The 57,671-nt window shown below is 49.1% G+C and carries 40 protein-coding genes, 1 tRNA gene and 2 pseudogenes (2 of these 43 cut by a window edge); 24 read left to right on the top strand and 19 right to left on the bottom strand.

Annotated features, from left to right (window positions below; genetic code table 11):
- On the bottom strand, nucleotides 1-3,028 hold the 5' portion of the coding sequence (locus J9880_RS04845; RefSeq protein WP_232770156.1) for an AAA domain-containing protein. It extends 491 nt beyond the left edge of the window; 3,028 of the gene's 3,519 nt are visible here — the first part of the coding sequence; its start codon is at nucleotides 3,026-3,028; the stop codon falls past the left edge of the window.
- A 371-nt stretch (nucleotides 3,029-3,399) separates the two neighbouring features.
- Here J9880_RS04845 and J9880_RS04850 point away from each other — a divergent pair, with 371 nt between their 5' ends.
- Complete coding sequence (locus J9880_RS04850; protein WP_232770157.1) at nucleotides 3,400-5,397, top strand: DEAD/DEAH box helicase family protein; 1,998 nt, start codon at nucleotides 3,400-3,402, stop codon at nucleotides 5,395-5,397.
- A gap of 47 nt (nucleotides 5,398-5,444) precedes the next feature.
- The gene (locus tag J9880_RS04855) at nucleotides 5,445-7,307 is read left to right on the top strand and encodes a DEAD/DEAH box helicase family protein (protein ID WP_232770158.1); all 1,863 of its coding nucleotides are present in this window, start codon (nucleotides 5,445-5,447) and stop codon (nucleotides 7,305-7,307) included.
- 174 nt (nucleotides 7,308-7,481) lie between these two features.
- On the opposite strand, the gene pglZ is transcribed toward J9880_RS04855, so the two are convergent.
- The 9 genes and pseudogenes from pglZ to J9880_RS04900 all read right to left on the bottom strand — a co-directional run bounded on the left by pglZ (nucleotide 7,482) and on the right by J9880_RS04900 (nucleotide 21,345).
- Nucleotides 7,482-9,530, bottom strand: a complete 2,049-nt coding sequence (gene pglZ / locus J9880_RS04860) for a BREX-1 system phosphatase PglZ type B (protein ID WP_232770159.1) — start codon at nucleotides 9,528-9,530, stop codon at nucleotides 7,482-7,484.
- A complete protein-coding gene (locus J9880_RS04865) occupies nucleotides 9,514-11,205 on the bottom strand; it encodes a DUF262 domain-containing protein (protein WP_232770160.1) in 1,692 nt (563 codons plus the stop codon). The genes pglZ and J9880_RS04865 overlap by 17 nt, the downstream gene beginning before the upstream one ends.
- 1 nt (nucleotide 11,206) lies before the next feature.
- A complete protein-coding gene (locus tag J9880_RS04870; RefSeq protein WP_232770161.1) occupies nucleotides 11,207-14,578 on the bottom strand; it encodes a BREX-1 system adenine-specific DNA-methyltransferase PglX in 3,372 nt (1,123 codons plus the stop codon).
- Between the two features lie 66 nt (nucleotides 14,579-14,644).
- Complete coding sequence (brxC, locus tag J9880_RS04875; RefSeq protein WP_232770162.1) at nucleotides 14,645-18,118, bottom strand: BREX system P-loop protein BrxC; 3,474 nt, start codon at nucleotides 18,116-18,118, stop codon at nucleotides 14,645-14,647.
- Nucleotides 18,119-18,127: 9 nt separating this feature from the next.
- Nucleotides 18,128-18,454, bottom strand: coding sequence for a BREX protein BrxB domain-containing protein (locus J9880_RS04880; RefSeq protein ID WP_232770163.1), 327 nt, complete (start codon nucleotides 18,452-18,454; stop codon nucleotides 18,128-18,130).
- A gap of 72 nt (nucleotides 18,455-18,526) precedes the next feature.
- Nucleotides 18,527-18,940: a DUF1819 family protein gene (locus tag J9880_RS04885; RefSeq protein ID WP_232770164.1), complete on the bottom strand. Its 414-nt coding sequence runs from the start codon at nucleotides 18,938-18,940 to the stop codon at nucleotides 18,527-18,529.
- Nucleotides 18,941-19,295: 355 nt separating this feature from the next.
- Nucleotides 19,296-19,974: pseudogene (locus J9880_RS04890) on the bottom strand (tyrosine-type recombinase/integrase); the annotation flags it as partial.
- Nucleotides 19,972-21,063, bottom strand: a pseudogene (locus J9880_RS04895) (tyrosine-type recombinase/integrase); the annotation flags it as partial. The pseudogenes J9880_RS04895 and J9880_RS04890, both read right to left, overlap by 3 nt.
- 197 nt (nucleotides 21,064-21,260) lie before the next feature.
- A tRNA-Leu gene (locus tag J9880_RS04900) sits at nucleotides 21,261-21,345 on the bottom strand.
- A 219-nt stretch (nucleotides 21,346-21,564) separates the two neighbouring features.
- Here J9880_RS04900 and ampH point away from each other — a divergent pair.
- Complete coding sequence (ampH, locus tag J9880_RS04905; RefSeq protein ID WP_119822453.1) at nucleotides 21,565-22,704, top strand: D-alanyl-D-alanine-carboxypeptidase/endopeptidase AmpH; 1,140 nt, start codon at nucleotides 21,565-21,567, stop codon at nucleotides 22,702-22,704.
- Between the two features lie 82 nt (nucleotides 22,705-22,786).
- Here ampH and lptG read toward each other — a convergent pair whose 3' ends face one another.
- Both lptG and lptF read right to left on the bottom strand, forming a co-directional pair.
- The gene (lptG, locus tag J9880_RS04910; RefSeq protein WP_095924503.1) at nucleotides 22,787-23,857 is read right to left on the bottom strand and encodes an LPS export ABC transporter permease LptG; all 1,071 of its coding nucleotides are present in this window, start codon (nucleotides 23,855-23,857) and stop codon (nucleotides 22,787-22,789) included.
- Nucleotides 23,857-24,951 (bottom strand): LPS export ABC transporter permease LptF, encoded by a 1,095-nt coding sequence (gene lptF / locus J9880_RS04915; RefSeq protein ID WP_131693422.1) that lies wholly within the window; start codon nucleotides 24,949-24,951, stop codon nucleotides 23,857-23,859. The genes lptG and lptF overlap by 1 nt, the downstream gene beginning before the upstream one ends.
- A 278-nt stretch (nucleotides 24,952-25,229) precedes the next feature.
- Between lptF and pepA the strand changes: the two genes are divergently transcribed.
- The 3 genes from pepA (at nucleotide 25,230) to J9880_RS04930 (ending at nucleotide 30,191) form a co-directional block, all read left to right on the top strand.
- Entirely contained in the window at nucleotides 25,230-26,741 is a 1,512-nt protein-coding gene (gene pepA, locus J9880_RS04920) for a leucyl aminopeptidase (protein ID WP_095924501.1), read from the top strand.
- 116 nt (nucleotides 26,742-26,857) lie between these two features.
- Nucleotides 26,858-27,343, top strand: coding sequence for a DNA polymerase III subunit chi (locus tag J9880_RS04925; protein WP_095924500.1), 486 nt, complete (start codon nucleotides 26,858-26,860; stop codon nucleotides 27,341-27,343).
- Nucleotides 27,336-30,191 carry a valine--tRNA ligase gene (locus J9880_RS04930; RefSeq protein WP_232770165.1) on the top strand — a complete coding sequence of 952 codons (2,856 nt, stop codon included), beginning with the start codon at nucleotides 27,336-27,338 and terminating at the stop codon, nucleotides 30,189-30,191. The genes J9880_RS04925 and J9880_RS04930 overlap by 8 nt, the downstream gene beginning before the upstream one ends.
- 88 nt (nucleotides 30,192-30,279) lie before the next feature.
- Here the strand turns inward: J9880_RS04930 and J9880_RS04935 are convergent, their stop codons facing one another.
- A complete protein-coding gene (locus tag J9880_RS04935) occupies nucleotides 30,280-31,236 on the bottom strand; it encodes a LysR family transcriptional regulator (protein WP_205948383.1) in 957 nt (318 codons plus the stop codon).
- Nucleotides 31,237-31,717: 481 nt separating this feature from the next.
- Between J9880_RS04935 and J9880_RS04940 the strand changes: the two genes are divergently transcribed.
- The 5 genes from J9880_RS04940 to J9880_RS04960 all read left to right on the top strand — a co-directional run bounded on the left by J9880_RS04940 (nucleotide 31,718) and on the right by J9880_RS04960 (nucleotide 37,323).
- Nucleotides 31,718-32,245, top strand: a complete 528-nt coding sequence (locus J9880_RS04940; RefSeq protein WP_133823262.1) for a fimbrial protein — start codon at nucleotides 31,718-31,720, stop codon at nucleotides 32,243-32,245.
- 76 nt (nucleotides 32,246-32,321) lie between these two features.
- On the top strand, nucleotides 32,322-32,855 hold the full coding sequence (locus J9880_RS04945) for a fimbrial protein (protein ID WP_232770166.1): 534 nt from the start codon (nucleotides 32,322-32,324) through the stop codon (nucleotides 32,853-32,855).
- Between the two features lie 121 nt (nucleotides 32,856-32,976).
- Nucleotides 32,977-33,651, top strand: a complete 675-nt coding sequence (locus J9880_RS04950; protein WP_232770167.1) for a fimbrial biogenesis chaperone — start codon at nucleotides 32,977-32,979, stop codon at nucleotides 33,649-33,651.
- Nucleotides 33,652-33,875: 224 nt separating this feature from the next.
- Nucleotides 33,876-36,347 (top strand): fimbria/pilus outer membrane usher protein, encoded by a 2,472-nt coding sequence (locus tag J9880_RS04955; RefSeq protein ID WP_232770168.1) that lies wholly within the window; start codon nucleotides 33,876-33,878, stop codon nucleotides 36,345-36,347.
- Nucleotides 36,348-36,363: 16 nt separating this feature from the next.
- Entirely contained in the window at nucleotides 36,364-37,323 is a 960-nt protein-coding gene (locus J9880_RS04960) for a fimbrial protein (protein ID WP_232770169.1), read from the top strand.
- Between the two features lie 58 nt (nucleotides 37,324-37,381).
- Here J9880_RS04960 and J9880_RS04965 read toward each other — a convergent pair whose 3' ends face one another.
- Both J9880_RS04965 and J9880_RS04970 read right to left on the bottom strand, forming a co-directional pair.
- Nucleotides 37,382-38,407 (bottom strand): M48 family metallopeptidase, encoded by a 1,026-nt coding sequence (locus tag J9880_RS04965; RefSeq protein WP_232770170.1) that lies wholly within the window; start codon nucleotides 38,405-38,407, stop codon nucleotides 37,382-37,384.
- A 3-nt stretch (nucleotides 38,408-38,410) separates the two neighbouring features.
- Entirely contained in the window at nucleotides 38,411-39,601 is a 1,191-nt protein-coding gene (locus J9880_RS04970; protein WP_232770171.1) for a YjgN family protein, read from the bottom strand.
- 259 nt (nucleotides 39,602-39,860) lie between these two features.
- On the opposite strand from J9880_RS04970, the gene J9880_RS04975 reads away from it, so the two are divergent.
- From J9880_RS04975 to J9880_RS04990, 4 genes are all read left to right on the top strand, one after another.
- Nucleotides 39,861-40,364, top strand: coding sequence for a GNAT family N-acetyltransferase (locus J9880_RS04975; protein ID WP_095924490.1), 504 nt, complete (start codon nucleotides 39,861-39,863; stop codon nucleotides 40,362-40,364).
- Nucleotides 40,365-40,408: 44 nt separating this feature from the next.
- On the top strand, nucleotides 40,409-41,149 hold the full coding sequence (locus tag J9880_RS04980) for a MurR/RpiR family transcriptional regulator (RefSeq protein ID WP_095924489.1): 741 nt from the start codon (nucleotides 40,409-40,411) through the stop codon (nucleotides 41,147-41,149).
- A gap of 147 nt (nucleotides 41,150-41,296) precedes the next feature.
- On the top strand, nucleotides 41,297-42,829 hold the full coding sequence (locus J9880_RS04985; protein ID WP_095924488.1) for a PTS transporter subunit EIIC: 1,533 nt from the start codon (nucleotides 41,297-41,299) through the stop codon (nucleotides 42,827-42,829).
- A 56-nt stretch (nucleotides 42,830-42,885) separates the two neighbouring features.
- Nucleotides 42,886-44,319 carry a 6-phospho-beta-glucosidase gene (locus J9880_RS04990; RefSeq protein WP_119822441.1) on the top strand — a complete coding sequence of 478 codons (1,434 nt, stop codon included), beginning with the start codon at nucleotides 42,886-42,888 and terminating at the stop codon, nucleotides 44,317-44,319.
- A gap of 38 nt (nucleotides 44,320-44,357) precedes the next feature.
- Here the strand turns inward: J9880_RS04990 and J9880_RS04995 are convergent, their stop codons facing one another.
- The 3 genes from J9880_RS04995 to rraB form a co-directional block, all read right to left on the bottom strand.
- The gene (locus J9880_RS04995; protein WP_119822440.1) at nucleotides 44,358-45,917 is read right to left on the bottom strand and encodes a glycoside hydrolase family 43 protein; all 1,560 of its coding nucleotides are present in this window, start codon (nucleotides 45,915-45,917) and stop codon (nucleotides 44,358-44,360) included.
- 13 nt (nucleotides 45,918-45,930) lie between these two features.
- Nucleotides 45,931-47,361 carry a glycoside-pentoside-hexuronide (GPH):cation symporter gene (locus J9880_RS05000; protein WP_095924485.1) on the bottom strand — a complete coding sequence of 477 codons (1,431 nt, stop codon included), beginning with the start codon at nucleotides 47,359-47,361 and terminating at the stop codon, nucleotides 45,931-45,933.
- 201 nt (nucleotides 47,362-47,562) lie between these two features.
- A complete protein-coding gene (gene rraB / locus J9880_RS05005; RefSeq protein ID WP_095924484.1) occupies nucleotides 47,563-47,988 on the bottom strand; it encodes a ribonuclease E inhibitor RraB in 426 nt (141 codons plus the stop codon).
- A 168-nt stretch (nucleotides 47,989-48,156) separates the two neighbouring features.
- Here rraB and argF point away from each other — a divergent pair, with 168 nt between their 5' ends.
- Entirely contained in the window at nucleotides 48,157-49,164 is a 1,008-nt protein-coding gene (gene argF, locus J9880_RS05010; RefSeq protein ID WP_119822438.1) for an ornithine carbamoyltransferase, read from the top strand.
- Nucleotides 49,165-49,339: 175 nt separating this feature from the next.
- Complete coding sequence (locus tag J9880_RS05015; RefSeq protein ID WP_232770172.1) at nucleotides 49,340-51,142, top strand: sugar phosphorylase; 1,803 nt, start codon at nucleotides 49,340-49,342, stop codon at nucleotides 51,140-51,142.
- Here the strand turns inward: J9880_RS05015 and J9880_RS05020 are convergent.
- On the bottom strand, nucleotides 51,117-51,593 hold the full coding sequence (locus tag J9880_RS05020; RefSeq protein WP_232770173.1) for a YhcH/YjgK/YiaL family protein: 477 nt from the start codon (nucleotides 51,591-51,593) through the stop codon (nucleotides 51,117-51,119). The two genes, J9880_RS05015 and J9880_RS05020, sit on opposite strands and share 26 nt — an antisense overlap.
- 381 nt (nucleotides 51,594-51,974) lie before the next feature.
- Between J9880_RS05020 and pyrB the strand changes: the two genes are divergently transcribed.
- The 7 genes from pyrB to J9880_RS05055 all read left to right on the top strand — a co-directional run.
- A complete protein-coding gene (gene pyrB, locus J9880_RS05025; protein WP_232770174.1) occupies nucleotides 51,975-52,910 on the top strand; it encodes an aspartate carbamoyltransferase in 936 nt (311 codons plus the stop codon).
- Between the two features lie 19 nt (nucleotides 52,911-52,929).
- Nucleotides 52,930-53,394: an aspartate carbamoyltransferase regulatory subunit gene (pyrI, locus tag J9880_RS05030; RefSeq protein WP_095924479.1), complete on the top strand. Its 465-nt coding sequence runs from the start codon at nucleotides 52,930-52,932 to the stop codon at nucleotides 53,392-53,394.
- 55 nt (nucleotides 53,395-53,449) lie between these two features.
- Nucleotides 53,450-53,836, top strand: a complete 387-nt coding sequence (gene ridA, locus J9880_RS05035) for a 2-iminobutanoate/2-iminopropanoate deaminase (protein WP_095924478.1) — start codon at nucleotides 53,450-53,452, stop codon at nucleotides 53,834-53,836.
- Between the two features lie 208 nt (nucleotides 53,837-54,044).
- Nucleotides 54,045-55,496, top strand: a complete 1,452-nt coding sequence (locus tag J9880_RS05040) for a circularly permuted type 2 ATP-grasp protein (protein WP_119822435.1) — start codon at nucleotides 54,045-54,047, stop codon at nucleotides 55,494-55,496.
- Nucleotides 55,490-56,431 (top strand): alpha-E domain-containing protein, encoded by a 942-nt coding sequence (locus tag J9880_RS05045; protein ID WP_095924472.1) that lies wholly within the window; start codon nucleotides 55,490-55,492, stop codon nucleotides 56,429-56,431. The genes J9880_RS05040 and J9880_RS05045 overlap by 7 nt, the downstream gene beginning before the upstream one ends.
- Entirely contained in the window at nucleotides 56,431-57,225 is a 795-nt protein-coding gene (locus J9880_RS05050; protein ID WP_119822434.1) for a transglutaminase family protein, read from the top strand. Before J9880_RS05045 ends, J9880_RS05050 begins: the two co-directional genes overlap by 1 nt.
- 26 nt (nucleotides 57,226-57,251) lie before the next feature.
- On the top strand, nucleotides 57,252-57,671 hold the 5' portion of the coding sequence (locus tag J9880_RS05055) for a proteasome-type protease (protein ID WP_232770175.1). Its footprint extends 312 nt past the window's final position; 420 of the gene's 732 nt are visible here — the first part of the coding sequence; its start codon is at nucleotides 57,252-57,254; the stop codon falls past the right edge of the window.

Raw genomic sequence — 57,671 nt, forward strand, 5'->3', positions numbered from 1 at the left:
CTGCGCTTAAGTCTTTGCGCTCCTGAAACTCAAATTGCAATGCATTGCTGGTGGAAGCAAACAGGTATTTTGCCAGCAGTCCACGTGGAGAAGAGCCAGGCTGGATCTCAAACAGGTCCATATCACCAAAGACCAAGAAGCTATCTTTTGCGCGGGAAACAGCGACGTTCAACATGCTGTTCTCGCGGTCGATGAAACCACCATCCTCATGTTTAGAATAGACTGAGGAGAAGAGCACGATCGCTCTTTCTGCCCCCTGCAACGAGTGCACTGTACCAACCGTTAGCGAATCCTCATCACCGCTACAGTTAATGTCGAGCTTGCGTAACGCTGCTTTGATGGCGTTGACCTGCGCTGAAAATGGCGTCACCACCCCAACAACTTTATGTAGCGGCTTGTCGTAATGACGCTCGATTTCTTCTTTGTGAGCAGTGAGCCAGGCCGCTATTGTTTCTGCCTCAAATACGTTAAAGCGGCTCCCACTGTTTGCCTGCATGCCCTTGCCATCAATATGTAAATAGCCCATCGCAGGAAAAAGCGTCCCATTTTCGGTTCCCCGCTTTGGTTGTAACTTGCCGTGATAGCACAGAGTATTGCAGTAGCCGATAATCTTATCGAAGCAGCGACGGTGTTCGTACAGATACATCCCACGGACTAAATCCGGATCGTAGTGATAGCGAGAATTAAACTGGGCAATCTTCATTACGCTGCCCGATGCTGCACTTTTCCCTGAATCACACACCAGTGCATAGGCATCCATGAGCTCTTCCTGGGTACCGCCAGGGAGAATGTTCTCCTCCACCATATTCCCAATATCAATGCTAGGCAAACTGTTCCAGATTGGCGCAATCTGCTCCGTATCGCCAATCACTAGCGCTTTCTTCGCTAGTGCGAAGGAGGCAGCTGCCACTTCCGGGAGTACCTGCCCCGCTTCATCGACTATCAACAGATCGGCAAGATTATAAAAATAGCTTTTATCAAATGGCTTGCCCTTCCCTGCAAATTCACTGGTTTTCATATGGTGAGGTAGCATGTAGCAGGTCATCACGACACAAGGAGTGAGCTTCATCCTGCGCTGCCAGCGGGCCTTAACAGTTTTAGCACCGTTGCGGTCTTTTTCTTTTTGAAGATTATCAATCGCCGCCATATCCATCAGCCAGCGACCTTCCCAGTAGTGAGTCGCCAACAGGAATGCTGGGAAGCGGATCTTCATATCGGCAAGCTCATCAGCTCCAGCCAGACTCAGCTCTTCTTCGCTCGTATGCCCTAGTGACTGGGTCAGTTCATGCCAATATCGGGTAGCCTCACTTTCGCGTCGGGAAACGTCTTGGGCAAGATCGATTTGCTGCTGATATCTGTTCTGTTCTGTTTGCGCTAGGGCAATGATGTCGTCGATATACGCGTCGATACCTTCAGGTACGGTACCCTGGAACGCGGCCATTCTTGTGCCAAACGTCTCGTCCAGGAAGAGATTAATCTGGTAGTGGCGCTTAGTACGGACTGCGGGAATCAAGGAGAAGATCGCATACACAATCGACTCACCCGAACGATATTGCTGCCATTGTTTTTTGCCTTGGTTCAAAAATGCGATTTCATTCGTGCTATCGAGCAATGACGTACTTTTGTTCTGAATATATTGGTCGAGATCTTCGCTAATAGCATTACGCTCCTGGCGAATAAGATTCAGGCATTCCCATGCGGTCTCGATGTCATTTAGCTGCGCGGACTGCTTGGTTAAACACTCATGCAAAAGATCCACGACGCGTTCGGAAGAACTGCATTCCTCAAACGGAAACGCCGCCCTTGCCTTCTCCAGATAGAATGCCTGTGCCTCTTCAACATATTCCAGAGATTCAACACGGTTAAAAAAATCATCCGTTTGGTATTTTTTCGCTGCGTCAGCCTTACGGCCAGAAGACGGGAAGTAAGCGCCATAGCTTTTTAGCTCAGGCAGCCAGCGCCCGGACATAGCTCCGGTGCCAGTGGAAAAATCCTTACCGAAGGCCTCGATAATGTTGGTCACAGCCTGATTATTGGTTGAGGTGGCAATCACCACCAGCGGCTCGGTTTTATTGAGGGCTGCTCTTGCCCATTCAGTAGCAATAATAGAGAGAACCAGAGTGGTTTTCCCGGTTCCCGGCGGGCCATTCACTGCGAGGATATCGCCAGATTGCTGGGTGAGATAATGGCTTAGGGCGTCTCGCTGCGCCATTGCCAAAGGGAATTCATCCCCGGAATGCCCGAGACGCTCGCAAAACATGGCATTGGCAGTAAGGCGAGATTCTACAGATGGCATTTCAGTCGAAGCAAAGCGCGTTAGTAATGGAACCTTTTTTTTGCACGTCAGCAGATGGTCGTACAGAGGAAGGATATGAATGCTAGCCCCGCCTGGCTGGCTCGCCTTGATAACATAACCATGCCCAGCCCGTTCATATTGCTCGTGAGTGGAAATCCATTTTTCAGCCACGTTTATCAGCAGATCGTTGGAATCTGTAAGAAACTTTTGCCACTGCCGCAGATGCTTTGCATAACGTTCAGCGCGCTGTTCGTCATTTTCCTCAAGGCGTTGCTGTTCATCTTCCTCACTGAAGGTGATCGAATTATGCGTAGTTTTATAATTGTCATATTCCATCAACTCACCAATAGAAAAGGTGCCTTTAGGAAGCGGCTCAAGTAGATCACGAGGAATGGTGGTTTCCCCAGTGGGGAATAAAAATCCTTCACGGTTCAGGAGAGCAGAAGTCACTAACGGGGTGACGATACCCGGCGCTCCGGCCGTCCGCTCTTTACCATGCTCTATCAGGCGGATCCAGGCTTGTGGGCGTAGCATCACTTCAACGGTTTTAACCGTATCGATTTCCCCCTCAAAAAACGAACAAACGATTTCCTCATTCAATCGTCCCGTAGTGATATCCATCCACTGGATGAATGCATCCGTATCTCTGCGCTCAAATGCCCCTTTGCCAGACTCGGCATCTGCTAAGGAATTGCGCCAGTATGAAGTGAATCCCTGAGTGTTGTGGTCCATTACCCATCCTGTAACTGAGATAAAATTATTGATTTCGTTGATATAAAATTCTCATGGTTAAACATTGTCCACGATGCGAGGGTGATCGCAATAGTTTGTTTGTGCTGGGAAAAGGACTGTAACATTAAAGTCAGAGTCAGCCTCATTTTGAGGAAGCAGTGTCAATCAACGGTGCAGCTGGTCATTGTCAATATAGGAACAACGACAGCTAACTTCGGGCTACATTGCTTTGGTTTTGCTCGTTGTTCTTAGTAACACTGGTAAGATATAAATAATGGTCTTATTAATAAGTTTCGCGGATTGATTGATCAGAACAAAAGGTTATAATTCATTCAATTACAAACAATTTTCATAGACGTCAGGAATTAACTTTGATTGAGAAAGCAAATAAACTTCGCCATCTTGTAGATGAAGTCCTCAAAAGCAATAGCCTTCATTCTCATCAAGTTAATGCTGCGACCAAAACATTTGAAGCGCTCTCTGGCAATGTCAGAGCCGTTGTTACAGCAGCAGAAATGCAAGCGGGTAAATCTGGGATTGCCTTAGCACTATGCTGTCTTCAAAGGCTGAGTTTGAACGATCAGGATATATGTGACCGTAAGCAACTTAAAGACACGCTTTACCTAGTAACCATGCCAGATACTGCTTTGAAAGGACAAGCAGAGCAAGATCTCAAACAGGCCAAAAACGTTGTTGTAAGTAACTTTGTCAATTTTGAAAAAGCACTAGAAACAGAATTTAAAGGTAATCCACCTAAGCTTATTATTATTGACGAATGCCATTATGGCTCGAATGTATCTGCCGTTCGTTACAGCAAAATATTTGACTACTTAGAACAAGAGAACGACAAGTGCAAAGTTGTATTTATTTCAGCTACGCCATTTGGGGCTTTGTATGGCGCAGACACTGAATATCAGGTTGCAATTGACTTGCAACAAGAAGCTGAAGAAACCAATGACATTCAATTGCTGCAGGAAGCACGAGATGTTGCAAATAATGCGCTCAAGGACTCGATTCTAAGACGTGACTTCAATACCCGCTTAGTGTTCCATAAAACCAGTGATGAATACTACGGTGTCCGAGAAATGCTCAGAAATGGAAAAATTATAGGGTTAGAAGACAATTCTAAAAATTTCTTATACCCATCTCAAGAACGAGATTCTTTCATTGAACAATTTCTAGCTCATCAAGAGATGGGATGGTCACTGGTGCGCGTTCCTGCGGGCTTAGCTATGGAAGCAAAACAGTTCCTAATTTCTAAAGGCATCGACGAACACTCAATCTATATACTCGGTAATTCACTAAGCGGTGTTCCTGAAGACGAACATTGCAGTATCGAGCGATTTAAAAAAGAATTCGATGATGCATTACTGTTTGAAGATAAATTGATAGCCATCACTGTTGCAGGAGCCAGGGCAGGAATTAATTTTGGCGCAATGATGAAAAACAATCTCATTTCAACATGGGACAGCACTGTTGCCAGTGTAGCGGCTGTTGTACAGGCTAATATTGGCCGGGCCTGTGGTTATCATGGTAATAATTCTTCCATGCACTACACCAATTTAAACGCAGCAGAGGCTTATGGCGCGATCCTCAGTCACCTGGAACAAACTTGCTCTGACTATGCAGCATCAGACTTTGACGGAATAAGGGAGTTCTTCGAAGACGTCTGTCAGGAATACAATGTAAATGGGTTGGATGTTGGTCTTACAATTAAGTATAAACGTCGCCGCCCTATTGGTGATGTAGAGACCTACAAAACCGATAGTTATATTGCTGTTCCGGCCAAATTACTTCAAGAAAGCACCGATTTTAGCCACTACACTAAAGATAAAATCCTTCTACAGGCAATTGAACTCATACGCTACGAATTCACGGCTAAAGGTGCGCCTAGTGTCAAAGGCAATCGAGCTATGCGGGGCAAAAAGAAGAACTGGATCAAAGCACATTGGGTTAATGGAGATAGCTTCAATAATCCCGAAAAAGCACAAGCAGATGGTACGCAAAAGATTAAAACCAAGCTCTATACTCAATTGCTCGACAATGGTGAATTCCTTGAGTTTAACCGAGTAGTAGCCCCAGGTTCAGGCGAACTGTCTGAAAACAAATTGGTTACCGCTACGATTTTTAGTATCTACAACATTTCCCGAAGAAATGTTAAAAAAATAATAATGACAACTGAAGACGTCTGGGATATGTGCGATCATTTTGGTATTGAACGTGATGATACTCTGATCGTGCTCTACAAACGCGGTGAATATGATATTGAACGCTCAAATGCTAAGAAACAGCACAATGAGCTACCTGAAAAGTCTGGGGAGTTAAGTAATGAATCCCATTTCTCCGATAAAACAGATGTTACTTACTAGTTCATGGGGCCTCGAAGCCCCTTTTGTCAACTAGCATCAAGCCCAATATGAATATCGAAAATAAACATCGCCTATATGTCAAAGAAATACTTGAAGCTCAAACATTTGAGCATCAACGAATAGCAGCAAATAAAACCTTCTCTAAATTATTATCAGGCTCTCGTGCAGTAGTTTTGGCTGCTGAAATGCAATCTGGTAAATCAGGTATTGCTCTCGCCCTTGCTGGACTGCAGCGACTTTCACTTTCAGATGAGTTGATTGGCAATCGGAAGTTACTAAAGGACACGTTATATCTTTTAACGATGAGCGATATTAGTTTGCAAGAGCAAGCCAAACGGGACCTGTCACCCTGTAAAAATGTCGTCGTGAGTAATTTTATAAATTTCGATGTCACCATAGAAACTGATTTCAGACACCAAAATCCCAAACTCATTATTATCGATGAATGTCACTATGGTTCCAGTAGTGACAGTATACGCTACGATAAAATCTTCAACTATTTAGAGTTTGAAAATCAAGATTGTAAGGTTGTCTTCGTCTCAGCAACCCCCTTCAGCGCACTTTACGCAGCTGGAGGAGGTTCGATACTTCGCCATAATTTCAATACTTCTCTGGTATTCCATAAAACCAGTGCTGAATACCATGGTATTCGCCAAATGCACAGCCATAACCAAATAATAAAACTTGACCAAGAATACAGGGATTTTTGTCAAGACTCTCTGTTACGGAATCGATTTATCCGACAGTTTAAGGACTACGATGGTGCAGGGTGGTCATTAATCCGTGTTCCGAGCAGCCAAGCTAACCTCACCAGGCAAATTCTACTCGACAATGGCATAGAGGCTGAACATATCTATATCATCGGCCAGAAGCTCGTCGGGATTGATGATCGTGAATTATGCTCTATCGATGACTTCAGACGTGAATTTGAAACTGCAACATTATTTGATGAAAAACTAATTGCGATTACAGTTGCTGGATTTAGGGCCGGAGTAAACTTTGGCCAAGAAATGAAAAATGCAGTAATCAATACTTGGGATAGTACTATTGCCAACATTGCAGCTGTTGTTCAGGCGAATATAGGCCGGTCTTGTGGTTATCATCAAAACACAAGGGCTAAACACTACACTAATCTAGATGCCATTCGCGCTTATAGTGAACTACTTGATCACCTCGAATCTCAGGATGACACCAAGGAATTCGAAGGGCTCCAGCAGGTCTTTGAGCAAATATGTTCTCGTTACGACATAAGAGGTTTTGACAGGGGAACTAGTGTTGCACCGGTACCAGAACTCAAGGTGACAACAAAAATTGATGATAGTACTACTTACTTAACGCAAGGATATATTTCTGTGCCTGGTAAGTTAAGTGATCCGAATTTTGATTTTTCAACTTATACAGAAGATAACGAGTTATTAGATGCGATAGAAATCATCCGCAAAGAACTTCTAAGCGAAGAAGGGCCCTATCGGAAAAAAGGACGAGCTCTTAGAGGTGATCATCAAAACTGGGTAAAGGCTCAGTGGGTTAATGGTGCCACATATGATGATGGCACTCCAAGCTGTGCAAAATCACGTGCCCTTTCTTTCGCATCGCGATTAGATAAAGGTGAAGATGTCGAATTCAACCATATTGTAAAACCTGGTGGCGGCGAAAAAACTGAAGATAAACGAGTTATGGCAAGTATCTTTAGCATTTATAACCTTTCGGGTCAGATGGATGCATTTAAACGCGCTATGGATATTGATGATATGGCAGAAATCTGTGATGCTTTAAATACAGAGTATGATGACACACTGATTTTACTGTATAAGCGAGGCTCATTTTCTCAAATATTATCGGATGAAAAATCTATAATTTCAGAAAATATTGAAAAGACAAACATCCGCCATAAAAGTGTTTTTCGATAAAAATTTATAATTTTTAGGTGTTTTCTTCCAAGTATTAAAGCTCTTCGCTACAGTATCTACCTTAACTAAGCTGAAACAGTTATAAGGCAGATACTGCAGGTATGTCCTGAGGGGCCTCTAGGTAATTAATGCCTTTTGGCCGCAGATTTATTAATAACTAGTTTCCTATCAATACTAACCCTGCTTTCTTAGATCTATTACTGGTGTTAAGCACTCTTGTAGTGATATGCCACCATGATTGTAATAATCACCCGAAACATAACCTGAAATTCCAGGGGCCATCGCAACAGATACATTGGAATTCCAGAACCAAGGAACCACTAAACCATCGTACTGCACATTGTCTTTTAAAATAGCGCAGCGGCGCTGACGGTTCTTACCTAGTGATTTATTGAGTTCCCCTTTTGGCAAACCATTAGGAACCCATAACCAACCATGGTCAGTAACGATTTTTATACGCTTCCAACCAGCATCAAACAAACCACATACTCGAGCTACAACATCCCCAAGAACCTTATCGATATATTGGGGCATTTGGCGCTGGTGATCGTGACCTAGATGGTCCAAGTCACCTGTTTGTACCCAAGCATAACCGCCTAGTGGTTCACCGGTTTCAAGTCCATCCAAAAATTGCCAGCCTTTTTCTTCCAACAATTTTTTCAAATAATGGCTGCTAAATGACGACTGGCTGTCGGCTAAAACAGGAATAAAATCATCATTAGTATCATTACCCGTCAGCATATCAGCTAATGGCGTTACGGCAGCCTTGGCCGTTGCAGTAAGGGAAGGTAATGCAGCCCAACGCGATGTTAAATGGCTCTCAATACCGCAATTGAACAGTTTCTCTTCCAGCATTTTAGCTGTATCAAACCGCAAACCATCTACAAAAAATACAACCTGGCTACCAACTGTATATTGAGCTGTATTTTCCTTAACCTGATTATCACCAGGGTACCCAAACTGGGCTACTAATTGCTGAAAGTTTAATGCCGTTTTTTCGAGCCATGGCGTGTAAACAACACCAAGCACATTTGCAATCAGCTCTTGCTGGTGGATATCTTTCGCTTTGGACATTGCACTTAACACTGCAGCATCCGCTTGCCAAAATTGTTCTTTAAAATGGTCGGCCATCGATTCTGGTGTACTACCGGAAAAATTGATTTCCGTGTGCTCAAGCACCATCATCATATCTTCCAACACGCTTAGCCAAGGTGACAGCTCCAAACGATGCCATATCCATGTCTTACGTTCTTTCTGAGTTAGCCAAAGATCACTGAAAACTGCTTTTAGCTCTTGACGCCCTTGTCCCTCAATCCTATGAAAAGCGGATTCTATCGACTGCTCATCTTCCAGGTTTTTGGACAAATAGTTTTCTGGAAATAGCACAACTAAGTCGGCTGGCTGAATAGCTTTGAGTTGATTCACCAGTAATGGCAAATTATTAGCTGTTTCCTCAAATCGGTGCCATATACCTTTCCATTGGCCTTCAGCCTGGCATATCATTTGTAAAGCTTGAATCACCCCTTCCTTGTTTGGAATAAAGCCATATTGCATCTGGCATGAATTTGCAAAAATATCCCAGCGACTCCCCTGCCATAGTTTTTCTTTCTCTTGAGGATTATTCAGCCAACCTAAGATATCTCGTGCCATATCATCAAGAACAATAGAGTAGAAATCCTCTGCTTCAAGTTTTTTACCTTGCAGACTAACAACAGGCGTCTCTAAGAGATCTGGCAGTACCTGCAAAATAGCTTCATGCGTCTTCTTGTCTTTCGCAAGATCCAACTCGAGGCCAGCTTTAGGGTTTGTAAGGAACGAACCCACAGACCAATCACGGCCCGCGGAATTATAAGCCCACCAGCAGCCGCGATACTGCAATTCTGCTAAGGGTTTAAGAAACTCAGGGCATTGTTCAATTGCTCGTAAATCTTTACGACTGACACCAGGCAGATAGATAATCGGTGTTTTTCCTTCAGGTAAAACACATTCCTCAAGCACACCAGCAATAGCGCATTTCACCCATATTGCCGGGCCAGTGCGAAGATCAGGATTATAATCACCAAGTTCAATTAATTCAGGCAGCTGCTGCTTGATGTAGGGCATTGCTGACTGCCACTGCCTATCAATATCCGTCCACAAAATGGCAGCAGGTGGGACCTGAACACTTTTGTTAAAGGCAGCGGAGCAACGAAGCTGATCGATCAATTTATTGATTACTAACATATAGTTTCCAGTTCGATTTACACAACTCAATCAAATCATGTTGTCGACTTTCTAGTACAGAAGGCATCCATTCACCCGTATTTAATACCTGCGTAGTCAATACGTACGACGACACACCATTTTGTCCCGCAAAGTATGCCATTTTTTTACGTTCAAAATCGAAGTTTGAGGCTTGTGAATTTCTTCTTTGAGTTAGTGGCACGAGATTAGCAAGACGATGGGTCCACTCTTTTCGTTGTGCAACATTTGGCCAATTTATATCCCACTGATCACCTTCTTCCACAGTCTGTGGCAAAACATGCTCAATTGTCAGAAGAGAATGTTCGTATTTAGCAGCCCCGTCAGACAAAAATGAATCAATTCTCAAGATAAGATAATTACGTCGGCGGGCAGTCAAGTAATAAACATCACCATCGATTTGGTTAATAAAATCTGTTGTTTCTTCTTGTGATAAATCTACTGAGCTAATCTCTGTAGAACTTGCATTCTCAAGTTCAATTAACACTTTTGCATAACGATCAATGCGTTCATTAATGTTTGCAGCACAAATATGAAGTTTCGCGGCTAAACGCTCTAGCCGGAACATAAAACCCATCACAGCTGAGCTATCAGAACCAAATTTAGCTAAATATTGAATAGCTACCGGCAACCAATCTGAATTGTCAATGCGGTTTAGCCAATGCAACAATTGGTTAATGTCTCCAGCATTTGACGATGACAAATAACGAGCATCTCGAGCAACCAAGTAGGCATCAGCGTAAGGAGCTATGACTTCATTGATCAACACTTCAGGATCATGAATTTTTGATTGAACATGCTCTCGAAATTCTTCCAACAACACGCGTTTTGCTTTGGTCTTGGCATAAATCATTCGGATATAAGTAAGAAGACCATTCAATCCTTCTCTTCCTGTATCTACCTCAATTTCTTCCCATTTATCATTAAAAGCATCACGTTTCGACTCAGTAATTTTACCAATCGCATCAGCTTTAATTAGATCCGAAGGCAAAAGATCCATACCGCGATTATTCAAAACCGAAAATACACGAAAAGCAGACTGCTGACTTGGTGAGGTCACAGCAACCAAAAAACACCGGGTCATCAAAAAAATACCAAAATTTATCAAAGCGTCACTATCGACAAATGCCTGCTGCAATTTAGTTTGCAAGAGCAAGGCATTTTTCTGAATATTAATTTGTGACTCATTACCCAATGTTGCCGAATCAATATAGGCTAACTCAGAAAATTTTAATGATTGAACAGTTGAAGCAAAAAATTCACGATCGCGTTGACGCAGAGCTAAGCGCGGTTTCGCAGGTATCCCTTGCAATTTTTTTCCAGGCTCTTGAATATAAGCGAAACATTCAGCTTTAGCGCCTTCATCATCAATTAAATTAGTTAACGCAGCGATTAAAATTGTCAGTGTGGTTAGCCGCTGCTGCCCATCTATTACCTGAGCATGAGGTCTACTTTCTTGTTTAATTAATACAATGCTTCCAAGAAAATAACTTTCTTCTTTTTCATAGCGGTAAAAATCATTTAGATCATCAAACAACTCACCCGCTTGCTCTGTCGTCCAGGCATACGGACGCTGATAGGGAGGGATCTCATAATCAAAATCAGAGCTGAATATTTTTGAAAGGGCATATTCTGCCCCCGTAATATTTTTTGACATTTTATAATCCTTTATTTTCTCTGGCTTCTCTTTTCTCTGCCAGCGTCAAATGATGATCATTGATCCTGTCACCCAGATTCCCACCGTATTGCAAACCTAGTTTATACCACGGTACAGATTCGACATCGGTACCACGGTCTTTCTTCCAATTGATATTCGGTTGTGAGCGGAGTACACCTGCACCTTTTTTACCAACATCTTTTGCAAGCATGAAGGGGCGAATATTTAACCGAATGCCATCGTTAATATCAGGATTCCAACCAACAGGTTGATCTTTAAGAAGTTTCCAACGGACAAAGATATCGAGCCCTTTTTCGCCTTCAAGAATTGCTTCTAATTGTACTTTTAGATTTTCCGCCGCCGTTAAGCGAATATCGGCCCCATCAATGCCTTCAGCTACACCTCGTTTTTGAACACTAATCCAGTCATCCAAATAGGTATAAATCAGTCGTTCCAGACCTTTGTAATCCAGCTTATGGTAATTTACTAACGCAGAAAACCCATCTTTAAGCCCATCCCAAATATGCCAAATGAATGGACGATGTTGGAACAGTTTGCAATGCTGTTCAAAGAATTTATCACGCAGCCAGCTTTCAAAATCTTTAGCTTTAACAGATTTCAAAAGATTATCTTCAACTGAACTGCTCCAGGCATCACCGTAGGATTTATATAAAATATCAGCCAAACGTTTCGCTGCTGTTTTCTCACCACGAACTGCAGGAATACAGACAATTCCATCATCATCGACTAAATTTTTAAAATCTCTATTTCGATGCATTACTTTACGCATTTCTGAAGCAAGCTCCATTTCTGGGGCATACTCTGCAGGCCATTGATATCCTAATAAGCGGGCAACAGCAACATGCAACACCGATTCTTCTTGAAGAGATGCTCCAATGTCTGTAATTTTCTTCTCATGATTCCATATGACTGAAGCACATGGATGCCCGTGGAAAATCCATTGGGTTGGCTCATTAGAATATGGTTTGGGGAGGCCGTTAGGATATTTTTCTTTAGCAAAATTTTTCCACTTATATTTATCAAATGATACCTTTGCTAAAGTTGCGTTAGTAACACCAAGCTTCTCATCAATTTTCCTAACATTTTCGTTATACTCTGCTGATGAGCAATAGCACCATAGCGCTATTAAATCCTCCTCGTTTTCAGGAACAATGACCGCAACGTTATTATCAAAAAACCCACCCAAGTATAGTGCAGCTGGTAATTCTCTAGTTTGCTTTATCACAATACCTTTTGATCTGTGTGCCTCCAAACCTTGTATTCTTGCCGTAGATAATTCAGCCAAGTCACCATTACCTCCATCCCATAATAAAATATTTTCCAACCCAGCGTATTCTGCTGATTTTTTAAAAGTTCCGTGTATAAAACTCCATCTAGTGGAATAATCTTGAACTTCCCAAAAATTTCTTCCAAAACGAGGGAAATCCGAGGTTGCTATTCCTTGATACGAATTGGCAATTTCTTCTATTTTTATCCCTTCAATCACAAAATCTAATGCAAATCTATAGTCAGGTACTTGCAGCAAATTGCTAACATTGCTACTTAACAAATCACGATTGATAACATCAAAAGAACGCTCTTGTTCAGAAGACGAATCAACAGATAAACCTATTATCTTAGATTCTGGATCACTTATATTTTTTTTAACAATACAAAGTGCGCGAAGAACATCCCAACTCTCTTTTGCAGTTGCACCTGAACCAATTTTAACTACAAATTTCACAGTCTGATTTAATAGAAGATCACTTCTTAATTTTTTATATGACTTTAAAAAAGTCCAGTTAATCGGTGTAACAGATAAATGCCACCCACCTTTATGGCAGAAAGTCTCGAGTCGTTTTAAAAATACTGTTGCTAAATCCGCATCACCATTTTCATAATAACTTGAACAATAATCTTGAAGTATAAAATCCATTTTACCTCTAACAAGATAGGGAGGATTTGTAACAACCAAAGAATAATCAATAGACATGATTTCCAGAGCTCGGAGCATACTCTGGGCCTGTACTAAATTTTGTGTTGGAGCTGCAGCTGAGATTATATTTCTAAGCAGCTTTATTTGTGATGCATTTGCATATTTTTGAGGTTCAAGAAGGCTCCCTATAAACGGTGATTGTCTTGTAGCTTTTACCAAAGCTGCTAATCCTTCATGCTCGAGCCTATTTAATTCTTCATCCCCAAGAATATTCTCAAGATTTAAACCACAATGAGCTATGTCAATTGTTGGTAAAGTTCTAAATCCACCAGCACCAGGAAAACGCCAAGCCTCTAATGCTACTGCAAATACGGCAACCTCTACACACCGCTGGTCCAATTCTAAACCATAAATATTTTCACGCAGAACTACATCAATAGAATCTTTCGCCGATAAACCCTCAAGATGCATACGTATTGGAACAAGCATTAGGAATATAGCAACGAGGAAATGGCCTGAACCACAGCAAGGGTCAAGGGTTTTCAGTTGGCTAAGATGTTCAGGCCATGTTTCATAGCTTCCTGTTGAAAGCATCCATCTTTCTAGTAGACCGTCATTCTCTTCATTTTTAATAAAGCGGAGATATTCTAGGGGCATCCCAGGTATAGATGCTTTATCACGCAATTCTTGCTCACTTTTAGCGTGAATATAGTCATCCTGTGTCAGGCATTTAGCAGCCCACCAAGCCCCTAAAGTGTTATCAAGTAAAAATCTCACCATGTAAGGTTCGGTAAAAAGTTGAGTAACCGGGCTCAACTCTTGCGCACCAATTTTTACTCCAGATTCATTGACCTGTTTTTTCTTTTTGTTTTGCCAGAATTGATAGCACCAACCTAAACTGTCTTGCGCTTGGTAGGTTGCAGGGTCAATCGCTGAAATCAGGTTTTCAAGTTCATTGATATGGTTGATAGATAGCTTAACTGCAAATATTGGTGAGTCAGCACGGAAGATCTGTGGCAACATCTTTTGGGCTAAACGGCCAGCCAGCTCCCAACCATCTTTACAATCAGGCTCTTCTTCAGCCAGTTCAAAACACTCATCAAGCGTAACTGGTGTGTATTCGTCATACATCAATAAATTGTTTTGCTCTAAGTAACGCGCAAATAACATTCGGTGCCAATGCTCATACGCCATCTCATTGGCTAAACGTTCAATTTCTTGCTTACCATCAGTGAGCTTATCCCCCAACTGGCGGGCATGGGCACGTAAAGTATTACGAAGTGCGCGCTGTTCGTCATTGAGGTAACCCGGTGCCTGACTATCAGCAACACCTAAACGCTGTAGAGCTTCATTTACTGCAATTTCAACGATATCGCGAGCTTTAACGACCGTATCTTCTAGTTTTTTACGTAATATTTTATCGAGTGGTTGTCTCATGAGATCTTCTTAAATCGTTGTAAAATTAAACCCTCCGGTCGGCGGGCTATTTTTAGAAATCAAACATTAGCTTGGTACGACTGGACCGTTTTCTAACTGAGAGCGCAGTTCTTGCTCAACATAAGCTAACCAGTCTTGTAACTCTTGCTCGGATTTGATGATTGGTTTATTGAGTTTCGCATATCGAGTCTTTGGCTGGAGTTCGCTAATAGCATCTTTCAAAACCTGATTAAAAATACTTGGTAGTCCTGCCGTTTTATCGTTCCAACGCGCAAAGCTGATATCATCCAAGGAACTCAAAACAGAATCCAAATCGCTGATATTAATTTCAGGCACGGCATCCAAGTGACGTTTCTGCAAGAAAATATTCCTTTTAGCCTCATCTAGTTGCTGCCAATTTTCGTCATCCAGCAGTTCAGTCATGCAGGTGCGATATTCTTGCTCGTATTGTTCACGATGACTGGTGAGAGCATCACGTAATACATTGGTTGCTTTTTTTAACAACGGATCCACCGGGCATGGCTCATCTAACAAGCTACGGTTAGCCAAGATGGCTTCTTTTTCTTTTACGAGTTCGTTATAAATTACCAGGCCAGAACAATAGCCCATTAGGGAGTCCAGCTTTCGCCAAAGTTTGGTACGTAAACTGGCTTTATGAGCCTGCTCTTTCCAGGATTCAAAATCACTTTTTAGTTGATCTTGATATTCAAATGCTTTTTGCAACTGATCATTGCCTGAATACATTTCCAGTTCAGTAAGCATTGCGGTACTTGGTGCTATCGGTAATGGGGCTGAGCCACCAGCTTGATTCGCAACATTCTTCGCGTTGATAATTGCCAGAGGCAATTTAGCTGCTTCTTCGCCTGCATTACATGCTTGTTCAAGCAGCGTTGAAACAACACCGCGAACTTTGATTAATTGCATTTTCGAAAGCGTAACAGTTTCAGGACGGAACTTAGTTTGAGTCAAAGAACTACGATCAAGGCTTTTAGCATCAATAGCGCGCTCTTGAATATCAGAAGCTTTTAATACACCGGCTGCTAACATGGCATACAAAGCTCCATCAATCACATCGTTGCCCCATCCATAAGGCGCATCTTTGAAGTTTTCACGAATTTCTTTACCTGTCTTCATCGTACCAATAAAGCGGTAAATTTCTGCACATACGGGTTGTTTGTCCGCTTCGCCGCTGTAACCCACTTTTTCTAACGCATTGGGGTCTGCCAGGCGACTAGCAACTTCGTAAACTTTGGCCCAACCACGATCATCTGCCATTTTAAACTTGTGGTACAGACGTTGGCAGGCTATTTCGCCAGCACTTTGAATCTGAGCCGCAAGAGAGTCCCCTTCAACTTCCTGCCCACCTGCTAAACGGACTTGAATAGAACCAAAAATCTCTTTAAGTAAGCTATTCTTTGTTTTCTCCGCACTTTGCAAAAGAGTTTCCATTGCTTGTTTCGCATCTTTACCAGGCCCGGTAGCTGCACTACCGCGAATTTCCAAGGTATTTTCAGCAGCTTTCAAGCTCACTATGGCTTTTTGCAAATCACTACGGTGGTTCGTTGGTACGTAGATATAAATGGTGGCACTATCAGGATCAGAGCCGCGCGATAAATCATTAAATTGCTTTTCTGTTTGTTCTGGGGCCCACGCACAAATACGCTTATCTGCATCAGCAGGTAACTCAGATTCAAAATAGACAGCTATAGGTCTTGGCTCAGCTACGGTCCCTTGAGCAATACGCGCTTGTGCAACCTGTTTACGAATGTAGTTCTGAATCTCTTTTGTTCGATACGCTTCTAAGGTTTGTGGGTTTCCTAGCAAATCATTTTCCTGACGCCTTAATTCGTCATACCACGCCTGGCTTTCTATAGTTTGTAAGCTGAATTCACGCCCGTTTTCTGTGTCACGAGACATGATCAGATGCTCTGCCTCCAGTGCTTGAAGCATCTTTGGAACTAACGGACGCAGCTTATGTTTATCGTTGTTCAGATCTTCCAGAAGTAAATCAGCTAAGGTCTCCACTGTCGGGTGAATGCCATATTCCATCTCCGCAGGCAGTTTTCTGATTAAGAGAATCAAAGCCAATAGACGACCTTGTAATTGCTCATCCTCATTACCGCCGCGTTTACGGCTGATAGTTTCATAAATATCTTTGGAAATGACACCGGTTTGTAGCAAATTAGTGGAGATCTGGTCATAAAGAAAATCTGCAGGGACTACATAACCAAGTTCTTTATCTGCTGTCGCTTTTAATGCCTCGTGGACCACACGCAGTTGGTTTCGTAGCTGGGAACCAGAACCAGTTCTATCTAAGGCCGGTAAAATACGTTCCCAGAAACGACGGCGTACGGGAAGTAACGGATAATCTGGCACGATCCACTTTTCATCATCTCGATGATGTTCAATGGTACTCCCCCGTAAATGACGGGAGATTTCTCCTAAGTTATCATCAACCATCGCTCTAACTACTGGCTTAGCAGACTCTTTCTTTTGCAAAATAACTTTACGGATAACTTTATCTACATCAGTATCTTCCAGTTGAACTGGAACCTGAAAACGGCCCATCAAGCGCTGCAAGTTGGTCATCCCAGTTAATGCACTCTGACCTGTTGCAACAAATAAGACTTTGGATTTTAAAGCACTTGCGCCACTACATGTCTCCACCACTTCTTGAACATCAAAAGCCCTTTGAACGTTATCACCAATGTATTGCTGCACTTCATCGAGAACCACTAAGGTTAATGGCAGCTCACCGTTTTTAGATATGGCATCAACAATCGCTGAAACCATTTCATCATTGGTGACATCATCGACAATCTTGTATTGCGCACGCAGCATTTCTCGGACTTCTTTAATATCCGAGCCCATTCCTGGAATTGACTGCAATACTGCTTCATGCAAAATTGGCGAAACATGCAGGTTTTTCAGTTCTTTTGTCCAGGTGTCCACACCATCTTTAGCTTTTGCTTTGCTTTCGACAAATTCTTTAACCTGATCAAATATGCCAGCAGACTTCAACCACATCACAAAGCGAGCTAAGTGATACTGTTCAGGTAGCCCTGCTGATTTGAAAATAATTCCTAATAAAGCTAAGCGAACTTTATCCGCCGTTCCGGCACCCAATGTGCCAGAAGCGGCATACAAACCACCGTTAACTTCTGCGATAGTAGATAATTCGTCTAATTGTTTTGCAATGCTCTCAGGCAAATCAGCAATTGAGCGTGCATCGGATCCATTGTTGAGTGTTTGATTGGTCCATAATGTACGCAGCATTTTAGCAAGGTGAGATTTACCTGAACCAAAAAACCCACTGATCCAGACTCCTGGCTGCTCACTATTCGACTTAAATGCCGAAAGGTAGTTACTCAGAATTTTATCTAAACCTTTTTCGTACGCACCATCACAAACAAAGGTGCGCAGTTCATATTCCAGCGTATCCAGAGCCCCTTTAGATACATCATCTTTAACTTGTGCAACCCCGTTGTTTGCAAGGCGGCTATTGACTGGATCATTGACAAAAATTTCGCGATTAAGCATGGCTATTCCTTAAGAGGTCGCAGAAATGGCCGTGGCGTGATATCCCCAGCCGTCCTTTGCGTCTAATAATTGATAATTGTTGTTTTGAACTTCACCGGGGAAAAAGACAACTAGTCGACCTGACACTTTTTCAGCCAATGTCTCAACGACACCAGAAACGGAGGCAAAGCCAAATAACGTTCCACATCCCAATAAAGCAACCACACCATCCACAGTTTGTGAAGCTTCAACTTGAGCAATGAGCGTTTCAACTAACTCTTCCGCAAAATCACCGTACAAACCTTTTAAGTACTCAGGATCTTCAAAATAAGTTTCTTTGTAGTCTTGTGCGGCCATCCACTTTTCGAAACTGTGAGTTAGGTCTAGTAACTGCCAGGGGTGATTATGCTTTATACAAGCTTGCTCAAGCTAAAAGGCCTCCATACGCTCCCTTGATAAATGTTCACCAGGTTCTAGATTTAGTACTACCTCTGTTGATGCTCTCAGTAAAGGATCCCGAGCTATGGACAGCTGCAAAGCAAGAATCGCTTGTGCACTTTCGCTCAACTCCCACCATGCTCTTAATACTTTAAAAAGTAGGATGTGTGTATCAAGACCATAGAGATCGACAAGATGACGAAATGTTAACCTCCGCGACTTTTCTGTCGGCTTATGCAGAATATTAAAGTTAACAATATCATCTTCGTACTCAGCTTTGCTGGCGCTTTCATCACGAGAAAAGAGCAATATTTTAAGCTCCTCTATCATCATGCTACGTGCTGAATGAGCACCATTTTTTCCAAATCTGAATCCTAAATCGGCTAATTTTCGTTCACTTCTCATTGTTCTTTTCCTGATAGCCGTAGGCTATATGGGCATTATAAACCCTAAAAAGAGTAGTACTTCCTTTTGATGCAAATTAATGTCTAGTCGCATCCAATTGATTAAGTTAAAGAAAGATAGAATCTGCTATCGATTTTGATCATTGTTCCAATCGCGGATACACAGCGTATCCGCAACTCAGCAGTCATGCGAAATCAGCAGCAGTTAATCAGTGTTGGCGACCCCCAACACCACTGCACTATCTCTCTGCAGCCATTCAAAGAATGCGCATAGTTGTATCTTTCATCCTTCCTATCCTCAACTACATTTGCAAGATAGACCTCGTAAGGAACCAGAATATTCCAAAAAGGGGGAGTTAGTTAGCAGCTAGTCTTCCAAAATCAAACGGACTAACCCCCTTATCCCGATTCGCATCCAGATAATCCGCCCACCACTGCACCATCAGCCTACGCTCCCCCAAGTGTTCAGCCTTATGAATATAAGCCGCACGTACAGAGTTACGTTCCTGATGACTCATCTGTCGCTCTACCGCATCCTTCGACCACAATCCCGATTCAATCAACGAGCTGCATGCCATTGTTCTGAAACCATGCCCGCAAACCTCAACCTTCGTATCGTAGCCCATCACCCTCAACGCCTTATTCACCGTGTTCTCACTCATCGGTTTACGTGGATCATGATCGCCAACGAAGATCAGCTCACGATTCCCGCTCATGCTTTTGATTTTTTCAAGAATGATCAGAGCTTGGCGGGATAAAGGAACAAGATGAGGGGTCCGCATTTTCGATCCTCGATGTGAATGCTTCACCTTCAAAACTCGCGCTCTCCCGGAATCGTCCACATAGCAGTTTCAAAATCAACTTCTGACCAGCGTGCGAAGCGCAGTTCACTAGATCGAATGAAGACCAGCAACGTCAGCTCCACTGCTAAGCGTGTTGGTGGTCTGCCGGTATGTCGATACGATGAAGTAGTTCAGGAATGCGATTAAGTTCTAGCGCAGCGCGATGCTGTCGTTTAGCTGTTGCAACCGCCTCTACCGCATCCTTCGACCACAATCCCGATTCAATCAACGAGCTGCATGCCATTGTTCTGAAACCATGCCCGCAAACCTCAACCTTCGTATCGTAGCCCATCACCCTCAACGCCTTATTCACCGTGTTCTCACTCATCGGTTTACGTGGATCATGATCGCCAACGAAGATCAGCTCACGATTCCCGCTCATGCTTTTGATTTTTTCAAGAATGATCAGAGCTTGGCGGGATAAAGGAACAAGATGAGGGGTCCGCATTTTCGATCCTCGATGTGAATGCTTCACACCTTCCAAAGGCTCACGCTCTCCCGGAATCGTCCACATAGCAGTTTCAAAATCAACTTCTGACCAGCGTGCGAAGCGCAGTTCACTAGATCGAATGAAGACCAACAACGTCAGCTCCACTGCTAAGCGTGTTAGTGGTCTGCCGGTATATGTGTCGATACGATGAAGTAGTTCAGGAATGCGATTAAGTTCTAGCGCAGCGCGATGCTGTCGTTTAGCTGTTGCAACCGCTCCAGCGATCTCTTGTGCGGGGTTGTAATCGATTAAACCACTTTGCACGGCAAATCGCATAATTGCTGTAGTTCGTTGTTGTAGACGCGCCGCCACTTCAAGACGTCCAGACATCTCTACGGCTTTAATGGGAATAAGTAAATCTCTGGTTTTTAGCTCAGCGATATTCCGCTTACCAATCGCATCGAACAGATTATCTTCCAAGCTTTTAAGAACACGGCCACTGTGCGACTCAGACCACTTTTGATTGCTGGCGTGCCAGTCTCTGGCAACAGATTCAAAAGTTATGATCTCTTTAGCCTGTTCTTCTTTTACTGCACGCTTATGCTCACGAGGATCGACTCCGGCAGCAACAAGCCTCCGGGCCTCTTCCCTCTTTTGACGAGCATCAGCCAGTGACGTTTCGGGGTAAACCCCAAAAGCCATAAGGTGCTGCTTGCCGCCAAAGCGGAAACGAAAGCGCCAGTATTTGGAGCCGTTAGGATGTATCAACAAAAACATGCCATCGCCGTCTACTAGCGAGTATTCCTTTTCTTCTGGTTTTGCCGAACGCACCTTGGTATCAGTCAGGGCCATGATGGTATTCCTTCCATATGCTGCCGTGAGTATATAAGCATTATCGAACCAGCATATACTCGGTTCTATACTCACAAGCATGTTGATGTGGGGTAACTCAGATTGACGTCGGTTGACTGAAAAGCGAGGCAAAGCCTTGCGGGGACTGGATTTTAGGCATAAAAAAAGACCTCAGTTGAGGTCTATTTACATACTAATGGTGCCGAAGGCCGGACTCGAACCGGCACACCTTGCGGCGGTTGATTTTGAATCAACTGCGTCTACCGATTTCGCCACTTCGGCACTGAAAGTAGTATGCGGAAAACGTGGGCATTATACCCAGCCCAGCGGGTCACGCAATAGTTATCCCGCCTTGTTAGGTTTAAGTGTTGAAAAAACAGACATACTCCGCAACGCAGTGAGAATTTGCTGACAAAAATCTTCCGTTTGCCTGCGTTTTTCCGATGCCGTTTCTCAAACTTCGCATTAGTATACAAATCACGAAGAGATTTTGCCCTGTTGATGGATACCCGTTTGTTGAAAAAACTCTCACTTTCGCTCCTCGCGCTGGCCTTCGCCAGTACGCCTTTATGGAGCCACGCGCAGCAGAATGCGCGTCTGGCGTCGCAGGTCGTGGATGACCATGCAGAACACATCTTTTACGGCAGCGGCGCAATGGGAATGGCGCTGGTGGTCGTTGATAACAATCAGCAGGTATTTCGCAGTTTCGGGGAGACCCGCCCCGGTTCCGATATCCGTCCGCGTGAAGACTCCGTGGTGCGTATCGCCTCGCTGACCAAGCTGATCACCAGTGAAGTGCTGGTGAAAATGGCGCAGCAGGGCAAGGTCAGTATTAATGACCCGCTGCGTAAATATGCGCCCGCCGGTGCGCGCGTGCCGGCTTACAGCGGCACCAATCCGATTACGTTGCTGAATCTGGCGACGCACACCAGCGGTCTGCCGCGTGAGCAACCGGGCGGTGCAGCGAACCGTGCCGTCTTCACCTGGCCGACCAAAAGTGACCGCTGGAGCTGGCTGAGTGTCGCGAAAATGACCGTGCCGCCGGGTGCCCGCGCCTCTTACTCCAATCTGGCGTTTGACCTGCTATCTGATGCCTTGTCGAAAGCCGCCAATCAGCCTTATACCCAATTACTGCGCGAGCAGATCACGCAACCGCTCGGCATGACCGATACCACGCTGACGCCGAATGCCAGCCAGTGTTCGCGGCTGATGGTCGGCCTGCGTCCGAGTCCGTGCATTAACACGATCGCGGCAGCAGGCAGCGGCGGGCTTTATTCCACGCCTGCGGATATGGGTCGCTGGATGCGTCAGTTCCTCGGGCAGCGCACCACCACGGCGGATATGGCGCAGAAGATGTATTACAAGCGCACAGATCTGGTCTCGCTCAAAGGGATGGATGTGCCGGGCATGGCGGACTCGCTGGGAATGGGCTGGGTGACGATGGCGCCGACGCCGTTATTGCCACGCATCATCCAGAAAACCGGCGGTGGCGGTGGTTTTATCACGTATGTCGCGATGGTGCCGCAGCGCGGTGTCGGGGTGTTCGTGGTAGTGACCCGCACCGAGCTGACCAAGTTTAAAAATATGAGTGATGGCGTGAACGATCTGGTGGCGGATCTGGTACGCAATAACGAAATCTGATCGCGGCATTACCCGTTCTTCAGACGTAAAAAAAGCAGACCGCTGTACGGGGTCTGCTTTTTTTGTCGCTGCACCGGCAGGTTTAGCGTTTTCTCAGCAGTAAGAACATGCTGATGACGAAGAACAGTCCGCTTGGCAGCAATGCGCCCAGGATCGGCGGAATATTATAAACCAGGCTTAACGGGCCGAATATCTGGTCAAGTACGTAGAACAGGAAACCGAAGCAGATACCGGTCACTACCCGCACGCCCATCGGCACGCTGCGCAGCGGACCGAAGATGAATGACAGTGCCATCAGCATCATGACCGCGACAGACAGTGGCGAGAAGATTTTACTCCACATGTTCAGCTGGTAGCGTTTGGCTTCCTGCCCGCTCTGTTTCAGATACTTGACGTAGTTGTGCAGGCCGCTGATCGACAGCGCATCCGGGTCGAGCGCCACGACGCCCAGTTTGTCCGGCGTCAGGTTGGTTTTCCACACGCCGGTCAGCGTCTGGGAACCCGTGATTTGCAGGTTATCCGTCAGGTCAGATTCATCGACCTGAGAGAGTTTCCACACACCATCCGTAAAGGTCGCGGAAGAGGCATAGCGCACTGACTGCAGTTTGTTCTCTTCGTTGAAATGGTAGATGTTCACGCCGGTCAGCTCTTTTTCACCGGCCACGCGTTCGATGTAGATGAAGTCGTGACCGTCTTTCGCCCAGATACCGTTCTGGGTGGAAAGCAGCGAACCGCCGTACATCTGTTGTGCGCGGTAGTTACGCGCCATCTGTTCGCCCTGCGGCGCGACCCATTCACCAATCGCCATGGTCAGCAGCACCAGCGGGATCGCCGTTTTCATCACCGAGGCAGCAATCTGCATACGGGTGAAACCGGAAGCCTGCATCACCACCAGCTCACTGCGGGTCGCCAGCGTGCCCAGCCCCAGTAAGGCACCCAGCAACGCCGCCATCGGGAAGAAGATCTCGATATCCTTGGGTACGCTCAGCAAGGTGTATAACCCTGCACCGGCGGCAGAATATCCGCCCTGTCCGACTTTACGCAGCTGATCGACAAACTTGATGATGCCGGAGAGTGACACCAGCATGAACAAGGTCATCATGATGGTGTTGAAAATCGTGCGACCGATGTAACGGTCTAATACGCCAAACATCAGGCAACTCCTCTCAGACGCGCGCGGACCTTACGAACCGGCAAGGTATCCCATGCATTCAGAATCAGTGCCAGTGCGAAGTAGAGCAGGTTAGTTCCCCACATCCAGAGCATCGGATCCAGCTTACCTTTGGCACCGTTAGAGCGCAGCGAGGTTTGCAACAGGAAGAAAATCAGATACAGCAGGATCGCCGGCAGCATACTGAGCACACGTCCCTGACGCGGGTTCACCACGCTGAGCGGAACCACCAGCAAGGCCATGATAAATACGGAGACGATCAGCGTAAAACGCCAGTTCAGCTCGGCGCGGGCTTCCGGCTCGGAGGAGTTCCAGAGCTGCGTCATGGTCATCTGATCCGACTGGTTCGGGTCAAGCTGTACGGCCTGATGGCCGATCACCGCCAGATAGTCGGTGAAATCTGTCACGCGGAAGTCACGTAACAACGCGGTACCTTCATAGCGCGTCCCTTTATCGAGCATCACTTGCTGCGAGCCGTCGGCGCGCTGAAGCATGTGCCCGCGGTCGGCCACCACCACTGAAGGTCGCTGGTTGCCGTTCGGGCGCAACTGCGCAAGGAACACGTCATGGAATTCTTTACCTTTGACGCTGCCGACAAACAGAACCGCATTGCCGTTCTGCGCCTGCTGGAACTGGCCTTCGACCATCGCCGCCATGCTCGGGTTCGCTTTGGCTTCCGCCAGCACTTCATCCTGATGTTTGGACGACCACGGGCTGAGCCAGATGGCATTCACGCCAGCGAAGATTGACGTAAATAACGCCAGAACCAGTGCCGCGATGACCAGAGAGCGTTTTCCGAGACCACAGGCATGCATGACTGTGATTTCACTGTCGGTATACAGTTTACCGAGCGTCATCAGCAGGCCAAGGAACAGGCTGAGCGGCAGAATAAGCTGCGCCATTTCCGGAACGCCAAGGCCCAGAAGAGAGAGAACTAAATTTGTTGGGATATCGCCATCGACCGCTGCTCCGAGCACTCTTACCAGCTTCTGACAGAAGAAGATAAGAAGCAAAATGAACAGAATGGCAAATTGGCTCTTGAAGGTTTCCCTAACCAGATATCTAATGATGATCACGCTTAATACGCCTGTGAAAACTTGTCTTTTTGAAGGAAAATCGCTAGTTTCATCGCTAATCCGTCATTTATTCTCATCATATGGCAACCTTCGCAGCTAAAATAGTATTACAACACCGAGAATTGGGGTGTCCTATAGGAACTTGCTTATAGCCGCCAAAATAAAAACTAACGCCGTTTAAGGTTAACACAGGTCGTTAACACAATGACGGGAGAGTGTCTCCGGCGACTCATTCTAGCCGTACCTCCCGCCCTTGTCTTTAAGATTCAGGAGAGTGCATGGAGTTCAGCGTAAAAAGCGGTAGCCCGGAAAAACAACGCAGTGCCTGTATTGTAGTCGGCGTTTTCGAACCTCGCCGCCTGTCACCGATTGCCGAACAGCTCGATAAAATCAGTGATGGCTACATCAGCGCCCTGCTTCGCCGTGGTGAACTTGAAGGCAAAGTGGGCCAGACCCTGTTACTGCATCATGTACCGAATATTCTTTCAGAGCGCATTTTGCTGATTGGTTGCGGCAAAGAACGCGAGCTGGATGAGCGCCAGTACAAACAGGTGATCCAGAAAACCATTAACACCCTGAACGACACCGGTTCTATGGAAGCCGTTTGCTTCCTCACCGAGCTGCACGTTAAAGGGCGTAATACTTACTGGAAAGTGCGTCAGGCGGTCGAAACCTCCAAAGAATCGCTTTACACCTTCGATCAGCTGAAAAGCAATAAAACCGAACCTCGCCGTCCGCTGCGTAAAATGGTCTTCAACGTGCCCACCCGCCGTGAACTGACCAGCGGCGAACGCGCCATTGCCCACGGTCTGGCGGTCTCAGCCGGTATCAAAGCGGCGAAAGATCTCGGCAACATGCCTCCGAACATCTGTAACGCCGCGTATCTGGCGTCACAGGCGCGTCAGCTTGCCGATGCGTTCAGCACTAACATCACGACCCGCGTTATCGGCGAGCAGCAGATGAAAGAGCTGGGAATGAATGCCTATCTGGCGGTAGGTCAGGGTTCGAAAAACGAATCGCTGATGTCGGTGATGGAATATAAAGGGAATCCTAATCCGGACGCTAAGCCTATCGTGCTCGTCGGCAAAGGTCTGACCTTCGACTCCGGCGGTATTTCCATTAAACCTGCCGCTGACATGGATGAAATGAAGTACGACATGTGCGGTGCCGCGGCGGTTTACGGCGCGATGCGTGTGGTCGCTGAACTGAATCTGCCGCTGAACGTGATTGGCGTGCTGGCGGGCTGTGAAAACATGCCTGGCGGCCAGGCATTCCGTCCGGGCGACATTCTGACCACCATGTCCGGGCAAACGGTCGAAGTGCTTAATACCGATGCTGAAGGCCGTCTGGTATTGTGCGATGCGCTGACCTACGTCGAGCGTTTCGATCCTGAGCTGGTAATTGATGTCGCCACGCTGACCGGCGCGTGCGTGATTGCCCTCGGCCATCACATCACCGGTTTGCTGTCGAACCACAATCCGCTGGCCCATGAACTGATCGGCGCGTCCGAACAGGCGGGCGACCGCGCATGGCGTCTGCCGCTGGCTGATGAATATCAGGAACAGCTGGATTCTAATTTTGCGGATATGGCGAACATCGGTGGCCGCGCAGGCGGTGCGATTACCGCCGGTTGCTTCCTGTCGCGCTTCACCCGTAAATACAGCTGGGCACATCTGGATATCGCCGGTACCGCGTGGCGTTCAGGCAAGAACAAAGGCGCGACCGGTCGTCCGGTGGCGTTGCTGTCACAGTTCCTGCTCAACCGCGCCGGCCTTGATGGCGATGAGTGATTCCTGCGTTAAATAAGATATAATCTTCACTATCAGGGTCTGGTTCGCCAGACCCTTCACAGGCGGGCGCACCAGTTGCGCCCCTGTTTTTTTCTCAGCAGCACAGTGAACTCATCATGAAACAGGCTACCTTTTTTCTTCTCGACGCGCCGGATGCCAGTGGCGAGCTTAGCTCGCACGAAGCCCTGGCCTGTCAGGTCGCCGCTGAACGTTACCGGATGGGCAAACGTGTTCTGCTGGCCTGTGAAGATCAGAAACAGGCTGAACGTCTGGATGAAGCGTTATGGAAGCGCGAACCCGGCCATTTTGTGCCCCATAATCTGGCAGGCGAAGGCCCACGTTTTGGCGCGCCGGTGGAATTATGCTGGCCGGGAAAACGCGGCAATGCGCCGCGCGACTTGCTGATCAGCCTGCTGCCAGAATTTGCAGATTTTGCTACTGCTTTCCATGAAGTGGTAGACTTCGTTCCTTACGAAGATTCCCTTAAACAACTTGCGCGCGAACGCTACAAAGCCTATCGCAGCGTGGGTTTCTCTTTGACGACGGCCACGCCGCCCTCAGTCACCACATCGACCGACGAAAATACGAAGCGAAATGGATAAGACATATAACCCGCAAGACATCGAGCAGCCGCTTTACGAGCACTGGGAACAACAGGGCTATTTCAAGCCGCATGGTGATACCAGTAAAGAAAGCTTTGCCATCATGATCCCGCCGCCGAACGTGACCGGCAGCTTGCACATGGGTCATGCTTTCCAGCAAACCATCATGGACGCCATGATCCGCTATCAGCGCATGCAGGGTAAAAACACCCTGTGGCAGGCGGGGACTGACCATGCGGGTATCGCAACGCAGATGGTGGTTGAGCGTAAAATCGCGGCCGAAGAAGGCAAAACCCGTCACGACTACGGCCGTGATGCGTTTATCGATAAAATCTGGGAATGGAAAGCCGAATCCGGTGGCACCATTACCCGTCAGATGCGCCGTCTGGGCGACTCCGTGGACTGGGAACGTGAACGTTTCACCATGGATGAAGGTCTGTCCAACGCCGTGCGTGAAGTGTTCGTGCGTCTGTACAAAGAAGATCTGATTTACCGTGGCAAACGTCTGGTGAACTGGGATCCGAAACTGCGCACCGCGATCTCTGACCTCGAAGTTGAAAACCGCGAATCCAAAGGGTCCATGTGGCACCTGCGTTATCCGCTGGCTGACGGCGCGAAAACCGCTGAAGGCAAAGATTATCTGGTGGTGGCGACGACCCGTCCGGAAACCGTGCTCGGTGATACCGGCGTGGCCGTTAACCCGGAAGACCCGCGTTATAAAGATCTGATCGGCAAAGAAATCATTCTGCCGCTGGTAGGCCGTCGTATTCCGATTGTTGGCGATGAACATGCCGATATGGAAAAAGGCACCGGCTGCGTGAAGATCACCCCTGCGCATGACTTTAACGACTATGAAGTCGGTAAACGTCACGGCCTGCCGATGATCAACATCCTGACGTTCGATGGCGATATCCGCCAGACCGCTGAAATCTTCGACACCAATGGCGAAGAAACTGACGCGTGCAGCAACCAGATCCCTGAGCAGTTCCGTGGCCTTGAACGTTTCGCCGCGCGTAAAGCCGTGGTCGCTGCGTTTGACGAAGCCGGTCTGCTGGAAGAAATCAAACCTCACGATCTGACCGTACCTTACGGCGACCGTGGCGGTGTGGTAATCGAGCCGATGCTGACTGACCAGTGGTACGTGCGTACTGCGCCGCTGGCGAAAGTGGCGGTCGAAGCCGTTGAGCAAGGCGACATTCAGTTCGTACCGAAGCAATACGAGAACATGTACTTCAGCTGGATGCGTGACATTCAGGACTGGTGTATTTCCCGTCAGCTGTGGTGGGGACACCGCATTCCGGCGTGGTATGACGCCGAAGGCAACGTGTTTGTTGGCCGTGACGAAGCGGAAGTGCGCAGCGAAAACAATCTGGCCGCCGACGTTGTGCTGACGCAGGACGAAGACGTGCTCGACACCTGGTTCTCTTCCGGTCTGTGGACATTCTCCACACTGGGCTGGCCAGAGCAGACGCCTGACCTCAAAGCTTTCCACCCTTCCAGCGTCGTGGTGAGTGGCTTTGACATCATCTTCTTCTGGATCGCGCGCATGATCATGATGACCATGCACTTCGTGAAAGACGAAAACGGCAAGCCGCAGGTTCCGTTCAACACCGTTTACATGACCGGTCTTATCCGCGACGACGAAGGACAAAAAATGTCCAAGTCCAAAGGTAACGTTATCGATCCGCTGGATATGATCGACGGTATCTCGCTGGAAGACCTGCTGGAAAAACGTACCGGCAATATGATGCAGCCGCAGCTGGCAGAGAAAATCCGCAAGCGCACCGAGAAGCAATTCCCGAACGGCATCGAACCGCACGGTACTGATGCCCTGCGCTTCACGCTGGCGGCACTGGCGTCTACCGGCCGTGACATCAACTGGGACATGAAGCGTCTTGAAGGGTACCGCAACTTTTGTAACAAGCTGTGGAACGCCAGCCGCTTCGTGCTGATGAACACCGAAGATCAGGATTGTGGCCTGAACGGTGGCGAACTTGAGCTGTCACTGGCTGACCGCTGGATCCTGGCGGAATATAACCGCACAGTGAAATCTTACCGTGAAGCGATGGACAACTACCGCTTCGATCTGGCTGCCAGCATTCTGTATGAATTTACCTGGAACCAGTTCTGCGACTGGTATCTGGAGCTGACCAAGCCGGTCATGAACGGGGGCAGCGAAGCACAACTGCGCGGCACCCGTCATACGCTGGTGGAAGTGCTGGAAGGTCTGCTGCGTCTTGCGCATCCGATCATTCCGTTCATCACCGAAACCATCTGGCAGCGCGTGAAATCCCTGAAAGGCATTACTGCGGAAACCATCATGCTGCAGCCTTTCCCGGAATTTGACGCAGCGAAAGCGGACGAACTGGCGCTGGCCGATCTCGAGTGGATCAAACAGGCGATCATCGCTATCCGTAACGTGCGTGCCGAGATGAACTTGTCTCCGGCCAGGCCACTGGAACTGCTGCTGCGCGGCGCGAGTGCCGATGCACAGCGTCGTGTGGAACAGAACCTGAGCTTCATTAAGTCTCTGGCGCGTTTGGAATCCATCACCATTCTGCCGGCTGGCGACAAAGGCCCGGTGTCTGTCACCAAACTGGTGGAAGGCGCTGAGTTGCTGATCCCAATGGCAGGTCTGATTGATAAAGAAGCCGAGCTGGCGCGTCTGGATAAAGAGATGGCGAAACTGGATGGCGAGATCGCATCCATCGAAGGCAAGCTGTCTAACGAAGGTTTTGTGGCGCGTGCCCCTGAAGCCGTTGTCGCCAAAGAACGCGAACGTCTGGCGGCCTGCGGTGATGCGAAAGTGAAACTGGCTGAGCAGAAAGCCACGATTGCTGCGCTGTAATCACCACTGCACCTGATCACTCAGGTGCGGAAAATAAAAAAGCCAGTCGGGGAAACCTGACTGGCTTTTTTTATTCTCTCCGCGCGGCTCAGCGTTTGGCGTTTCTCTGCAATTCCAGCTGAAAGATGTCATGCATCTTTTTCACCAGGGTGGCAAAAAATTGGTTATTCAGAGCGGCCTTGTTGTACACCATATAAACCGGCTGAGTCGGCATCGTGAAATCGACATCCAGTTTCTGCACATTGAACGCATTTTTCATTTTTTCATAAAAACGTTCCGGCACGAAAGCCAGCATATCGGACGCTTCCACCATCGACATAATCGTCAGTAAGGACGGGCTGATAAACCGGCATACCCGCTCCTGTCTCATCATAGAATGCACATCAAGACGGTTAGACAACAGGCTTGCGCTCTCGGAATCCAGAAACGTATACGTTTCATTCTGCGCCAGCTCAATACTCAATGTTCCGTCGAGACGCGGATGTGGCTGACGGCAAATGACCACCGGCACCTCACTGGATATTTGCTGACTGACGCGCGAATGTCCGATATGCGGATGAACGTCAAAAATAATATCGGCTTTACGGAAAATCAGCGCGTCTTCAATTTCAGTAATCGAGTTATTACTGATGCTGTGAACAATCTCACAATCGGGCGCAATCTCATCCAGCACGCTGCGCATGACATTCAGCGTAAAAGTGGAAAGATATGCTGAACAATGGGCAACAAGACGGGTTGGCACGGAATCAAACGAGATATTCTGCAGTTTAGCGACTAAGTTATCGTACGCATCCGCCAGACCTTCGTGTATTCCAATGGCGACAGTGGTCGGTGCCAGTGCCTTTCCGTCCCGGATAAACAACGCGTCATTATAATGAACACGCAAACGCCCGAGCGCCTGGCTGACAGCTGAAGGGGTGATACCCAGTGCATCTGCAGCTTTGGTTCCGCTGCGATGAATGAAAACAGCCTCAAAAGTGGTTAAAAGATTGAGGTCAAAGTTCTTCACCATTTTAAAACGATCGGTGAGTGTGTTTTCTTTCATCCTGTCCAGTCCCCTGATTTCTGGTGAAATACGGGAATTCGTATTCTCAACATCAATCATAGTCAAGATTTTCAATTTTTGGTCTCCAAACCGGATTTTGTTTTGAATATATTAATCAGAATATCTAATGTTTTAATTTAATCATGCAAATAAAATCAACAGATAATGACACTCAAAACAGATACATTAGACATAATAAAATACAAAATAAACTTTACTGAATCATACCTTTAAAGAACTTAAATTAAAATCCATCATATTCCATCAAAAATAAAAATATCGTATAAATACGCCATGATTCATACGGATATATCTGTTCTTAAGTTTACTGAATAGTACATTCAGCGTATGCCATGGCGATTACGACGACAACTAGGAATAATGCGCTCCAACGATAAAGGGTGCCGGCTTATTTACTTCTTTATCTTCCCCCACTAACTCTTATATCAAGAGTGTGTTTTTGTTAAATAAAGGAATAGTAATGAAAATGACTTCGTTTTTTAAAATGAGTGTACTGGCTGCCGGTATGGTTGCAGCAATGGGTGCAAATGCTGGCGATACCGGCGTCCTGAATGTAACAGGTACTGTTATTGCAAGTTCTTGTGTTGTTGACCCAAGCAGCACAACAGACGTGCCAATGGGTACTCTGTCAGCAGCAGATTTTACTGCAGTTGGTAGCATTTCCCCTAAGCAAGATATCACGCTTAACCTGACCGGCTGCCCGCTGTCTCAGACTGGCGTAATGTTTGCTGCAAACGGCGCTGCTGATGCAACCAATAACCAGTTGCTGGCACTGTCTGCTGATTCTATCGCATCAGGCCTGGGTATCGCTCTTTATAACAAAGGTGGCGACCTGATCCCAATGCATTCTGCTTCCGCTGCTGCACCAATTGATGCTGAAGCTGGCACTGCAACTATAAATCTGGAAGCGGCCGCAATGTCTACAGCGGATGCTGTAACCGGTGGTGCTTTCAACGCAACAACTACCTTCACTCTGTCTTACAACTAATATTTCCCGATTTATTAACTTGCTGACAAATAAAACCTCAAGTTAATAGAATTTGGTTAAAAGGATTAAACCGACCATGAATATGAAAAAATTAAGTGCTGCTGTAGTTGTTATGTTGGGCCTGGGTGTTTCTGCTGCTCAGGCAGATGATGGTTCCCTGAACTTCTCTGGTGTAGTGACTTCCAGCTCTTGTTCTGTTGCTGCAAACAGCACAGTCATTCCTGTGACCTTTGATAGTTTCGCAGCTGCATCTATAGATTCAGTCGCTGTGGGTTCCACCAACGCATCACTGCAAAAACCTTTCAGCATCACCCTCGCTGGCTGCCCTGAAGGCGTTTCTGTTGCTAAAATTAAACTGGATGGTACAACTTCCGGTCTCGTCCCAAATGCATTTGTAGGTAACTCAACTGCACGTTACGTGGGTATTATGATTTCTGATGCTGATACTGGTGCTGTTATTACACCAAAAGCATTCGGCAATGATAAAGCCATTGTTGCTGGTGAGAATACGTTGAACTACCTCGTTGGTTTAACTAAAACTTCAGCAGAAAGCCCTGCTGTTGAAGGTACTGTTGATGTGCCAGTAACCTTTACCATGTCTTACGAGTAATATTTCTGTAATCAGTGTGTTTTTTAATAAAATGGCTGAGGTAATACTCAGCCATTTCATCTAATGCCAGCCCAATTACAGTGAGATTATTAATTCTAACTTTTAACTCCCAAGGTTAATGATGACTATTTTAAAAAAATCCGTACTTTCATTATTACTCATCGCATTATCTTCTCCTTCATTCGCCGGTTTTTCTGTAGGTGCCACGCGCGTTATTTATAACGGTAATGCAAAAGAAGCCTCACTCTCTGTTAAAAACACCGAAGACTCGAATATATACCTTATTCGCTCCTGGGTGAGTGCTGATAAAGAAGGTGAAAAAGTTCCGTTTATTACCACCCCTCCGTTGTTCCGCATCGAACCAGGTCAGGATAACTCCATCCGTATCACGCAAACCTCATCGTCCTTACCGCAGGACAAAGAGTCTGTTTACTGGCTGAATACGCTGGCAATCCCTCCTGCTGCAAAAGAAAAGAACTCTCTTCAGTTCTCTATTAATACCCGTATCAAACTGATCTATCGCCCGACAGCATTAAATAATAAAGAAGCGATCGCAAAAGCCTGGCAGCAAATTACTTTCTCCCGCTCAGGCAATGGTTTAACCGCCAACAATCCGACGCCTTATTATGTCAATCTGACCAAAGTCAGCATTAACGGTAAAGACTTAAAAGAAGGCTTTATGGTTCCACCAAAGTCTTCCACAAAAATTGACAATGCACCGATGGGCAACAGTATCAGCTGGCAGGCTATTAATGATTTTGGCGGACTGACAGAAAAAGCCAAAGCATCAATTTAATAAAGTCGAAAGATTAGAATCGGGAATGTCTGTTTATTATGGAAAATAACAATATTAAAAGTCGTCAGGAAAAAGACAGCACCAGAAGAAAAGGTAATAAAAACAGGCGCGGCGCACTGAAAAGTCATTCGGCTGCCCGCTCCTTTTTATTAACACCCTTATCATTTTTCATATTGTTATCTTTGCCCGGCTTAGCTTTTTCGGCTGAAACCTTTAACGCGGAAATGCTTAAAAACGTTGGCGGCGGTGGCGATCTGGAAAACGTCAATCTGGATTATTTCGCCGAAAAAGGCGGCCAGATGCCCGGCACCTATCAGGTCGATATTTACCTGAATAACCAGCAGGTGGACTCACGTAACATCGAGTTCGTCAGCCTGCCGGATGCACCGGGCAAACTCTATGGGGCGATCACCCCTGCGGAGATGGCGGAGTACGGCGTCAAGCTGGACGCCTTCCCGGAGCTGAAAGCCGTTGCCCCTGATGCCAGGCTGACGAAGCCGCTGAGTACGTACGTGCCGCTGGCCACCGAGAATCTGGACTTAAACCGTAAGCGTTATGACATTACCGTGCCGCAAATCGGCGTCAGCATGCGTCCGCGCAACTCGGTTGACCCGAAGCGCTGGGATAACGGCATCGCCGCCTTTATGCTCAATTACAGCTATTCCGGTTCGACCACCCAGCGCGACGGCAGCGGTCAGTCAAAGAGCAATTTCGTGAACCTGCGCAGCGGGGCAAACCTGGGTGCGTGGCGTCTGCGTAACTATTCGACTTACAGCAATCAGCAAACCGAAGGCTCGCACGGCGGCGACGACACTAACACCAGCAAGTTTGAGTCGATTAACACCTACGTGCAGCGTGACGTGCGTTTCCTGCAGGGCGGACAACTGACCCTCGGTGAATACTCCACACCGTCTGACGTGTTTGACAGCGTGCAGTTTACCGGTGCGCAACTGGCCTCTGACGACCAGATGCTGCCGGATTCCATGAGCCAGTTTGCGCCAACGGTGCGCGGTATCGCCAAATCGAACGCGCAGGTCACCATCAGGCAGAACGGCTATGTGATCTACCAGTCCAACGTGTCGCCGGGGCCGTTTGCGATTACCGACCTTTATCCGTCCGGTAACGGCGGTGATATGGAAGTGACGGTGACCGAATCTGACGGCACCACCACCAAATTCACCATTGCCAGCAGCTCGGTGCCAATTTTGCAGCGTGAACATCGCTTCAAATACAACCTGGCATTGGGTAAATACCGCTCAGGTAATGACGATACGCAGACACCGAACTTTATTCAGCTGTCAAATATCTACGGTCTGACGGCGCGCACCACCGTTTACGGCGGTATTCAGTACGCCGAAAACTATCGTGCGGCTAACGTCGGCGTCGGTTTCGACTTAGGTTCCGTCGGTGCGGTGTCCTTTGATGCCACGCAGGCCACCAGCGAATTCGATGATGAGTCGATTGGCACCAAAAAAGGCCAGTCTTACCGGGCGATGTATGCCAAGAACTTTGAAGCGACCGATACCAACCTGCAAATCGCCGGTTACCGCTACTCCACCGAAGGGTATTACGCCTTCCAGGACGTGCAGGATTACCAGCATGAGACGGACAGCGATTTCGACAACTACAACCGCTCGCACAACCAGCGCAGCAAAATGCAGTTGTCCATCAACCAGTCGATGGGTGACTACGGTTCGATTTATGTCAGCGGCAGCCAGCAGGATTACTGGGGCGGCGACGGTAAAGAGAAGCTGTTGCAGCTCGGTTACAACACCAGCATTTACGGCATCAGTTACGGCTTTAACTACAACTACTCGAAAAACCCGGGCATGACCGAGGCAGATCAGGTATTTGCGTTCAACATGTCCGTACCGCTCGACAAGTTCATGGGGCCTTCCGGCACCTGGGCAACCTACAGCATGAGCAGCAAACGCCACGGCTCGACCGTTCAGCAGGCCGGTATCAGCGGCACCTTGCTGGATGATAAAAACCTGAGTTATTCCGCGCAGCAGGGGTATGAAAATCAGGGCAACGGCACGTCCGGTAATGCCAGCATGGATTACAAAGGCGGCTCCGGCGAAGGCAGCCTCGGTTACAGCTATGACCAGGATACCCGCCAGTGGAGCTACGGTATTCAGGGCGGCGTACTGATCCACGAAAACGGCATCACGCTGTCCCAACCGCTGGGCGATACCATCGCGCTGGTGAAAGCGCCGGGAGCCGATGACGTTGATGTCGAAAACAACAGCGGTGTCCATACCGACTGGCGTGGCTATGCCGTGGTGCCGTACGCCCAGCCATACCGTAAAAACAGCGTGACGCTGGAAACGGAAAGCTTTGGTGATGATGTGGATATGGACATGAACAGCCAGACAGTTATTCCAACCCGTGGCGCGGTAGTGCGTGCAGATTTCAAAACCCGCGTCGGTCAGCGTGCCTTAGTGCAGATGCTGTTTATGGGTAAACCGGTGCCGTTCGGTGCCACCGTCAGCCTGCTGGATAACGACAGCACCGTCACCGGCATTGTCAGTGACAACGGCGAAGTCTACCTGACCGGCCTGCCGGAAACCGGCAACATCATGGCGAAATGGGGCAACGGCAGCAACGAGCAATGTAAAGGCGCTTACTCGCTGACAGTCAGTAATAACAGTGACCCGTCTGCGCTGATCAAACAAATTACGGCGCAATGCCACTAAGGCATAAGGAAGTAAAATGAATAATTTCATTGGAAATATAAAAAAATTAGGCACCGCAAATAATAGTCTGCGGTCGCTGCTGGCCGTGCTGCTATTGATCTGTGGCACGCATAATGCCATGGCACTGGGCGTTTGTGATTACCCTGCAACATTCGGAAAATTGACGCTCAACCAGGAAATTGCGGATACAGGAAACCTGCCCGTAGGTGCCGTACTCGGAGGCTATAGTATGAGCCAGCGATATACGCTGGCTAACAGTTGTACTGGTGATTACCGCCAATATACAACTGGCACTTTTCCGGTATATGACAGTACTACCTATAAAAGCGGTGTTACCGGGGTAGGGATCCGGGTGTTAATAAACAATGAACTCGTACCCACCAACAATAATATTAAGAATCTTAGCGGAGACGGTTCTACCCCGATTGTTATTCGAAAGGTAGAGGTTAATTTCGTTAAAACAGGAGACATCGTACCCGGCAGTGTAACACCAGGAAAATTAACGCAAGTGTCTTTTGAAGACAGTGCTGGCACAAAAGAAGTATTTTCAGTGGAAATCGGCACTGTAGTTGTGAAGGCGCGTTCGTGTGAAATCACGGGGTCAAGCGCGATCCCTGTACCGATGGGTGTTGCCCAAAAAGAAGATTTTGGCGGTATAAATTCAACCCTTACCCCGGTGAATGTCCAGATCCCACTGCAATGTCATACTGATACCACGGTGAATATCAAATTTGATGCGCTCTCTTCTCTGGGTAATGGAATTATCGATTTAGCCGAAGGTGGGGCAGAAGGTGTCGGTATTCAATTGAAAATGAATGATAAGCCGGTTGAATTCGATACAAAAACATTTGTCACCAAAACGACTAAAGAAGGCACTTTCAATATTCCTTTAACGGCGGCATATATACGAACTGACCAGGTTATCAAAGCCGGAGAAGCAAAAGCGGTCGCGAACTTCACCATAACCTACGAATAATCGTTAGCGTCTGACGGGTTCTTGGCCCTAATCCGTCAGACACATTTACGGACAACATCTACTCCCTCTCAGCCTCCCTGATATGCTCTATTCGCGACGCCATAGCCGGATGCGTACTCAGCCAGTCAGGCAAATATCCCTTTATTTTCTCATCCTGCCCCTCTGCAGATAACCGGCTGTAAATCTCAGCCATCGGTTCCAGCGAACGCCCTTCCCGCTGCATTTCAGCTATTGCCCAGTCATCCGCTTCACGCTCCATCCCGCGCGAAAACTGTAACTCATTCGCCAGTGATGCGGTTTGCAACAGGGTATCGCCGATACCGCTCACATCCCCCGTCATCCACAACAACGTCAGAGAGACCAGCGAAGACCTCACCAGCATGCGCATCGGGTGGCGGTAAGCGTGATGACCCATTTCGTGCAGCATAACACCCGCCAGGGCATCATCTCCGGGGCTCAGTGCCACCAGTTTATCGCTGAGGATCAGCGTGCCATCCGCCAGCATAAAGGCATTGGCGACGTCCGGAATATTCATTAGCTTCAGTCTGACCGGGGTACGGTCATGGCGTAATGAAGGTGGCGTCACCTGCTGAAAGAGCTGCTGAAGGGCTTTCTGCTTTTCTTCAGGCAACGTCGAATCCTGGAAATCACTGGCTCTCAAAAGTGTCAGTGTGTGATGCCCGAGATTTTGTTCAATCGTCGTCGGTATTCGCTGCGCAATGACATTGCTTACCCACGGCAGCACGCCCCAGATATAAAAGGCCACCAACACGCAGGTCGCTGCCAGTGTGAGAAGCACACCGCGTTTATGGCTTTCCATGCGGTATATCCAGCCCGGCCTGCGGTGCTGGCGCAACCAGTGGCGGAACGCGCTGTCACTGGCAGGCACAAAACGGCCGCCATCGGGGAACGTCAGAAACAGCGGGATCGTCCCCAGCGCATCAGATATTTCGACATCGCTGAGAGAAAACGTCGGGTTAAGGTTTTCAGCTTCCAGCGTCAGGCGCGGGTCATCCGCCAAAAAAAGGCGGGCAGCCTCACGTGCTGCCCGTCCCGGAGGCTGATAAAAGCCTTCAATGATCATGCATTACATTCCGACGCCGAGATCAAACGCCTGAGCGACTTCTTCCGCCACGGCGGTATTGGCATTGTCGGTATGCGCCTGAACTTCCAGCAGCGACAAATCACCAGTCACCGCCGTGCAGGCCGCCATATAACGTGCGGAGCGGACATGCGCGACCGGCGTCGCCAGCCCCAGCGAAAACACCACAATCAAGGCATTGGTGAACAGCAGGCCAAGATAAGAGGCGGTTTTCATGGAAGAGCGCAGTCTGACGCGGTCACCGATTTGCGTCTGGTTAAAGACGTAATTACGCACCGCGACCACCTGATAGCTCGCCACGACCAGTGCGCCGACAAACATAATGACGAAGGCCAGGATAAAGCTGAATAAATTGCTCATCAGCATCGCACCCGCCATGTCCTCAGACATGCCGCCCATATACGCCATTTGTAAGAGCGTGGTGAAGAATGATCCCATCAGCCACAGGGCGACGATCAGGAAAGGCAGGAATAAAACAATGCCCAGCAGGCTGTATTTAATAAACGCCGCTTTTTTCAGATCAGCGCGGAAAGCGGTATTTCCGAAAAAGAGATTATTCACATACAGGTCGTGAGTCATGGCGCTGATAATACCCTGCACCGCGGCCACGCCCGGTACCAATGCCACCGCCACTAACACCACACTGATCAGGATCGCGCTGATACTGGCCATCTGAACGGCAATTAATACCACGGCCGTGATCGGAATATACAGCGCCAGCATTAACAGAATCGGACACAGATACATTGTCCAGTAAGCACGCCCGACTTTGCAGTGATAGTTAAAACGCACGCCACGGTAACTGGTCATGATCGCGTTATAACGCCAGCTGCGGATCACCACCCACGGCAACAACGCGAGGAAGGCCAGCGCGATGAGCAATGCCAGCTGAGGTAATATTGCGGCCAGAATATAGAAAACGATAATACCGCCCACCAACAGCAAACGCCCTTTCAATATCTGAATGGGTTTGGCATGATAATCAAACCGGTCGCCATTAATTTCGGTATTTCCCAGGAAATAACGACGACGGCGAACGGTCGCCCATGCCGAATAAATCCCCAGAGTGATGATGGTTAATAATGCATTAACCAGCCATATTGCGAAATATTCTCCGCCCTTGCCATGAAAACGAACCTGATGAAGGTTATCGTTGAATTGATTATTATCTGACATTTTTATCTTTCGTCCTGAAAGGAATGGGAAACCGCCTTTCTTAAAATAAAGAAAGGGGCATAGCACATTGTGTAACGATGAAGATTTAATCATGTACCTGTACTTTCAGGCAATGGATTATTGCGTCTGCCAATGAAAAAAGTTCTCATTTGAGTTAAGTAAAACCGCCGGAGAACGCCTGCGGCGTTGCATCGGCACGCCCTAAAATGGTATTAAAACGGTCTGTTTGATTGCCTGTTATAGAAACTGAGTGAGTAACATGACGACCTCCCTGCCTGTCAGCGTGTTGGTGCGCCCGATCCGCCATGAAGATAATGCTGCCATCGCCAACGTGATCCGCCACGTTTCTGCCGAATTTGGCCTGACCGCCGATAAAGGCTATACCGTGGCTGATCCCAATCTGGATCACCTGTTTGAAACCTACAGTCAGCCGCGCTGTGCTTACTGGGTGGTGGAACTTGATGGTGTGGTCGCGGGCGGCGGCGGTGTTGCGCCGTTATCCGGTGCGGATAACGATCTCTGTGAATTGCAGAAGATGTATTTCATGCCTGCGCTGCGCGGTCAGGGGCTGGCAAAACGTCTGGCATTACAGGCCATTGAACATGCGCGCCAGCAGGGCTTTGGCCGCTGCTATCTGGAAACCACTGCCAGCCTGACACAGGCCATCGCCCTGTATGAGCGTCTGGGTTTCCACCACATTGACAGCGCACTCGGCAACACCGGCCATGTCGATTGTGAAGTGACGATGTTAAAACATCTCTGACACCGTTTTCGTTCTTTATTAGCTCTTTGCAAACAGGCATCTGAATGTTCACACATAAAGCCATTTCAGCGTTAAACGAACTGGAGCTGACGGTTTACAACTACATCGTCAAAAACGGCGATAAAGTGATGTACATGACCATTCGCGAACTGGCGGATGCCGCCGGGGTGTCCACCACCACGGTGTTGCGCTTCTGCAAGAAAATGGACTGCGAAGGTTACTCCGAGTTTCGTATCCGTTTTAAACTGTTTTTAGAACATGAAGAAAAACCGCCGGTGTCTTTTGGGATCAGCGAGATCATCAGTTATTTTAAAAGCATTAATAACAGCGAATTCGATGAATTATTAGATAATGCAGCCCGCCAGATTGCCGGGGCGCAACGCATTATATTTGTCGGCGTCGGGACATCGGGTTCATTAGGAAAATACAGCGCACGTTTTTTCTCTAACGTCGGTAAATTCAGCACCTTTATCGATGATCCTTATTTCCCGATCAACAGCGACATGTATAAAGACGCCATTGCGATTATTCTTTCTGTTTCCGGTGAAACGGAAGAAGTGCTGCGTTTCGCCACTCAGTTCAGTCAGCACAATTGCAAGATCATCAGCCTGACCAACAGTGAAACCTCAACACTGGCGCGGATGGCAGACCTCAACATCTCCTATCACATGCCGCAAATTGTGCTTGAGGGGGAATACAATATTACCACTCAGATCCCGGTACTTTATATTATCGAGACCATCGGAAAAAAATTACCTTTAATAAAACGTGACACAGCGCAATGAAAAAACAGGGTGTTTTTAAGATGTAACAAATCACCCAACCTGTTTTTTGTTATATCGTGACAATACCCTTTCTTTTGCTACACTCCTGCCAACGAGTAAAACAACAAAAAAGCTCACCTCTGTATACCCGCAGGAGAATAATAAATAATGGCCATTGATTACGCTCAAACAGCTCAGGATATTGTTAAATATATTGGCGGCGATAATAATGTGATTAGCGTCACACATTGTGCAACCCGATTACGTTTCGTTCTTAAAGATAATAAAGCCGTCGATAAAGAAGAATTAAAACGGGTAAAAGGCGTGATTACCGTGATTGAGGCCGGCGGTCAGATGCAGGTCGTTATCGGCAACCATGTCAGCGATGCCTATAAGCAGGTGCTGAAACTGATTGAGATTGATGAAAACGCCCCGGTCTCCGCGCCCAATGTCGGCATCGTCAGCCGCGTGATGGACGTGATCTCCAGCATCTTTACCCCTTTCCTTTATCAGCTGGCCGCCTGCGGTATCTTGCAGGGGATTATTTCCTTCCTGGCCGCCATCGGGATTATGGACGCCAACAGCGGCACCTACCGTATTCTCAACTTTGTGTCATGGACGGCGTTTACCTTCCTGCCGGTAATGATTGCGTTCACTGCCGCGAAAAAATTCAACGTCAATCCTTTCACAGCGGTGATTACGGCCTGCGCGCTGATCAGCCCTGATTACATGAATATGCTGACGGCGTTTAAAATCACGTCGATCAATTCCGCCGATCCGGCCATGCAGCAACTGATGCGTGAAGCCGTGAGCAATCCTGATATCGCCAATATTCTGCAAAACGTGGTCGGTATTCCGGTGTCCGCGCCGACGCTGGATTTCCTCGGTATTCCGGTGAAATACCTCAGTTACACCGCGTCGGTTATCCCGATCATTCTGATGGTCTGGGCGATGTCGTACATCGAACACTTCTTCAATAAAGTGCTGCCGGTGGTGATCCGTAACCTGTTCACGCCGATGTTCTGTATCGCCATTATGGTGCCGATGACCCTGCTGGTGTTTGGCCCGGTCGGTAACCTGATTGGTGGCGCGATTGGCGGCGTGTATAACTACCTCTATCACCTCAGCCCGACCATTGCCGGATTCGTGGTCGGTGCGTTCTGGCAGCCACTGGTAACGCTGGGCGTTCACTGGGGCATTACGCCGGTTACCGTTGGCAACTACGCCACACTGGGTTACGACACCTTCACCGGCCTGCAGGCGTCAGCTGTCTTCGCGATGACCGGCAGCATGTTCGGCGTGTACCTGAAAACCCGCAGCCGCGAAATGAAAGGTATCTCATTGTCGGCTGGCGTCACCGGCCTGTTCGGTATCACCGAACCCGCCATTTACGGTGTGGCGCTGCGCCTGAAAAAACCTTTCCTGTGCAGCTGTGTCGCGGGCGGTATCGGCGGTGCAATTGCCGGTTCCTTTAATGCCGTTTCCTGGAGTTACTGCCTGCCGGGTATCGCCGTGCTGCCGGTGTTCTTCAAAGAAGGCCACATGCCGCAGTTCCTCGGCTTCCTGCTGTCGATTACCGTCGCCTTTGTGCTTGGCGCGCTGTTCACCTGGCTGGTCGGATTTAAAGATGAACCCGACGTTGCCGCGACCAAAAAAGTGCAGGCAGAAACCCGACGCGCCACACAGGCCGAAATGAATTAAGTCTTAAATTACAGTGTATCGGGCGGGAGTTTCCGCCCGCATCAAGGGAGAACGGAATGAGTCATCAGTTACCAAAAGATTTCTTATGGGGCGGCGCGGTTGCGGCGCATCAGGTTGAAGGCGGCTGGAACCAGGGCGGCAAAGGCATCAGCATTTGTGACGTCCTTTCCGGCGGCGCGCACGGCGTGGATCGCGTGATGACCGACGGCGTGCTGGACGGTTACAGCTATCCGAACCACGAAGCTGTCGATTTCTACTCGCACTACAAAGAAGACATCGCGTTATTCGCTGAGATGGGCTTCAAATGCTTCCGCACCTCGATTGCCTGGACGCGTATCTTCCCGAACGGTGACGAATTACAGCCAAATGAAGCCGGTCTGCAATTCTATGACGACATGTTTGATGAGCTGCTCAAACACAATATCGAGCCGGTGATCACCCTTTCCCACTTTGAAATGCCGTGGCATCTGGTGAAGGAGTACGGCGGCTGGAAAAACCGTCAGGTGGTGGATTTCTTTGTGCGTTTCAGTCAGGTGGTGATGGAGCGTTATAAAGGCAAAGTGAAATACTGGATGACCTTTAACGAGATCAATAACCAGCGTAACTGGAAATACCCGCTGTTCGGTTATTGCTGTTCCGGCGTGGTGTTTACCGAGCATGAAAATCCGGAAGAAACCATGTATCAGGTGCTGCATCACCAGTTCGTGGCCAGCGCCAAAGTGGTGAAACTCGGGCATGACATCAACCCTGATTTCCAGATTGGCTGCATGATCGCCATGGTGCCGCTGTATCCGTTCTCCTGCCATCCGGACGACGTGATGTATTCCGTGGAGGCGATGCACGAACGTTTCCTGTTCAGCGACGTGCATATGCGCGGTTATTACCCGGCCTATGCCCTGAAAGAGTGGGAGCGCCGTGGTTTCAACATCAAAATGGAAGACGGCGATTTGCAGGCGCTGCGTGACGGCTGCGCGGATTACATCGGCCTGAGCTATTACATGAGCAACGCCATTTCCGCGCACAATCCGAGTGATGATAACGGCTTGTCCGGCTTTGCGGGCAGCGTGCCGAACCCGCACGTAAAAGCCTCCGACTGGGGCTGGCAGATTGATCCGGTCGGTCTGCGCTACACCCTGAATATCCTGTACGAGCGTTACCAGAAGCCGCTGTTTATTGTGGAAAATGGCTTCGGTGCGATTGATAAAGCGGGCGACGATGGCGTTATTCATGACGATTACCGCATCGCCTATCTGAAAGCGCACATTGAGCAGATGAAAAAAGCCGTGCTGGAAGACGGTGTGGATCTGATGGGTTATACGCCGTGGGGCTGCATCGACTGCGTGTCGTTTACCACCGGACAATACAGCAAACGTTATGGCTTCATTCACGTCGATAAAAACGATGATGGCAGCGGCACAATGGCACGCTCGAAAAAAGAGAGTTTCGGCTGGTATCAGAAAGTGATTGAGAGTAACGGGGACGTACTTTAAGAAGATGATAGCCAGCTCTCGCGAGCTGGCTTTATGGATTATCGGGCGCTCATCTGGAAATATGAAAACTCGCCGTATCCCGTATCAGAATTCACTTCTGACGCCGCCGAGTAAATGCCGGTTTTCGCCCCCACCCACTTCCCTGCAGAAATGGCTAATGGAGGTGCAACCGCTTTCCAGTCTTCGGTTTCGGCCTGTCTGAAAAAGAAATGGCAGATGCCACGTTGCAATACCTCTGCCCTGATGAACACCGCCTCATGGCGAATGAGTGCCGCCAGCACGGTTCTTTCCTGGCTCAGAACGCCTTTATCACTCATCCACCCGAAGTCAAACACCAGCACCCACTTGCCTTCCTGCTGGCACACCGAAACCGCGCCGTATCTTTCGCCATACATTATCAAACCACTTTGCTCACCGTCGTGGTTAAAATGCGGATCCAAACGTGTGGTCACCGTGAATTCTGGTGCCGGGAATTTCTGCAAAAGCAGTTGTGGCGTGTCATATAAAGACCGTGCGCCAAATGGACGGCAGGCCACTTTAAGGCCCGCCGGCGACGGGATAATCCAGTCACGTTGCGGGTTAGCCTGCCACTGCCATTGCAGACCGAAGCGCCCCTCTGCAAAACTGTCCGACGTTTGCGGATCGCATCGCAATCCGTGCGGATAGACGGCGGGTTTAACATACATGGATACCGGCTGCCCCAGTCCTTCAGCATTCATTTCTTCGCCGATTTCCGGCCAGTCGTCGTGGTTCCAGCGCAGGGGCTGCAAATGCACTATCCGGCCATTGTGGGCGGCATCCTGAAAATGAACAAACCAACATTCGCCATTTTTCAGTTCCACCCAGCCACCCTGGTGGGGACCGTTCACTTTCGAGGTGCCCTGATGCAAAACATCGCGAACCTCAAACGGGCCGCTCATCTGGCGGGAGCGTAATACGGTCTGCCAGCCACTTTCGACGCCTCCGGCAGGCGCAAAAATATAATACCAACCATTACGCCGGTAGACTTTTGGCCCCTCAATGGTCGGATGGGAAACTGCGCCATCAAAAATGATTTGGCCCTGGTCGAGCAATGATGTTGCGTCAGGAGCCATTTCGCAAAGCTGTAACTGATGTTTGATCCCGGAACGGCTATAGGCAAATGCATGAACCAGCCATGCGCGCCCGTCTTCATCCCAGAACGGACAAGGGTCGATCCAGCCCTTCACCGCTTTAATACAATGCGGCTCGCTCCAGTCTTTAGCCGGATCTTCGGCGTAAGACATAAAAATGCCTTCATCGGGCATGCTGTAAAACACCCAGAACAAGCCCTTGTGATAACGAATACTCGGCGCCCAGATCCCTTTTCCGGGCTGCACACTGTCATAGGCCGGATAGTTAATCCGCTGCACAACATGGTTAATAATCTTCCAGTTCACCAGATCGGTTGAATGAAGCACGGGCAGACCCGGAATATGATTAAAACTCGAGGCCACCATGTAAATATCGTCGCCCACACAGACAATATCCGGGTCTGAATAATCTGCATGCAAAACAGGATTCTGATAATGCCCGTCACCCAAATCGGCATGCCAGCCAGAGTGGTTAGTCATCTCCATATCGAACTCCCCCTTATTTAACAACCATCACCGGATCCAGATTACCGGCTTCATTTTCCTGCTCGCGGACAATATCCCCACTGCGTTTCGCCAGATCGGTCTGAATATTCTTCATCGTGGCATCATCGAGTTTGTAGAAACGAGCCAGGAAATAGAGGATCAGATACGACACTGAAGGCCCAACGGTCAGAAGGCCAATAATGCCGGTGGTTGCCAGCGCTGTCTGTGTTTCTGCACCCGCATGATAGCCAAACCAGCCCAGTGAAAAGCCAACAAATGCCCCCGCAAAAGCCATACCCAGTTTTAAGGCGAACAGATTGCCGGAAAAAGACAGCCCGGTGATCCGCCGGCCTGTTTTCCACTCACCATAATCCGCCGCATTAGCCATCATGTTCCATTTAAACGGCTGGTACATCTGGTGTAAAAAACCAATGATGAAATACAGTGGAAAAATAACCGGCAGGTATTTCGGCGGGACAAAAAACATCACCACGCCCGCAAGGACCAACAGCAGATTGATATTCTTAAACATCGTCAGCGTGCTAAACCGTTTGGCAAAGTACCCCGCCGCTATCGCCCCAAATATCGTGCCGACTACGCTGGTAGTGATAAACGTACTTTTCATCGCCGTGCCACTGACCAGACTCTGTCCTTTATCCAGCATCAGATACGTCGCGTAATACAATGTCGCGGAACTGCGCATCACCCCGGCCATGCTGGAGAAAAAGGTAATGATGGCGACAATACGCCACTGATCGTTCGACAGCAGATTTTTCAAGTCACTGAACACCGATACCTGACGGGTATCCTCCGCCGTGATCCGTTCTTTGGTGAAACAAAAACAGAACACCAGCATACAAACAGCAATCGCACCCATTACTGCCATCGTCGCCTGATATCCGGCCTGCAGATTTTCTTTACCGAAATAATCCACCAGCCACAAAGTGCCGACAGAAACCAGTAAACCTGCCAGGGAAGAAATAGTGAACCGATAGGATTGCGCAGACAGCCGGTCTTTATCATCCGTGGTAATTACACCGCCCAGCGCGCAGTACGGAATATTGATAAAGGTGTAACACAGCATCAGCAATGAATAAGTAATGTAGGCGTAAAGCAGTTTTCCGGAATGGCCGAAATCAGGCGTGGTGAAGGTCATAACTGCCAGCACGGCATAAGGAATAGCAAACCAAATCAGCCACGGACGAAAATGCCCCCAGCGGGTTTTCACGCGGTCCGCGATAATGCCAGTTAGCGGATCGCTGACGGCATCCAGAATGCGCGTAACCAGAAACATTACCCCGACAGCAGCGGCGGAAAGCCCGTAGATATCGGTATAAAAGTACGTCAGAAACATCGTCACTGAGGAATAAACAATCCCGCAAGCTGCGTCACCCATACCAAAACCGAGTTTTTCTATAACAGACAATTTCTTTACGGCTGCCATAATCTGACTCCACGTCATGAGGTAGAATATCTTTCAGAATTGGTATGTTAACTTTTGGCAGGTGTATTGAATTTAACCATATTTTGCTTATGGTTTATGAAATTTACCAAACGAGAGGCGTCTCACAAAGGAGGGGGGGGGCAACAGAAATAAAAAAGGCTGCTTTATTCAGCAGCCCTTTTGTTTCAGATTCAGAAAAAATTAATGACGTTTTCCGTCATCATCTTCATCAACGACATCTTCGTCTTCGCCGTCTTCACCTTCTTCGTCGTCATCGCCTTCGAAGTAAGTGCCCCAGCCGTCGTAGCTGACGCCGTTGGCTTCGGCCAGATTCATCAGTTGCTCAACCTGAGTGTCGATCAGTTCCGCTTTCAGCGCGATTTCGCTGATCACGTCACAGCACATCACGACAGACCCGTCTTCCACTTCCAGCTCTTCAGCGTCAGTGACTTCATAACCCAGTTTGAAAGCTTCGACCGCCGCTTTCTCCAGCACTTCAAACTTCTCTGAAGATAAATGGTGTTCGATGGTGTAAAGCGCGTCAGGATCACTGCCATCATCCAGCAGTTCTTCGATGATTAAGCGAGTCTCTTCACGTTGTTCTTCAAGCAATTCACGGTTTGCCATATCTCTGTCCTCAATCAATGTGACGTTTGTACGCTATTTTCACACACCGCAGGGCGCGTCTCCACTATTAAAGAGAAAGTTTTCTCGCCGGGGTTGTATTTGCATATTCATCCAGTTAAATTGAATTTAAATTCAATCCGAAATGCTTACGCGCTATGGAGCGACATCATGAGTTTGTTGAGTAAACGTCATTTTCTCAGATTACTGGATTTTACCCCGTCAGAGATTTCGTCCCTGCTGAAACTCTCCGCAGAGCTGAAAGCCGCCAAGAAAAACGGCAGCGAAAAAGCCAGCCTGCAAGGCAAAAACATCGCGCTCATCTTCGAAAAAGACTCAACCCGCACCCGATGCTCTTTCGAAGTTGCCGCATACGATCAGGGGGCGAAAGTCACCTATCTCGGCCCAAGTGGCAGCCAGATCGGCCATAAAGAATCCATGAAAGACACCGCCCGCGTCCTCGGCCGGATGTACGACGGTATTCAGTATCGTGGTTATGGTCAGGAAAAAGTGGAAATTCTGGCGCAATACGCCGGTGTACCGGTGTGGAACGGCTTAACCAACGAATTTCATCCGACGCAACTGCTGGCTGACCTGCTGACCATGCAGGAGCATCTGCCGGGCAAACCACTGAAAGGTATGCGTCTGGCCTATCTGGGCGATACCCGTAACAATATGGGCAATTCCCTGCTGGAAGCCGCCGCGTTATGCGGGCTGGATTTACGTCTGGTCGCGCCCTCCGCCTGCTGGCCGGAAGCCGAACTGGTCGCCACCTGCGAACAACTGGCCAAAGAAAACGGCGGCAGCATCACCCTGACGGAAGATATCGCGACCGGCGTGAAGGATGCCGATTTCCTGTATACCGACGTCTGGGTGTCCATGGGCGAGCCGAAAGAAGCCTGGAAAGAACGCATCGCTCTGCTGCGTCCTTATCAGGTCAACCGCGCGATGCTGGCGCTGACCGGCAATCCGCAGGTGAAGTTCCTGCACTGTCTGCCTGCGTTTCATGACGACCAGACCACCCTCGGCAAGCAGATGGCAGAAGAATACGGTCTGCACGGCGGCATGGAAGTCACCGATGACGTGTTTGAATCCAGTCACAGCGTGGTGTTCGATCAGGCAGAAAACCGTCTGCACACCATCAAAGCGGTGATGGTCGCCACTCTTGGCAACCTCTGATTTTTCTCCGGCGTGCAGAAAGGATGCGCTTCCTGCACGCTCCCGTCTTTACATCGTTTTGCACTTTATCCCGCCTGTTCCCGTCAGAAGACCTCATTTTCAGCTACCCTTTTTAGAGCGCTTTGGTTTTAACGTATCCAACAAAAAAACAGAAACGCAGTAAGAAGGAACCGATATGAGCTCAGTTAATCTTGAGTATGTCCTGCGGCTGGAAAGCCTGTTGAGCAGGATATACCCCAGGGAACACATCGCCGACCTGCTGAAAAAAATCCTGCATCTCGCCGACAAATGGAATTACGGCAAACACCGCACCACCCGCTGGGTGGATGGCACCAACATTTACCTGATTACCTACGGCGATAACATCCGCCACGGCGATCAGCCGCCGCTGGCGACGCTCAATCACTTCGCCAACACCTATCTGCGCGACATTATCAGTGATATCCATATTCTGCCGATGTACCCCTACAGTTCGGATGACGGTTTCAGCGTCATCGACTACCGGAAAATCGACGAACATCTCGGCGGATGGTCCGACATTCATCACCTTTCGCACAATTTCAACCTGATGTTTGACTGCGTGATCAACCACATATCCCGCTCAAGCGCGTGGATGAAAGGCTATCTGCACGACGATCCGTATTACAAAGATTATTTTATCGCCGCGAATCCCGAGCTGGATTACAGCCGTGTCGTGCGCCCGCGCGCCTCGCCGCTGCTCTCGCCTTTTATCAAAACCGACGGCACCGAACTCTATCTGTGGACGACGTTCAGTGAAGATCAGGTGGATATCAATTTCAAAAATCCGCAGGTGCTGCTGGAAAGTATCGATGTGCTGTTGCAGTACGCCGCCAGCGGCGGGCGGTCGATCCGCCTCGATGCGATTGGGTATATCTGGAAGGAAGCCGGGACGCGTTGTATCCACATGCCGCAGGCGCATAACATTATCAAAGTCTGGCGGACGATCCTTGATGAAGTGATCCCCGGCACGCGGATCATCACCGAAACCAACGTGCCGCATCACGAAAACATCAGCTATTTCGGTGAAGGCGATGAAGCGCACATGGTGTATCAGTTCCCGCTGCCGCCGCTGACCTTGCACGCCTTTTTGCGTCAGGACACCACCACGCTCACGCAATGGGCGCAGAGTCTGAACGCGGAAGCCCGCTATCCTGACACCACCTATTTCAACTTCCTTGCCAGCCACGACGGCATCGGTTTACGTCCGACAGAAACCTTCCTCAGCGATGACGAGCGCAAATTCATGGCGCAGGAAACGCTGCGTAAGGAAGGCCGCGTCTCCTATAAAGACAACGGCGACGGCACCCATTCGCCGTATGAACTGAACATCAATTACCTCAGCGCGCTGACCGAACCGGAAGACGATACCGAGCTGAAAGTGCGTAAGTTTCTGGCGGCGCAGGCGCTGTTGCTGTCGTTTATCGGCGTACCGGCGATTTATATCCACAGCCTGCTGGGCAGCGAGAACGATCTTGAGGGGATGCATCAGTCGGGGATCAACCGCCGTATTAACCGTAAAAAGCTGGATCTGCCGACTATCGAGGCCGAACTGGAAAAACAGGACGGTTTGCGTGCACGCGTGTTTTACGGTTTACAGGCTCTGATCAGACACCGCCGTGAGCATCCGGCTTTTTCGCCACAGGCCGGTCAGCGCGTGTTCGATCTGGGTAAATCGCTGTTTGCCATGGAACGTTATGATCCGATAACCGAAGATCGGATCAGCTGCATTTTCAATATCAGCGATCATTCTCAGATGCTGAAACTGGCGGTGGAAGGGAAAGATCTGATTGGCGGAGAAGTGTTTAACGGCCAGATGCGACTCCAGCCGTGGCAGGTGGTGTGGATCAAACATAAACTCAAAGCGCCGGAACGTCTCGGCAGGCTGCGTCGCTGGCGGATGAAGCTGATCAAGCGGACAAAACGCTACACGATCAGCGTGAAGCGCTCAATGCGCTGACGTTCATTTTCACTACCGCTTTACGCACGTTCACCGGTTCACCGACGGCGCACAGCGGCTTATGCACTTCGCCCGGATAAAACACCACGAAATCGCCGGTCTGCATGATCATGGTTTTTTCCTGCTCACCGGCAGCCAGAAACGCGATGTCTTTATCTTCCAGCCAGTCGGTATCGATATAACCGGCCGGTAAGTTGCTGAATGTCATGCCTTCGGTGCCGTTGAGGATAATCTGGATATCCAGATTACGCGCATGGAACTCAGCGCGGCGCTCAGCCTGCGGGGCAGTCATGTCATTGGAAATCAGCACAAACGCGTCGTCGCCACGGATATCGTGTTTGCCCAGCGGCGTGTCCGCCGTGATGTGTTGCTTAACGTATTCAATGGCCTCGCGCAGTTCAGCGGGCAGATAAGGGACGAGATGCAGTTGATGGATATTGCCGGTTATCATGGTTTTCCCTTCGCTAATGTGAAAATGAAATACTGTTTCAATGTCTGCCCATAATAATGCACCCGAAGGCGACACCCTTTGATCCAGTTAACAGTTTTTGTCTTCGTTTTCCGTCATACCAATCGTTTGCCTTCAGGCCGTTTTTCCGCTTGATGTCGTCAATGACCCGCGTATAATGCGCCACAATTTGCCGGGAGAACCCATGAACAATCGCCACGTTTTGTGCTCAGATGATCGACCAAACACCGTGCCTTCAGGCAGCCCGCTGCCGTTGTTCTTCCGTGGTATTGCCGTTTTACTGAAAGCCCCTCATTGAGGGGCTTTTTTTTGTCCGGAATTTGAGTAGCCGATTTTTTACGCGTAAAGAACAGGAGAATGACTATGGCCAATCCGCTGTATCAGAAAGACATCATTTCTATCAACGATCTCAGCCGCGAAGAGCTGGAACTGGTACTCGATACCGCTGCCAGCCTGAAAGCCAACCCGCAGCCTGAATTGCTGAAACACAAAGTGATCGCCAGTTGTTTCTTCGAAGCCTCAACCCGCACCCGTCTGTCGTTTGAAACGTCCATGCATCGTCTGGGTGCCTCGGTGGTCGGTTTCTCCGACAGCAGCAACACCTCGCTCGGCAAAAAAGGCGAAACGCTGGCCGACACCATTTCGGTTATCAGCACCTATGTCGATGCAATTGTGATGCGTCACCCGCAGGAAGGCGCGGCGCGTCTGGCGACCGAATTCTCCGGCGGCATTCCGGTGCTCAACGCAGGCGACGGCGCGAACCAGCATCCGACGCAAACCCTGCTGGATTTGTTCACCATTCAGGAAACGCAGGGGCGTCTCGACAACATCAAAATCGCCATGGTCGGCGACCTGAAATACGGCCGCACGGTGCATTCCCTGGCGCAGGCGCTGGCGAAATTTAACGGTAACCGTTTCTACTTTATCGCGCCGGATGCGCTGGCGATGCCGGGCTACATCCTCAGCCTGCTGGAAGAGAAAGGCATCGAATACAGCCTGCACAGCAGCATCGAGGAAGTGGTGTCTGACATCGACATTCTGTACATGACCCGCGTACAAAAAGAGCGTCTGGATCCGTCGGAATACGCCAACGTGAAAGCCCAGTTTGTGCTGCGCGCCGCCGACCTGACGAATGCCCAGCCGCACCTGAAAGTGCTGCATCCGCTGCCGCGTATCGACGAGATCACGCCGGATGTCGATAAAACGCCTTACGCCTGGTATTTCCAGCAGGCCGGTAACGGCATTTTTGCGCGTCAGGCGTTGCTGGCGCTGGTCCTGAACGCAGACACTGCACAGTAAACTTGAGGAGAACACGATCATGACACACGACAATAAACTTCAGGTTGAAGCCATCAAATGCGGCACGGTGATTGACCATATTCCGGCGCAGGTCGGCTTTAAATTACTGTCCCTGTTCAAGTTTACCCAGACCGAACAGCGCGTGACCGTCGGCCTGAACCTGCCTTCCGGCGAACTGGGCCGCAAAGACATCATCAAAATCGAGAACACCTTCCTCACCGACGAACAGGTTAATCAGCTGGCGGTGTATGCCCCGCGTGCGACGGTCAACCGCATCGACAATTACGACGTGGTGAAAAAGCTGATGCCGACGCTGCCGGAGCGGATTGTCGGCGTGCTGCGCTGCCCGAACGGCAACTGCATCAGCCGTTTTGAACCGGTGGATTCCAGCTTTGCGGTCAGGCAGCGTGCGGACGGTGTGCATCTGAAATGCAAATATTGCGAGAAAGAGTTTGAGCATCAGGTCGTGCTGAACAACGATTAACCCTTTATACTGAGGGATAATTTTTTATTCACCTTAACTCAAATCAGGAGACATTATGTCCCGCGAAATCAGCACTGAAAACGCCCCTGCCGCTATCGGTCCTTACGTTCAGGGCGTGGATCTGGGCAGCATGATCATCACTTCCGGCCAGATCCCTGTGGATCCTAAAACCGGCGCTGTCGCTGACGATATTTCTGCGCAGGCGCGTCAGTCACTGGACAACGTGCAGGCGATCGTGGAAGCCGCTGGCCTGAAAGTTTCAGACATCGTGAAAACCACCGTTTTCGTGAAAGATCTGAATGACTTCGCCACCGTTAACGCCACGTATGAAGCCTTCTTCACCGAGCACAACGCGCCCTTCCCGGCCCGTTCTTGCGTTGAAGTGGCCCGTCTGCCAAAAGACGTGAAAATCGAAATCGAAGCCATCGCCGTCCGCCGTTAATCCGCGCCAGTGATGCACCAGACCAGCCTGCGGGCTGGTTTTTTTTGCCCTGTTTTCAGGCAAAGGATCCTTTTATCGCCCTATAATTAAGCAGACCTGCCTCATTTCCCCTGATTTTCTCTGCGTTTTGCACGCTGGCACACTTTATGCCTGATCTTCATTGTTATTGAACGATTCAATTGCGGCCTGTCCAGTTTGTGAGGTGATGATGATCAAGATTGACCTTTCCGATTCACCCTTTTTTGATGAGATGTTAATGGCTGAAGGGAAACACCGCAGCCATTATCAGGCCTACTGGCAGTGGTTGCAGCAAGCCGACCAACAGGCAGTTCAGCGCAAAAAAGAGGAAGCCGCGCTGCTGTTCCACCGGGTGGGGATTACCTTTAATGTTTACGGTGAAGATGATGGCGCGGAACGGCTGATCCCGTTCGACAGCGTGCCGCGCATTATTCCGGCCAGCGAATGGCAGATGCTCGATCGCGGGATCCGCCAGCGGGTGCAGGCGCTGAATGCTTTCCTGCATGATATTTACCATGACCAGAAGATCCTCAAAGCAGGGATCGTCCCGGCCGAACAGGTGCTGGCCAATGATCAGTATCAGCCCTGTATGCAGGGCATTGATCTGCATCGCGATACCTACGCGCACATTGCCGGCACCGACATGGTGCGCGGCGGCGATGGCGAATATTACGTGCTGGAAGACAACCTGCGTACGCCGTCCGGCGTGTCGTACATGATGGAAAACCGCAAAATGATGATGCGGTTATACCCCGAACTGTTTGCCGAGCAGCGTATCGCGCCGGTGTCCCGCTACCCTTCCCACTTACTGCAAACCCTGCGCGAAAGCACCACGGTCAATGATCCGACCGTGGTGGTACTGACGCCGGGCCGCTTTAACAGTGCCTATTTCGAGCACAGTTTCCTCGCGCAGCAAATGGGCGTTGAGCTGGTAGAAAGCGTCGATCTGTTTGTGAAAGACGGCGCGGTGTTTATGCGTACCACCGCCGGGCCGTGCAAAATTGACGTGATTTACCGGCGTATCGACGATGCATTCCTCGATCCGCTGGCGTTCCGCGCCGATTCGATGCTCGGCGTGCCCGGCCTGCTGTCGGTGTATCGATCCGGTGGCGTGGTGTTGGCGAATGCCATCGGCACCGGCGTGGCGGATGACAAATCGATCTACCCGTATGTGCCGGAAATGATCCGCTACTATCTGGCAGAAGATCCGATCCTCAATAACGTGCCGACCTGGCAATGCCGCAAGGAAAGCGACCTGTCTTTCGTGCTGGCGAATCTGGAAAAAATGGTGGTGAAGGAGGTTCATGGCGCAGGCGGTTACGGCATGCTGATTGGCCCGACAGCCAGTAAGGCGGAAATCGACCGCTTCCGCGAATTGCTGCGTACCCGCCCGGAAAACTACATCGCCCAGGAAACGCTGGCGCTGTCCACCTGCCCGACCTTTGTCGGCAACGGGCTGGCACCGCGCCATATCGACCTGCGGCCTTTTGCCCTGACCGGTGCGGAAATCCGTCTGGTGCCGGGCGGGTTAACCCGTGTGGCGCTGGCGGAAGGTTCGCTGGTGGTCAATTCATCTCAGGGCGGCGGAACCAAAGACACCTGGGTGCTGGAAGAAAATCCGACGGAGGATGACGCATGCTAAGCAGAACAGCCAGCGAACTGTACTGGATGGCGCGTTATCTGGAACGCGCCGAGAATATCGCACGCCTGCTGGACGTGACCAACAAACTGTCGATGATGTCGATCCGTGATGTCAGCGCCCGTGATGAAAATAACGACCTGCTGGTGCCGCTGACCATGACCGGTACGCGCACCTTATTCAGTGAGCATTATCCGCAGGAAACCATGAGCAATCTGCTCAACTTTTTTGCGCTGGACAGTGTCAACCACAGCAGCATTTTCAGCTGTTTGCAGATGGCGTGGAATAATGCCCATGCCGTGCGCGGCAGCCTGTCGTCTGAGGTCTGGGAAAGCATCAATGCCACCTGGATTGAGATGAAACTGATCCGCCGTCAGGGCGTCGGTTCTGCCGGAGCGGATTCCTTCTTCGACTGGGTGAAGGAGCGTTCACATCTGTTTCGCGGCGCGATGTTCGGCACGTTGCTGCGCAGCGATGCACAGAATTTTATCCGCCTCGGCACCATGCTGGAACGCGCAGACAGCACCGCGCGCCTGCTGGATGCCAAAAACCAGTTACTGAATGCCGATGAAGATCCGGTGCGCGAATACTACCGGATGGATACCTTGCTGCGCGCCGTCAGCGCCCGCGAGGCGTTCCACACCCTCTACAAACAGCAACTCAGCCAGAAACGTATTGCGGAGCTGCTGGTGCTGCGCCGCGAGTTACCGCGCTCCCTGCTTTCCTGTGTCGAAATCATGGCCGAACAGCTGGAGGAAATCGGCGGCAGCGCGGGCAATTTGCCACGCCGCCGCGTCCATACCCTTCATGCACAACTTCGTTTCACCGAAATGGACGAGATCGTTGAGATGGGTCTCAGCCCCTGGCTGATGCAGTTTCTGGATCAGACCAACGCCATCGCTGAGAGCATTCATCAAACCTATCTGGAGGCTCAATAATGAAACTGAATGTCACACATCAGACGCATTACACCTATGCGCAACAGGTTAAACACAGCACGCAATACCTGCGCCTGACCCCGCAGGATTCCAGCCATCAGAAAATTTTATCCTGGGATCTGACCCTGCCGGAATACGCCACCCGCACGCTGGATGCCTACGGCAATGTGCTGCATGTTCTGACGCTCGATCAGCCTCATCAGGCCATCACCATTGAAGCCAATGGCGTGGTAGAAATTGAAGACAACACGGAAGATGACAGTTGCGGACACCTCTCGCCGCTGGTGTTTTTACGCACCAGCCCGCTGACGCTGGCCGACGGTGCCATCCGCGATTTCGCCAGCCGCTATTACCGGCCACAGGCGCAACATGAAAGTCTGTGCAATCTGATGGGCGAATTGCTGCTGAAAATGCCGTATAACCCCGGCAGTACCACGGTGAAAGACAGCGCCTCGCAGGCGTTTTCGGCACAAACCGGCGTCTGTCAGGATCACACTCACGTGTTCCTCGCCTGCTGCCGCAGTCTGGGCATTCCGGCACGCTACGTCAGCGGCTATCTTTACTCGGAGGATTCCACTCATGTCGCCATGCATGCGTGGGCGGAAGCCTGGCTGGATGACCGCTGGCAGAGCTTTGACGTCACCAACAACACCTGCAAACCGAATCAGCATTTGAAACTGGCTATCGGCATAGATTATCTTGATGCATGCCCGGTTCGCGGCGTCCGGCTGGGCGGAGGAAGCGAAGACATGCGCACTGTCGCGGCCGTCGCCATGCTCGACGTTCCGCAATGATCCTGAATGCCTGAGGAAACTTTTTTATGACTTACTGTGTGGCCATGCGCTTATCCTCTGGCCTGGTGTTCGTTTCAGATTCACGCACCAATGCCGGAGTGGACCATATTTCCACTTTCCGCAAGCTGCATGTCTTTCATCAAAGCGATGAGAGGGTGCTGGTGATCCAGAGCGCCGGTAATCTGGCGACCACACAGAGCATTATCAGTCTGCTGCACCGCAGCTGTCTGGATGATGAACGGGAAAACCTGCTGAACGTGAAATCGCTGTATGATGCCGCCAGCCTGCTGGGGGAAACGGTGCGTGAAGTGATTGCGCGGGACAGCGGTGCCAATCAGGGCGGCAACACCGATTTCAGCTGTAACCTGTTGCTCGGCGGCCAGATCAAAGGCGAGGGTCTGCGGCTGTTTCATATTTATCCGCAGGGGAATTTCATCGAAGCCACG

Origin of the sequence: Rahnella victoriana, assembly GCF_021276285.1 — a bacterium.
In the GTDB taxonomy this organism is placed as follows: Bacteria; Pseudomonadota; Gammaproteobacteria; order Enterobacterales; family Enterobacteriaceae; genus Rahnella; species Rahnella victoriana.

Coding starts and splice junctions, on each gene's coding strand:
- J9880_RS04880 (WP_232770163.1), bottom strand. CDS start 18,454: ATGGCCGCACAAGACTACAAAGAAACTTATTTTGAAGATCCTGAGTAC.
- J9880_RS04855 (WP_232770158.1), top strand. CDS start 5,445: ATGAATATCGAAAATAAACATCGCCTATATGTCAAAGAAATACTTGAA.
- lptG (WP_095924503.1), bottom strand. CDS start 23,857: ATGTTTGGCGTATTAGACCGTTACATCGGTCGCACGATTTTCAACACC.
- ridA (WP_095924478.1), top strand. CDS start 53,450: ATGTCCCGCGAAATCAGCACTGAAAACGCCCCTGCCGCTATCGGTCCT.
- ampH (WP_119822453.1), top strand. CDS start 21,565: ATGGATACCCGTTTGTTGAAAAAACTCTCACTTTCGCTCCTCGCGCTG.
- J9880_RS04870 (WP_232770161.1), bottom strand. CDS start 14,578: ATGAGACAACCACTCGATAAAATATTACGTAAAAAACTAGAAGATACG.
- J9880_RS04970 (WP_232770171.1), bottom strand. CDS start 39,601: ATGTCAGATAATAATCAATTCAACGATAACCTTCATCAGGTTCGTTTT.
- J9880_RS05000 (WP_095924485.1), bottom strand. CDS start 47,361: ATGGCAGCCGTAAAGAAATTGTCTGTTATAGAAAAACTCGGTTTTGGT.
- J9880_RS05050 (WP_119822434.1), top strand. CDS start 56,431: ATGAAACTGAATGTCACACATCAGACGCATTACACCTATGCGCAACAG.
- pepA (WP_095924501.1), top strand. CDS start 25,230: ATGGAGTTCAGCGTAAAAAGCGGTAGCCCGGAAAAACAACGCAGTGCC.
- J9880_RS04925 (WP_095924500.1), top strand. CDS start 26,858: ATGAAACAGGCTACCTTTTTTCTTCTCGACGCGCCGGATGCCAGTGGC.
- pyrI (WP_095924479.1), top strand. CDS start 52,930: ATGACACACGACAATAAACTTCAGGTTGAAGCCATCAAATGCGGCACG.
- J9880_RS04965 (WP_232770170.1), bottom strand. CDS start 38,407: ATGATCATTGAAGGCTTTTATCAGCCTCCGGGACGGGCAGCACGTGAG.
- J9880_RS04865 (WP_232770160.1), bottom strand. CDS start 11,205: ATGTCAAAAAATATTACGGGGGCAGAATATGCCCTTTCAAAAATATTC.
- rraB (WP_095924484.1), bottom strand. CDS start 47,988: ATGGCAAACCGTGAATTGCTTGAAGAACAACGTGAAGAGACTCGCTTA.
- J9880_RS05020 (WP_232770173.1), bottom strand. CDS start 51,593: ATGATAACCGGCAATATCCATCAACTGCATCTCGTCCCTTATCTGCCC.
- J9880_RS04990 (WP_119822441.1), top strand. CDS start 42,886: ATGAGTCATCAGTTACCAAAAGATTTCTTATGGGGCGGCGCGGTTGCG.
- J9880_RS04885 (WP_232770164.1), bottom strand. CDS start 18,940: ATGAGAAGTGAACGAAAATTAGCCGATTTAGGATTCAGATTTGGAAAA.
- brxC (WP_232770162.1), bottom strand. CDS start 18,118: ATGCTTAATCGCGAAATTTTTGTCAATGATCCAGTCAATAGCCGCCTT.
- J9880_RS05045 (WP_095924472.1), top strand. CDS start 55,490: ATGCTAAGCAGAACAGCCAGCGAACTGTACTGGATGGCGCGTTATCTG.
- argF (WP_119822438.1), top strand. CDS start 48,157: ATGAGTTTGTTGAGTAAACGTCATTTTCTCAGATTACTGGATTTTACC.
- pyrB (WP_232770174.1), top strand. CDS start 51,975: ATGGCCAATCCGCTGTATCAGAAAGACATCATTTCTATCAACGATCTC.
- J9880_RS05015 (WP_232770172.1), top strand. CDS start 49,340: ATGAGCTCAGTTAATCTTGAGTATGTCCTGCGGCTGGAAAGCCTGTTG.
- J9880_RS04930 (WP_232770165.1), top strand. CDS start 27,336: ATGGATAAGACATATAACCCGCAAGACATCGAGCAGCCGCTTTACGAG.
- J9880_RS04995 (WP_119822440.1), bottom strand. CDS start 45,917: ATGGAGATGACTAACCACTCTGGCTGGCATGCCGATTTGGGTGACGGG.
- J9880_RS04945 (WP_232770166.1), top strand. CDS start 32,322: ATGAATATGAAAAAATTAAGTGCTGCTGTAGTTGTTATGTTGGGCCTG.
- pglZ (WP_232770159.1), bottom strand. CDS start 9,530: ATGTTAGTAATCAATAAATTGATCGATCAGCTTCGTTGCTCCGCTGCC.
- J9880_RS04985 (WP_095924488.1), top strand. CDS start 41,297: ATGGCCATTGATTACGCTCAAACAGCTCAGGATATTGTTAAATATATT.
- J9880_RS04940 (WP_133823262.1), top strand. CDS start 31,718: ATGAAAATGACTTCGTTTTTTAAAATGAGTGTACTGGCTGCCGGTATG.
- J9880_RS04955 (WP_232770168.1), top strand. CDS start 33,876: ATGCTTAAAAACGTTGGCGGCGGTGGCGATCTGGAAAACGTCAATCTG.
- J9880_RS05040 (WP_119822435.1), top strand. CDS start 54,045: ATGATCAAGATTGACCTTTCCGATTCACCCTTTTTTGATGAGATGTTA.
- J9880_RS04975 (WP_095924490.1), top strand. CDS start 39,861: ATGACGACCTCCCTGCCTGTCAGCGTGTTGGTGCGCCCGATCCGCCAT.
- J9880_RS04950 (WP_232770167.1), top strand. CDS start 32,977: ATGACTATTTTAAAAAAATCCGTACTTTCATTATTACTCATCGCATTA.
- J9880_RS04980 (WP_095924489.1), top strand. CDS start 40,409: ATGTTCACACATAAAGCCATTTCAGCGTTAAACGAACTGGAGCTGACG.
- J9880_RS04935 (WP_205948383.1), bottom strand. CDS start 31,236: ATGAAAGAAAACACACTCACCGATCGTTTTAAAATGGTGAAGAACTTT.
- J9880_RS04960 (WP_232770169.1), top strand. CDS start 36,364: ATGAATAATTTCATTGGAAATATAAAAAAATTAGGCACCGCAAATAAT.